At 35.8% G+C, this 57,130-nt stretch carries 64 protein-coding genes and 1 pseudogene (1 of these 65 cut by a window edge); 47 read left to right on the top strand and 18 right to left on the bottom strand.

The features are described 5' to 3' along the window. The 7 genes from ABH968_RS20300 to ABH968_RS20270 all read left to right on the top strand — a co-directional run. Positions 1 to 1,501: the 3' portion of an ABC transporter ATP-binding protein gene (locus tag ABH968_RS20300; RefSeq protein ID WP_370046914.1), read on the top strand. The gene continues 233 nt to the left of window position 1, outside the view; only the last 1,501 of its 1,734 coding nucleotides appear in the window; its start codon lies off the left edge, out of view; it ends in the stop codon at positions 1,499 to 1,501. After that, positions 1,498 to 3,309 (top strand): ABC transporter ATP-binding protein, encoded by a 1,812-nt coding sequence (locus ABH968_RS20295; RefSeq protein ID WP_370046913.1) that lies wholly within the window; start codon positions 1,498 to 1,500, stop codon positions 3,307 to 3,309. Before ABH968_RS20300 ends, ABH968_RS20295 begins: the two co-directional genes overlap by 4 nt. Positions 3,310 to 3,435: 126 nt before the next feature. Further along, positions 3,436 to 3,858 (top strand): DUF1801 domain-containing protein, encoded by a 423-nt coding sequence (locus ABH968_RS20290; RefSeq protein WP_370046911.1) that lies wholly within the window; start codon positions 3,436 to 3,438, stop codon positions 3,856 to 3,858. Positions 3,859 to 4,041: 183 nt separating this feature from the next. Continuing rightward, positions 4,042 to 5,031: an alpha/beta hydrolase gene (locus tag ABH968_RS20285; protein ID WP_370046909.1), complete on the top strand. Its 990-nt coding sequence runs from the start codon at positions 4,042 to 4,044 to the stop codon at positions 5,029 to 5,031. Further along, positions 5,031 to 5,702 (top strand): response regulator transcription factor, encoded by a 672-nt coding sequence (locus tag ABH968_RS20280; RefSeq protein ID WP_370046907.1) that lies wholly within the window; start codon positions 5,031 to 5,033, stop codon positions 5,700 to 5,702. The genes ABH968_RS20285 and ABH968_RS20280 overlap by 1 nt, the downstream gene beginning before the upstream one ends. Beyond that, the gene (locus tag ABH968_RS20275) at positions 5,699 to 6,691 is read left to right on the top strand and encodes a sensor histidine kinase (protein ID WP_370046905.1); all 993 of its coding nucleotides are present in this window, start codon (positions 5,699 to 5,701) and stop codon (positions 6,689 to 6,691) included. The genes ABH968_RS20280 and ABH968_RS20275 overlap by 4 nt, the downstream gene beginning before the upstream one ends. Positions 6,692 to 6,924: 233 nt before the next feature. Then, entirely contained in the window at positions 6,925 to 8,025 is a 1,101-nt protein-coding gene (locus ABH968_RS20270) for a lactonase family protein (protein ID WP_370046903.1), read from the top strand. Between the two features lie 244 nt (positions 8,026 to 8,269). Here the strand turns inward: ABH968_RS20270 and ABH968_RS20265 are convergent, their stop codons facing one another. After that, complete coding sequence (locus ABH968_RS20265; protein WP_370046901.1) at positions 8,270 to 9,145, bottom strand: LysR family transcriptional regulator; 876 nt, start codon at positions 9,143 to 9,145, stop codon at positions 8,270 to 8,272. A gap of 111 nt (positions 9,146 to 9,256) precedes the next feature. On the opposite strand from ABH968_RS20265, the gene ABH968_RS20260 reads away from it, so the two are divergent. The 11 genes from ABH968_RS20260 to ABH968_RS20210 all read left to right on the top strand — a co-directional run bounded on the left by ABH968_RS20260 (position 9,257) and on the right by ABH968_RS20210 (position 18,413). Continuing rightward, complete coding sequence (locus tag ABH968_RS20260; protein ID WP_370046899.1) at positions 9,257 to 10,504, top strand: MFS transporter; 1,248 nt, start codon at positions 9,257 to 9,259, stop codon at positions 10,502 to 10,504. Positions 10,505 to 10,646: 142 nt separating this feature from the next. Continuing rightward, positions 10,647 to 11,666, top strand: a complete 1,020-nt coding sequence (locus ABH968_RS20255) for an ATP-binding cassette domain-containing protein (protein WP_370046898.1) — start codon at positions 10,647 to 10,649, stop codon at positions 11,664 to 11,666. Then, the gene (locus tag ABH968_RS20250) at positions 11,663 to 12,451 is read left to right on the top strand and encodes an ABC transporter permease (protein ID WP_370046896.1); all 789 of its coding nucleotides are present in this window, start codon (positions 11,663 to 11,665) and stop codon (positions 12,449 to 12,451) included. Before ABH968_RS20255 ends, ABH968_RS20250 begins: the two co-directional genes overlap by 4 nt. A 177-nt stretch (positions 12,452 to 12,628) precedes the next feature. Next, positions 12,629 to 13,012, top strand: coding sequence for an SRPBCC family protein (locus tag ABH968_RS20245; RefSeq protein WP_370046894.1), 384 nt, complete (start codon positions 12,629 to 12,631; stop codon positions 13,010 to 13,012). A gap of 218 nt (positions 13,013 to 13,230) precedes the next feature. Beyond that, a complete protein-coding gene (locus ABH968_RS20240) occupies positions 13,231 to 13,764 on the top strand; it encodes a sigma-70 family RNA polymerase sigma factor (RefSeq protein WP_370046892.1) in 534 nt (177 codons plus the stop codon). Further along, positions 13,748 to 14,632 (top strand): hypothetical protein, encoded by an 885-nt coding sequence (locus ABH968_RS20235; RefSeq protein WP_370046890.1) that lies wholly within the window; start codon positions 13,748 to 13,750, stop codon positions 14,630 to 14,632. Before ABH968_RS20240 ends, ABH968_RS20235 begins: the two co-directional genes overlap by 17 nt. A gap of 177 nt (positions 14,633 to 14,809) precedes the next feature. Then, a complete protein-coding gene (locus ABH968_RS20230) occupies positions 14,810 to 15,526 on the top strand; it encodes a toast rack family protein (protein WP_370046888.1) in 717 nt (238 codons plus the stop codon). Between the two features lie 71 nt (positions 15,527 to 15,597). Continuing rightward, entirely contained in the window at positions 15,598 to 15,840 is a 243-nt protein-coding gene (locus ABH968_RS20225; RefSeq protein ID WP_370046886.1) for a hypothetical protein, read from the top strand. A gap of 329 nt (positions 15,841 to 16,169) precedes the next feature. Then, on the top strand, positions 16,170 to 16,712 hold the full coding sequence (locus ABH968_RS20220) for a sigma-70 family RNA polymerase sigma factor (protein ID WP_370046885.1): 543 nt from the start codon (positions 16,170 to 16,172) through the stop codon (positions 16,710 to 16,712). Beyond that, entirely contained in the window at positions 16,696 to 17,802 is a 1,107-nt protein-coding gene (locus ABH968_RS20215; RefSeq protein ID WP_370046883.1) for a DUF4179 domain-containing protein, read from the top strand. The genes ABH968_RS20220 and ABH968_RS20215 overlap by 17 nt, the downstream gene beginning before the upstream one ends. 86 nt (positions 17,803 to 17,888) lie before the next feature. After that, positions 17,889 to 18,413, top strand: a complete 525-nt coding sequence (locus ABH968_RS20210) for a tubby C-terminal domain-like protein (RefSeq protein WP_370046881.1) — start codon at positions 17,889 to 17,891, stop codon at positions 18,411 to 18,413. Between the two features lie 138 nt (positions 18,414 to 18,551). Here ABH968_RS20210 and ABH968_RS20205 read toward each other — a convergent pair whose 3' ends face one another. The 3 genes from ABH968_RS20205 to ABH968_RS20195 are packed head-to-tail and all read right to left on the bottom strand — an operon-like array spanning position 18,552 to position 22,298. Continuing rightward, a complete protein-coding gene (locus tag ABH968_RS20205) occupies positions 18,552 to 21,056 on the bottom strand; it encodes an ABC transporter permease (RefSeq protein WP_370046880.1) in 2,505 nt (834 codons plus the stop codon). Further along, the gene (locus ABH968_RS20200; RefSeq protein ID WP_370046944.1) at positions 21,056 to 21,784 is read right to left on the bottom strand and encodes an ABC transporter ATP-binding protein; all 729 of its coding nucleotides are present in this window, start codon (positions 21,782 to 21,784) and stop codon (positions 21,056 to 21,058) included. Before ABH968_RS20200 ends, ABH968_RS20205 begins: the two co-directional genes overlap by 1 nt. A gap of 52 nt (positions 21,785 to 21,836) precedes the next feature. Then, on the bottom strand, positions 21,837 to 22,298 hold the full coding sequence (locus ABH968_RS20195) for a sigma-70 family RNA polymerase sigma factor (RefSeq protein WP_370046878.1): 462 nt from the start codon (positions 22,296 to 22,298) through the stop codon (positions 21,837 to 21,839). A 596-nt stretch (positions 22,299 to 22,894) separates the two neighbouring features. On the opposite strand from ABH968_RS20195, the pseudogene ABH968_RS27870 reads away from it, so the two are divergent. The 15 genes and pseudogenes from ABH968_RS27870 to ABH968_RS20120 form a co-directional block, all read left to right on the top strand. Beyond that, a pseudogene (locus ABH968_RS27870) lies at positions 22,895 to 22,990 on the top strand (DoxX-like family protein); the annotation flags it as partial. Between the two features lie 156 nt (positions 22,991 to 23,146). Continuing rightward, positions 23,147 to 23,584, top strand: coding sequence for a hypothetical protein (locus ABH968_RS20185; protein WP_370046876.1), 438 nt, complete (start codon positions 23,147 to 23,149; stop codon positions 23,582 to 23,584). Between the two features lie 358 nt (positions 23,585 to 23,942). Beyond that, positions 23,943 to 25,625 carry a methyl-accepting chemotaxis protein gene (locus tag ABH968_RS20180; RefSeq protein ID WP_370046874.1) on the top strand — a complete coding sequence of 561 codons (1,683 nt, stop codon included), beginning with the start codon at positions 23,943 to 23,945 and terminating at the stop codon, positions 25,623 to 25,625. Positions 25,626 to 25,921: 296 nt separating this feature from the next. Further along, entirely contained in the window at positions 25,922 to 27,568 is a 1,647-nt protein-coding gene (locus tag ABH968_RS20175) for a right-handed parallel beta-helix repeat-containing protein (protein WP_370046872.1), read from the top strand. A gap of 496 nt (positions 27,569 to 28,064) precedes the next feature. Further along, the gene (locus ABH968_RS20170; RefSeq protein ID WP_370046870.1) at positions 28,065 to 28,256 is read left to right on the top strand and encodes a hypothetical protein; all 192 of its coding nucleotides are present in this window, start codon (positions 28,065 to 28,067) and stop codon (positions 28,254 to 28,256) included. Between the two features lie 260 nt (positions 28,257 to 28,516). Then, the gene (locus tag ABH968_RS20165) at positions 28,517 to 28,900 is read left to right on the top strand and encodes a cysteine hydrolase family protein (RefSeq protein ID WP_370046869.1); all 384 of its coding nucleotides are present in this window, start codon (positions 28,517 to 28,519) and stop codon (positions 28,898 to 28,900) included. 304 nt (positions 28,901 to 29,204) lie between these two features. After that, entirely contained in the window at positions 29,205 to 29,801 is a 597-nt protein-coding gene (locus ABH968_RS20160) for a class I SAM-dependent methyltransferase (protein WP_370046943.1), read from the top strand. Between the two features lie 24 nt (positions 29,802 to 29,825). Then, the gene (locus ABH968_RS20155; protein ID WP_370046867.1) at positions 29,826 to 30,401 is read left to right on the top strand and encodes a DNA-3-methyladenine glycosylase I; all 576 of its coding nucleotides are present in this window, start codon (positions 29,826 to 29,828) and stop codon (positions 30,399 to 30,401) included. Beyond that, positions 30,391 to 31,074 carry a DUF1963 domain-containing protein gene (locus ABH968_RS20150; protein WP_370046866.1) on the top strand — a complete coding sequence of 228 codons (684 nt, stop codon included), beginning with the start codon at positions 30,391 to 30,393 and terminating at the stop codon, positions 31,072 to 31,074. The genes ABH968_RS20155 and ABH968_RS20150 overlap by 11 nt, the downstream gene beginning before the upstream one ends. A 110-nt stretch (positions 31,075 to 31,184) precedes the next feature. Next, the gene (locus tag ABH968_RS20145) at positions 31,185 to 31,385 is read left to right on the top strand and encodes a hypothetical protein (protein WP_370046864.1); all 201 of its coding nucleotides are present in this window, start codon (positions 31,185 to 31,187) and stop codon (positions 31,383 to 31,385) included. 232 nt (positions 31,386 to 31,617) lie between these two features. After that, positions 31,618 to 31,920 carry a hypothetical protein gene (locus ABH968_RS20140; protein ID WP_370046862.1) on the top strand — a complete coding sequence of 101 codons (303 nt, stop codon included), beginning with the start codon at positions 31,618 to 31,620 and terminating at the stop codon, positions 31,918 to 31,920. Positions 31,921 to 32,247: 327 nt separating this feature from the next. Continuing rightward, positions 32,248 to 32,637, top strand: a complete 390-nt coding sequence (locus ABH968_RS20135; RefSeq protein WP_370046860.1) for a hypothetical protein — start codon at positions 32,248 to 32,250, stop codon at positions 32,635 to 32,637. Between the two features lie 79 nt (positions 32,638 to 32,716). Then, the gene (locus ABH968_RS20130; RefSeq protein ID WP_370046941.1) at positions 32,717 to 33,340 is read left to right on the top strand and encodes an NAD(P)-dependent oxidoreductase; all 624 of its coding nucleotides are present in this window, start codon (positions 32,717 to 32,719) and stop codon (positions 33,338 to 33,340) included. An 800-nt stretch (positions 33,341 to 34,140) separates the two neighbouring features. Beyond that, complete coding sequence (locus ABH968_RS20125) at positions 34,141 to 34,677, top strand: S16 family serine protease (protein WP_370046858.1); 537 nt, start codon at positions 34,141 to 34,143, stop codon at positions 34,675 to 34,677. A gap of 213 nt (positions 34,678 to 34,890) precedes the next feature. Next, the gene (locus ABH968_RS20120) at positions 34,891 to 35,271 is read left to right on the top strand and encodes a VOC family protein (protein WP_370046857.1); all 381 of its coding nucleotides are present in this window, start codon (positions 34,891 to 34,893) and stop codon (positions 35,269 to 35,271) included. Between the two features lie 782 nt (positions 35,272 to 36,053). Here ABH968_RS20120 and ABH968_RS20115 read toward each other — a convergent pair. Both ABH968_RS20115 and ABH968_RS20110 read right to left on the bottom strand, forming a co-directional pair. Continuing rightward, positions 36,054 to 36,905, bottom strand: a complete 852-nt coding sequence (locus ABH968_RS20115) for a hypothetical protein (RefSeq protein WP_370046855.1) — start codon at positions 36,903 to 36,905, stop codon at positions 36,054 to 36,056. Positions 36,906 to 36,926: 21 nt separating this feature from the next. Then, positions 36,927 to 37,313, bottom strand: coding sequence for a hypothetical protein (locus ABH968_RS20110; RefSeq protein ID WP_370046854.1), 387 nt, complete (start codon positions 37,311 to 37,313; stop codon positions 36,927 to 36,929). A 316-nt stretch (positions 37,314 to 37,629) separates the two neighbouring features. Between ABH968_RS20110 and ABH968_RS20105 the strand changes: the two genes are divergently transcribed. From ABH968_RS20105 to ABH968_RS20090, 4 genes are all read left to right on the top strand, one after another. Beyond that, the gene (locus tag ABH968_RS20105) at positions 37,630 to 38,004 is read left to right on the top strand and encodes a hypothetical protein (RefSeq protein ID WP_370046853.1); all 375 of its coding nucleotides are present in this window, start codon (positions 37,630 to 37,632) and stop codon (positions 38,002 to 38,004) included. After that, the gene (locus ABH968_RS20100) at positions 37,991 to 38,629 is read left to right on the top strand and encodes an O-methyltransferase (protein ID WP_370046851.1); all 639 of its coding nucleotides are present in this window, start codon (positions 37,991 to 37,993) and stop codon (positions 38,627 to 38,629) included. Before ABH968_RS20105 ends, ABH968_RS20100 begins: the two co-directional genes overlap by 14 nt. Before the next feature lie 279 nt (positions 38,630 to 38,908). Further along, positions 38,909 to 39,208 carry a DUF2089 family protein gene (locus tag ABH968_RS20095; RefSeq protein WP_370046849.1) on the top strand — a complete coding sequence of 100 codons (300 nt, stop codon included), beginning with the start codon at positions 38,909 to 38,911 and terminating at the stop codon, positions 39,206 to 39,208. Beyond that, positions 39,208 to 39,507, top strand: a complete 300-nt coding sequence (locus tag ABH968_RS20090; protein ID WP_370046848.1) for a hypothetical protein — start codon at positions 39,208 to 39,210, stop codon at positions 39,505 to 39,507. The genes ABH968_RS20095 and ABH968_RS20090 overlap by 1 nt, the downstream gene beginning before the upstream one ends. A gap of 356 nt (positions 39,508 to 39,863) precedes the next feature. Here the strand turns inward: ABH968_RS20090 and csaA are convergent, their stop codons facing one another. Continuing rightward, a complete protein-coding gene (csaA, locus tag ABH968_RS20085) occupies positions 39,864 to 40,196 on the bottom strand; it encodes a chaperone CsaA (protein WP_370046846.1) in 333 nt (110 codons plus the stop codon). Positions 40,197 to 40,209: 13 nt separating this feature from the next. Then, positions 40,210 to 40,743, bottom strand: a complete 534-nt coding sequence (locus ABH968_RS20080) for a hypothetical protein (RefSeq protein WP_370046844.1) — start codon at positions 40,741 to 40,743, stop codon at positions 40,210 to 40,212. Positions 40,744 to 40,926: 183 nt separating this feature from the next. On the opposite strand from ABH968_RS20080, the gene ABH968_RS20075 reads away from it, so the two are divergent. The 3 genes from ABH968_RS20075 to ABH968_RS20065 all read left to right on the top strand — a co-directional run bounded on the left by ABH968_RS20075 (position 40,927) and on the right by ABH968_RS20065 (position 43,126). Continuing rightward, entirely contained in the window at positions 40,927 to 41,664 is a 738-nt protein-coding gene (locus ABH968_RS20075; RefSeq protein ID WP_370046842.1) for a polysaccharide deacetylase family protein, read from the top strand. Positions 41,665 to 41,892: 228 nt separating this feature from the next. After that, the gene (locus tag ABH968_RS20070) at positions 41,893 to 42,339 is read left to right on the top strand and encodes an NUDIX hydrolase (protein WP_370046840.1); all 447 of its coding nucleotides are present in this window, start codon (positions 41,893 to 41,895) and stop codon (positions 42,337 to 42,339) included. 88 nt (positions 42,340 to 42,427) lie between these two features. Continuing rightward, positions 42,428 to 43,126 (top strand): Type 1 glutamine amidotransferase-like domain-containing protein, encoded by a 699-nt coding sequence (locus ABH968_RS20065; RefSeq protein ID WP_370046838.1) that lies wholly within the window; start codon positions 42,428 to 42,430, stop codon positions 43,124 to 43,126. Positions 43,127 to 43,256: 130 nt separating this feature from the next. Here ABH968_RS20065 and ABH968_RS20060 read toward each other — a convergent pair whose 3' ends face one another. From ABH968_RS20060 to ABH968_RS20045, 4 genes are all read right to left on the bottom strand, one after another. Then, complete coding sequence (locus tag ABH968_RS20060) at positions 43,257 to 43,598, bottom strand: DUF7668 domain-containing protein (protein WP_370046836.1); 342 nt, start codon at positions 43,596 to 43,598, stop codon at positions 43,257 to 43,259. 312 nt (positions 43,599 to 43,910) lie between these two features. Continuing rightward, positions 43,911 to 44,708 (bottom strand): ABC transporter ATP-binding protein, encoded by a 798-nt coding sequence (locus ABH968_RS20055; RefSeq protein WP_370046834.1) that lies wholly within the window; start codon positions 44,706 to 44,708, stop codon positions 43,911 to 43,913. 14 nt (positions 44,709 to 44,722) lie between these two features. Continuing rightward, positions 44,723 to 45,778, bottom strand: a complete 1,056-nt coding sequence (locus ABH968_RS20050) for a FecCD family ABC transporter permease (RefSeq protein ID WP_370046832.1) — start codon at positions 45,776 to 45,778, stop codon at positions 44,723 to 44,725. Continuing rightward, entirely contained in the window at positions 45,778 to 46,779 is a 1,002-nt protein-coding gene (locus ABH968_RS20045) for a FecCD family ABC transporter permease (protein ID WP_370046830.1), read from the bottom strand. Before ABH968_RS20045 ends, ABH968_RS20050 begins: the two co-directional genes overlap by 1 nt. Before the next feature lie 172 nt (positions 46,780 to 46,951). Here ABH968_RS20045 and ABH968_RS20040 point away from each other — a divergent pair, with 172 nt between their 5' ends. Further along, the gene (locus tag ABH968_RS20040; protein ID WP_370046828.1) at positions 46,952 to 47,932 is read left to right on the top strand and encodes an ABC transporter substrate-binding protein; all 981 of its coding nucleotides are present in this window, start codon (positions 46,952 to 46,954) and stop codon (positions 47,930 to 47,932) included. A gap of 608 nt (positions 47,933 to 48,540) precedes the next feature. Next, positions 48,541 to 48,831: a DUF5316 domain-containing protein gene (locus tag ABH968_RS20035; RefSeq protein WP_370046826.1), complete on the top strand. Its 291-nt coding sequence runs from the start codon at positions 48,541 to 48,543 to the stop codon at positions 48,829 to 48,831. Positions 48,832 to 49,050: 219 nt separating this feature from the next. Here ABH968_RS20035 and ABH968_RS20030 read toward each other — a convergent pair whose 3' ends face one another. The 6 genes from ABH968_RS20030 to ABH968_RS20005 form a co-directional block, all read right to left on the bottom strand. Then, entirely contained in the window at positions 49,051 to 49,239 is a 189-nt protein-coding gene (locus ABH968_RS20030; RefSeq protein ID WP_370046824.1) for a YjcZ family sporulation protein, read from the bottom strand. 676 nt (positions 49,240 to 49,915) lie between these two features. Beyond that, positions 49,916 to 50,134: a hypothetical protein gene (locus ABH968_RS20025; RefSeq protein ID WP_370046822.1), complete on the bottom strand. Its 219-nt coding sequence runs from the start codon at positions 50,132 to 50,134 to the stop codon at positions 49,916 to 49,918. Between the two features lie 715 nt (positions 50,135 to 50,849). Continuing rightward, positions 50,850 to 51,275 (bottom strand): hypothetical protein, encoded by a 426-nt coding sequence (locus ABH968_RS20020; protein WP_370046820.1) that lies wholly within the window; start codon positions 51,273 to 51,275, stop codon positions 50,850 to 50,852. Between the two features lie 237 nt (positions 51,276 to 51,512). After that, entirely contained in the window at positions 51,513 to 52,019 is a 507-nt protein-coding gene (locus tag ABH968_RS20015; RefSeq protein WP_370046818.1) for an NUDIX hydrolase, read from the bottom strand. 194 nt (positions 52,020 to 52,213) lie between these two features. Beyond that, positions 52,214 to 53,587 carry an anti-sigma factor family protein gene (locus tag ABH968_RS20010; protein ID WP_370046816.1) on the bottom strand — a complete coding sequence of 458 codons (1,374 nt, stop codon included), beginning with the start codon at positions 53,585 to 53,587 and terminating at the stop codon, positions 52,214 to 52,216. Further along, complete coding sequence (locus ABH968_RS20005) at positions 53,565 to 54,104, bottom strand: RNA polymerase sigma factor (RefSeq protein WP_370046814.1); 540 nt, start codon at positions 54,102 to 54,104, stop codon at positions 53,565 to 53,567. Before ABH968_RS20005 ends, ABH968_RS20010 begins: the two co-directional genes overlap by 23 nt. A 543-nt stretch (positions 54,105 to 54,647) precedes the next feature. Between ABH968_RS20005 and ABH968_RS20000 the strand changes: the two genes are divergently transcribed. The 5 genes from ABH968_RS20000 to ABH968_RS19980 all read left to right on the top strand — a co-directional run bounded on the left by ABH968_RS20000 (position 54,648) and on the right by ABH968_RS19980 (position 57,077). After that, a complete protein-coding gene (locus ABH968_RS20000) occupies positions 54,648 to 54,992 on the top strand; it encodes a hypothetical protein (protein WP_370046812.1) in 345 nt (114 codons plus the stop codon). A 217-nt stretch (positions 54,993 to 55,209) separates the two neighbouring features. Beyond that, a complete protein-coding gene (locus ABH968_RS19995; RefSeq protein WP_370046810.1) occupies positions 55,210 to 55,629 on the top strand; it encodes a hypothetical protein in 420 nt (139 codons plus the stop codon). A 184-nt stretch (positions 55,630 to 55,813) separates the two neighbouring features. Continuing rightward, positions 55,814 to 56,173 (top strand): helix-turn-helix domain-containing protein, encoded by a 360-nt coding sequence (locus tag ABH968_RS19990; RefSeq protein ID WP_370046808.1) that lies wholly within the window; start codon positions 55,814 to 55,816, stop codon positions 56,171 to 56,173. A 6-nt stretch (positions 56,174 to 56,179) separates the two neighbouring features. Continuing rightward, positions 56,180 to 56,521, top strand: coding sequence for a DnaD domain-containing protein (locus ABH968_RS19985; protein WP_370046940.1), 342 nt, complete (start codon positions 56,180 to 56,182; stop codon positions 56,519 to 56,521). 316 nt (positions 56,522 to 56,837) lie between these two features. Beyond that, on the top strand, positions 56,838 to 57,077 hold the full coding sequence (locus ABH968_RS19980) for a DUF1093 domain-containing protein (protein WP_370046806.1): 240 nt from the start codon (positions 56,838 to 56,840) through the stop codon (positions 57,075 to 57,077). The last annotated feature ends 53 nt before the right edge of the window (positions 57,078 to 57,130 follow it).

Below are 57,130 nucleotides of genomic sequence, written 5' to 3'. Positions count from 1 at the left end.
TTATAGTTCAAAGGCAGCTATCCATTTTGCATCGGATGTTCGTCAGTCACTTTATGAAAAAATGATGACGTATTCGGCAAAGGAACGTGATGCTTTTACTACAGGGAAGCTTATTACGATTTTAACGAGCGATGTGGAAAGTGTTCAGCGCGCGTTTATGATGACATTGCGTATTTTTGTGCGTGGTCCACTATTATTTATTGGAGCCGTTATTATTGTTTTTGTGACGGCACGTGAGCTATTTTCTATACTTCTTATGATCGTGCCGATATTGATTATTGCGATGTACTTTTTCACAAAGTACTCAGGTGTGCTATACCGTAGAGTGCAGGAAGCAATTGATGGTGTTAATACGAAGCTTCAAGAGAATTTAGCGGGGATTCGTGTCGTTAAGGCGTTCCGTCGTGAAACGCAACAGATTGAACAATTTAGTGGACTTAATGATACGCTGACGAAACGCTTTATTACAGCCGAGCAAATTGTTGGCGTGCTCGTGCCATTTACGATGTTCGTTGTCAATCTAGGAATTGTAGCAGCGCTTTGGCTTGGGGCTATTAAAGTAGAAGCCGGCACATTACAGGTTGGTGTAATCCTCGCGTTTATTAACTATTTAACGATTATACTAAATGGATTGATGACTTCTAGCATGGTGCTGATGCAAATTGCACGTGCTATTCCTTCAGGGGAGCGTATCGTAGACGTCTTAAATAAAGAAGTAGCGATCAAGGAAGCAGAAAATCCGCTTACATCACCAATTCAAGGGGCGATTGACTTCCAAAATGTGAGCTATCGTTATTATGAATCGGCTGAGGATGTTCTAAAAAATATCACATTTTCCGTAAAGCCGGGACAAACGGTAGGCCTAATCGGAAAAACAGGCAGTGGAAAATCAACGTTAGTGAAGCTATTACCACGTTTATTTGACCCAACGAGTGGAGAAATCCGCTTGGATGGAAAGCCTCTCAAAGATTATGCATTATCAACTTTACGTAAACATATCGGCTTTACCTCTCAAAAAGCATTACTGTTCTCAGGTGCAATTAACAATAATATCCGTCTTGGCAAGGAGGATGCAACATCCGAGGAATTACAGCAAGCTCTAGATGCAGCGTGTGCTACTGAATTTGTGGACCGACTAGATAAAGGCTTAGCGCATGAACTTTCACAAGGGGCAACCAATCTCTCTGGCGGCCAAAAGCAACGATTAGCGTTAACGCGTGCACTCGTAAGAAAGCCAGCTATTTTAGTACTGGATGATACAACATCTGCTCTTGATAGCGCCTCTGAAAAACATGTCCAGCAAGCTATTAGCAATCAATATAATGATACAACGACGTTTATCGTAGCGTCTAAAATTGCTTCTATTCAACTGGCTGACCTGATTCTAGTATTAGAGGACGGCGAAATTGTAGGTCAAGGTACACACCAACAGTTATTGCGGAATAATAATCCCTACAAAGCAATTTATGCTTCACAGCAAGAGGCTGGTGTACAACAATGAGTAAAAGTCAACCAAAGCAAATGAATTTTGGACGTGGGCCACGTATGGCTGGGCCAGCTGAGAAAGCTAAAAATCAAAAAGCAACGATTTCTCGTGTGTGGCAATATGTGAAGCAACAAAAAATAGGGCTTTATTTCTCTATCCTTTTTGTAGTAGCTTCTACATTTTTAAGTTTAGCAGGTCCGTATTTAATCGGACATATCGTTGATGAATTCATTATGAAAAAGGACATTGCTGGTACGGTTCGTCTAGGTATTGTTCTTGCAGTTATCTATACAGTAGCGTCTATTTTTACGTGGCTACAAACATATGTCATGATTCATGTGGCGATGAAAACAATTCGAACATTACGACTGGAACTGTTTAAAAAGCTACAAACGTTAACACTGAGATTTTTCGATCAGCGTGCACTCGGTGATTTAATGAGCCGTGTGACGAATGATATCGATAATTTAAATACTGCACTTGCACAAAGTGTGACACAAATCGTATCGTCGGTCTTAACGGTAATCGGTGTTAGTATTGCTATGTTCTCACTTAGCTGGCAGTTAGCAGTCGTGACGCTAATCATTATTCCACTAATTGTTTTTACGACGAAGCAAATTGTCAAACGTAGTAGTAAAAACTATGCGGCACGTCAACGTGATTTAGGGAAGCTGAACGGTTATATTGAGGAAATGATTACGGGGGCGGAGGTTGTAACGCTTTTTGGGACAGAACAACAAACGATTGAGACGTTCCATCAACAGAACGAAAATCTCCGTAACTCGGCACAGCGAGCTGAAATTACTTCAGGTCTACTAGGCCCAATTAATAACTTTATGAATAACTTAGGTTTAGCTGTTGTTATTGGCACAGGAGCATTGTTATCGGTAAAAGGGATCGTTTCAATTGGGGTTATCGCCGCATTTGTCACGTATACGCGTCAATTTTTCCGACCGTTGAATCAGCTATCTAATCTTTTAAATACCTTGCAGTCGGCGATTGCTGGGGCAGAACGAGTCTTCGAAATTTTAGATGAACCTTCGGAAGTAGCTGACAAAGAGCATGCCATTGATTGTCAAAGTTTAAAAGGGGATGTGTCATTTCAACATGTATCCTTCAGCTATGTACCAGACAAGCCGGTACTGAAAAATATTAGCTTCCATGCCAAGGCAGGAGAAACTATTGCACTTGTCGGACCAACGGGATCTGGGAAAACAACGATTATCAATTTGTTAACTCGTTTTTATGATGTCGATGCAGGTGAAATTTTGATTGATGGTCATAATATCGAGGATTACAAAATGGCAACGATCCGTCAAAGAGTTGGTGTCGTACTTCAGGATACGTATTTATTCTCTGGAACGATTCGTGAAAATATTCGTTTCGGTAAACTTGATGCTACAGATGAAGAGGTAGAAGAAGCGGCGAAAATCGCGAATGCCCATAACTTTATTAAATATTTACCAGCACAATACGATACACCTGTACAGGCAGGTGGAGCAAATTTAAGTCAAGGTCAACGACAATTATTGGCTATTGCCCGGGAAATTCTTGAAAATTCAGATATTTTAATTTTAGATGAAGCTACATCCAGTGTGGATACGCAAACAGAGGTCGATATTCAAAAAGGTCTTCAGCATTTAATGCAGGGCCGCACAAGCTTTGTTATTGCGCACCGCTTAAAAACAATCGAAAATGCTGACCAAATTCTTGTTATTCAACAAGGTGAGATTGTTGAACAAGGCAATCACCAGCAGCTCATGCAAAAGCAAGGTATTTATAGTAATCTACAGCAAAAACTTTTGCTTGAGCAAGTGGAATAACATATAGAAGGCTGTCTATTAAGTATGTAAAAACTTATTAGACAGTTTTTGTTTTTAGTTATTGTAGAAGGCATTTGGAAATGTTATGATGCATCAAAATTCAACTTTAGAAAGTGAGGTATAAAAATGTACGAATTGAAAACTAAAGAAACTGATGAGAGTGTCATTGAATTTATTGAAAACGTGGATCATCCTAAAAAGCGTGAAGATGCTTACCGACTATTGGATATTTTTGCTGAAGTAACAGGGTATGAAGCAAAAATGTGGGGGCCAAGTATTATAGGATTTGGCAAATATCATTATAAATATAAATCTGGACACGAAGGCGATGCACCTTTAGTTGGATTTTCTCCTCGAAAAGCTAAAACCAGTTTATATTTTGCCCCAGGTGACAGCGAGCGAGACAATTTATTAAAGGACTTTGGTAAACATACAACAGGAAAAGCTTGTGTTTATATAAATAAACTAGCGGATATTGATGTGGAGATATTAAAGTCGCTCATCCAACGATCTGTATCCTTTTTACAAGAGATCTATCCAAATCAATAATTTTAAGTGCAAGGGCTGTCTAAAGTGGAGTAAAACGCTTTTAGACAGCTTTTTTATTACCCTAATCACCAAAAGTTGATGACTTTGTTAAATCAACCAAACGTTATGGTAATAAGCAAGAAAATTAATAAGAAATTTATTTTTATTGTTTATTCTTTTAGTATCAACTGAGAGGAGATTTTTATGAAAAACATGTTTAAGAAAATAGCTATCTACTTTATAGCGGCCATGCTTATTGGACTTGTGGGGATATTCAGCTATCATCGATATCAGCTTAGTAGGGAATCTGAACTTTTAGATACTAAAGGAACACTTGTAGAGGTCGATCATCAAAAAATCAATGTTTACACTGAGGGGGATGGTCAGGACACGTATGTGTTTATGGCAGGCTCAGGGATTGCGGCACCCATTTATGAAATGAAAGGGCTGTACAGTAAATTTTCACAAGGACAGAAGATTGCAGTTATTGAAAGAGCGGGATATGGGTATAGCGATGTCTCGAAGGACGAACGAGATATTGATACAATTTTAGCACAAACGAGAGAAGCTCTTCTGAAAAGCGGAAATAAACCTCCTTATATATTAGTACCACATTCCATTTCTGGTGTTGAAGCGATTTATTGGGCACAAAAATACCCTGAAGAAATTAAGGGGATTATTGCGCTTGATATAGGTTTGCCAGGTCAATATGTGGAGCATAAAATGGGAGTAGTCGATTTATGGACTGTTAAAGGAATGAATTTGCTAACGAAAATAGGCTTACAACGCTTAATCCCTTCGAAAGTGTATAATTCTGAAGTAATGAAGCAATCGTTTTTAACTGCGGAAGAAAAAGAAATTTATAAGGCACTATCCTTTAAACAAACTTTTAATGATGATATGAAAAATGAGCTATTACAAGTGTACGAAAATAGTTTAAAATCAGAAGAGCTTCCGAAACCAAAAGACACACCGATATTATTAATAGATGCCATTGCTCAACAAAATAAAGATTCGAAATTTACGAATTACCATAGCCAGAAATATGAGGAATTTGCCGAGCAAATTAACATTGCGGATGTGAAAGAATTAAGTGGTACTCATAGTATTTATTTATATAAACCTGATGAAATTTATAATCTTGCGATAGAATTTATGAAGACAAAAGTTGGCAACAAAGAAAGGCCGAGGTAATGAAAGGATTTACGATTTTAATAGTAGAAGACGACCAAATGATTGGCGATTTGATGCAAAAAATACTGCAACGTGAAGGTTACGACGTAGTATGGAAAACTGATGGACGAGAAATTATGAACATTATCCATCAAATTGATTTAGTAATAATGGACATTATGCTTCCAGGGGAGGATGGCTATCAGCTAACAAAGAACATTAAAAGCTTAGGCTTAAATATCCCCATTATTTTTCTTTCAGCTCGTAATGATATAGAGAGCAAGCTTCAAGGGTTAACAGTTGGTGAAGACTATATGACAAAACCATTTGATCCGAGAGAGCTTCTTTTAAGAATGCAGAAAATGCTAGAACAGCAATATGGGACATTTACGCAAATCCAGCATCTATTGATTGATATAGAGCATCGTAAATTATTTAAAAATAATATAAATGATGAAATTTCATTAACAGCAATCGAACGTAAAATCTTCTTTTATTTACTTGACAACAAGGATAGGGTGTTAACGAAGGATCATTTTTTTGACTATTTATGGCCGCTTGAAGATCGAAATCAAAATATCATCAATGTTCACATCAAAAAGATCAGAACGAAAATAAATGATTCATCAGGTACCATCCTACAAAATATTTACGGAGAAGGGTATCGATTAAATACCTACATAAAGAAATGACATTAAAAACAAAATATCGATTATTATTATTTACTGCTATAGTCAGTGTTCCAATCGTATTGTTAGGAATCAGTGTGTCGATGTCTATTATTTATGAATTCGCCTTTAAAACTAGAAATAAAGGCACTCCATTCCATGAATCTTTCGCCTATCCAACTATGCTGATTGTGTTCTTCCTATCATTATGTTTACTAGCATTTTTATTTTCGAAATCGATCAATTCATTATTGACGAAAATTAATACGCTAAACAAAACGATTCGAGACTTAGCAAGTAATGAAAGAATACCGAGTACATTAGTTGTTGGCGGTGAGGATGAAATTGGACAGTTAATTCAGTCAGTTAATATCCTAATTGAGCGAACTACCTATCGGGAATTAGAGCTAAAACAACAGCAGGAGCAACAAAAAGAGCTACTACAAAAGCTAAGACACGACATTAATACACCGTTAACAGCGATCCGTTTACAACTATTTTATCTAGAAGATTACTATAAGGAACAACCAAAATTGGTGGAATCTTTGAATGAGCAAATTCAATATATCGCTAGCTTAACGAATGAATTTAATTTGCAGTCCTTAGATACAATGGCGAATTCTTATATCGTGGCGGAAGAAGTGCAACTCACGATACTGTTAGAAATGATGATAAAAAAGTGGAGCTATTTATATAGAATGCATAACATTGAACTAATCTATCGTCCAGAGGTAACACATTTAACATGGACGAGTAATGAACTATGGCTACAACGAATGTTCGATAATGTGTTCCAAAACACATTGAAACATTCCAATGCTACAAAGCTCGAGATAACAATGAAAGATAATAAGATTTTCATGATTGATAACGGTATTGGCTTTGAACAAAATCGTGTAAGCGGGGGTCTTGGTTTGAAGATCATTGATGACATCGCTAGAATTCTTCAAGTAAGCTATTCACTCTATTCAAACGAGGAAGGGACATCATTTTGTTTTTCTATTTCAATCTAAAAACAACGGCTTTTTCATTTTGCCGTTGTTTTTTTATTACATCGAACAAAGCTAGGTGTTGCTGCACATCCTTCAGCCATAGGTGCTAAAACAACAATTGGACAACTGTTTCGGCAGTGTTATTAATTAAAGATAGGTTAGTGAGATAAGTGAATAATAATACTTGTCACATTAATTTCGGGAATCGAAATTGTAAAAGAACCATATAAAACTATAAAAGGAGGAAAGTTTATATGAACAAAAATTTCCCTGCGAGTGTAAGTATGGTTTACATGATGACGAATAATGAAGTCGTGAATCAAGTCATTGCCTTTTACAGAGACATGAATGGAATGCTCACCTTCGCGGGTGCCTACCCGACTAATGGGAGGGGTACTGGTATAAGGAAGGTATCAGCGGCAACGCCAAACAATGGTGTCGATCCCCTTACGTCACAAGGAGCTTTGACCTTATCCCGTGATGGTCGTTTCCTTCTCGCAGTGAACGCAGGCAGCCATAGTATCAGCAGTTTTATCATTAGTGACAGCGGTGTGCCCGTTCTCGTGGACGTGAAGCCATCGGGAGGTGCTCAGCCTAATAGTGTAGATGTGTTTGGTAATCTTGTCTATGTTGCTAATGTTGGGAATGCCGCAAACAATTATGCATCGAACATCATGGGTTTTCGTATAGATGAACACGGGCGCCTTACTCCTATTGCTGGTTCTTCACGTTCTCTCAGCACTTTCAATGCTGAGCCCGCTCAGGTTCTCTTCACACGTGATGGTAGTAAGCTCCTAGTAACCGAGTATACTTCAAACCGTCTTAGTGTTTTCAACGTAAATCAAAATGGTACGGTTACAGAACCAATCGTTAATGATTCTTATGGTGATGGCCCATTGGGTGCCTATTTTTTATCCTCTGGAATCCTCTTAGTTACTGAAGCAAGTTCAAATGCGTTGTCATCCTATTCAATGAGCAACGACGGGATTCTTCATGTGATTAGTGGCTCTGTACCTAACGGATATAAAACAGCATGCTGGGTAATCACAACAAGAGATGAACGTTTTGCATTCATTACTAATACTCTAAGTGGCACTATTTCCACCTATCGAATCGATAACAATGGAGCATTGTCTGTGGCAGGACATATTACTAGTACACCAATCGGTACAGCTCCAGGACTGCCGATGGATGTTGGAGTGAGTAAAGATGGACGGCATTTTTATACCCTCAACGGAAATCAGGGAACGGTCTCTGTATTTGCTATTCAAGAGGGAGGAAGTCTAGTTAGATTGCAGGTAGCCGCTTGGACTCAACTCCCTTATTTTGGCTCGCAAGGGTTAGCGGTTCTTTGATTTTAAGTTGGGCGATAAATTATAAAAGTTGGGTGATAAACCAAAGTTAGGGCGATAAATTAAAAAAGTTGAGCGATAAATCAAAGTTGGGCGATAAATATTAAAAGTTAGGCGATAAATTTAAAAATTAGGGCGATAAACCTTGAAATTGTTCCGATAAATCAAAAATTTGTTCCGATAAACTTTGAAATTGTTCCGATAAATCACAGAATTGTTCCGATAAATTGATTTGGACCCTATCGAACTAGCTTTGTTCGATAGGGTCTTCCAACAATGATTCAATAACATGTTTTAATTGAAAGATAGAAGATTGTTGACTCTCGCTCTTCTTGTAAATAAAGACAGTCTCTATTACTTTATTTAACTGCGGCAAATCGTAATAGTGAATGTTGGAGTAGTAATAAAGGTTAATTAGTTTTGTATTTAACACAGCAATTGTATTGTCTATTTGTAGGAAATCAAGGATACTACTTACCGATTTTATTTCCTTCATCGTAAATGGAACTTGATTCTTTTTTAACCACTCTGCCAACGCCCGAGTATACATACAGCCTTTGCTTAACACTAGTAGTGTGACAGGTGAACGTTTCTCAAAATCAATAGTATAAGAATTGTTCGAAATGACTTCAAATGTTTCTGTTGCAATTATGTCATAGTTTAATTCAGGGTAGTGTTTAATAGGATTACTCGTCAATGCACATTCCATTTCGGCATGATGTATTTTTTCATTTAAGGAAGTGCTAGATTCCACAGTGAAATCGACGTCTAACGGAATATCATTTGTTTGTAAGGCATTCATAATGGATGCGCCATAAATTTTAATCGTTGTATGGGAAGTGCCGAAGTTAATTTTTGTATTCGTTTGTGCCGAACCAATCTCTTGTAAAAATTCATCGTACTCCTGTGTAATAAGCTTTAAAAATTTTAAATATTGTGTCCCTACATTCGTAATCTTCAAGCCCTGCGGTGTACGTTTAAACACCTCCTGACCAATTTCAGCCTCCATTTTCTTCACTTTAGAAGTTAAGGCAGATTGAGTATAATTCGTAATTTCAGCGGATTTACTAAGATTTTGCCTCTCCAAAATTTCGATTTTTAATGCTACTTCTTCTATGTTCATGTTGTATTTCACACACCTATTAAATTTTTTGATAGCTACTATCATTATCCTCTATTTTACGCATTCATTGGGCAGGCGTAAACTTTAGATGTATAAAGTTATCCTACACAAATGAATCAGTGTAACAGCATTGGAGGAATTATTATGAATACATATTATAAATGGATCATCGTTTTAGTGGCGACGTTGTCCCAAACTGCGGCAACTTTTGTGACGTACGGCATGGGGCCAATTGCCACATTTTATCAAATTGAATGGAATTTATCATCGCTCCAAACAGGTTTTATCGTTTCTGCCGTTAATATTGGTCCAATTTTTTCGATGATGATGTTCGGCTACTTGATGGATAAAAAAGGGGAGAAACAAATCATCGGATGGGGCTCCATTTTATTAGGATTCTCAGCTTTACTACTCATGTTGGTCAATAATTATGCAGTGTTATTATTTTTATTATTAATCGTGGGCGTATGGTACGGAAGTGCACAAACAGGGGGGAGCACCGCAATTGTGAAATGGTTCCCAGACAAACATCGTGGGCTAGCAATTGGCATTCGACAAACGGGCATCCCAATCGGTGGGGCCTTAGCATCAGTTATTCTTACATATTTGTACCATCATTATAGCCTAACATCGGTACATCTTGTGCAAGGCTTAGTAGCTATTGCCGGCGGATTGCTCTTTTTACTGATCTATCAGGAGCCTAAAAAACGTGTAGAAGTAGCTGCAACCTCTATCACTTTTAAAGAGAAGCTAGAAGCTATAAAAAATAATAAGGATTTGTATCCAATCTACATTGTAGGAATTGTGATGATGACTCTACAAATGATACTTGTTGCCCATTTCATGAGTTATTTACATGAAGAAGGAGGTTATTCCTTAACAGCGGCGGGGCAGTATTTAAGCCTTGTATTACTCGGTGGAATGATTGGAAGGGTAGCTATTGCTTGGATTAGTGATCAATTTTTTGCGCAGAAGCGGGAATATTTATTAATGATAGTGATGGCTAGTACAGTTATTCTTACCGTCATCTTGCCACTTATGCTACATGCGAAAATGTTGATGCTATTATGTTGTTTCTTATTAGGCTTCGTTGCACTTGGCTGGTATTCGTTGTTTATTGCTTGTGTGACAGAGCAATCGCATCCACATTATGTTGGTCTAACTGTGAGTGCAGCCTTGACGTTGAATCAGTTTTTTATTGTGATCGCTCCTTCATTATATGGTTTAATGGTAACGACATTTTCAAGCTATCAAGTAGCGTTGGATATTGTTGCATTAGTTGTCGCTCTCGGTGCAATGAATTTATATAGGACGACCAAAAATATGAAGAGTTCAAAAACGGCCGATCAAATTCAATGAATGACTTAAATCATTCGGTTCACATTCAGTTCATAAACTTGTTGTATTATCCGTTTATAGACAATGAATAACATCTATAAAAGTGATTTTCATCTGTTTCAAGAAAAATGAAACGATGGTAATAAGCGAAGGAGGAATTACAATGAGTAATGTGAATAGAATGAAAAGCTCGTTAGCGAATAGTGAGTGGGCCATTGAAGCACATGGTCTCATGAAACATTTTGGAGAAAATCGTGCTGTTGATGGTGTCGATCTAAACGTACGTGCTGGCACTATCTATGGTGTACTTGGTCCTAACGGAGCAGGAAAGACTACTACTATCAGAATGCTAGCAACCCTACTACGAGCAGATGCTGGATCGGCACGAATATTTGGTTATGACATAGTGAAAGAACCACATATTGTACGTCAATTAATTGGAGTCACTGGTCAGTATGCTTCAGTTGACGAGTCACTTAGTGCAACGGAAAATTTGATAATCTTCTCTCGTTTGTTAGGGTTGGGACGTACAGAAGCCCGAAATAAAGCAGCTGAATTACTAGAAGAGTTCGGTTTATCAGAAGCGGCTAAACGTCCCTTGAAAAATTTCTCTGGTGGTATGCGTCGTCGCTTAGATTTGGCAGCCAGTCTTATCGCACAGCCACCATTGATTTTCTTAGATGAACCGACTACAGGGTTAGACCCTCGAACACGTAATCAAATGTGGGAAACGATCCGTCGATTAGTAGATACAGGATCAACCGTCCTGTTAACGACACAGTATCTGCAAGAGGTTGATGAGCTGGCAGATCGACTTGCCGTTATTGATCATGGCCGAGTTGTTGCAGAGGGGACAGTCGATGAGCTAAAGGCATCTGTAGGTACATCATCTTTACATTTGAACATACAAAATCCTCAGGAGATCCTAGTTGCTCGTGAAACCGTAGAACAAATACTCAAAGTTAGAACAACAGTTTCACAGGATATCGGAAAAATTACTGCTCCAATGGCAAATGTTGACCGAGTTACTGATTTACTTATCGCACTTCGCCAAAAAGGAATTCAGCTTGACGAGTTAAGCGTACAAAAACCGACCTTAGATGAAGTGTTTTTGACAATTACCGGTGAGAATGTTCCCCAAGAACTCAAAGGATCTGAGCAAGTAGAGGGGGAAAGAGTATGAAAAGTCAATTACTAAAGAAGCCGAGCTTCAATCAATCTTTAAGAAATTCGTTAACGATGGCCTATCGAGGCGTATTAAAAATTCGACGTACACCTGAGCAATTGTTTGACGTAACGCTTCAGCCGATTATTTTCACCCTGATGTTCACCTACATTTTTGGGGGAGCCATTTCGGGGAATGTGCAAAACTATTTGCCAGTCATCATTCCAGGTATTCTCGTGCAAACTGTCATCACTACCTCAATCGTTACAGGTGTCCAATTGCGTGAAGATATGGATAAAGGGGTGTTTGATCGATTTAAATCACTACCTATCGCACGCATTGCACCATTGGCTGGGGCTCTCTTGGCGGATACGATTCGATATACTATAGCAACTGTACTCACTTTTACCATGGGATATATCATGGGGTATCGACCAGAAGGTGGATTAGGTTACGTTGTACTAGCGGGGCTTTTAGTTATTGTCTGTGCTTGGGCTATAAGCTGGATCTTTGCCTTCTTTGGTGTCATTGCGCGTACAGCTTCAAGTGTACAGGGAATTTCCATGCTCGTTCTGTTTCCACTTACATTTCTTTCTAATGCTTTTGTTCCAGCCGAGACCCTACCAAATTTCCTGCAGTGGTTTGTGAAAATTAATCCGATTTCACATCTCGTCACGTCCGTTAGAGAACTTTCAAATTCGGGATCAATAGGTTGGGATTTGTCAGCTTCACTTATTGGAGCTGCAATTGTTGTAATCATTTTTGCGCCACTAACAGTTCGTGCTTATATGCGTAGAACATAAAAAAGTCTAAAAGCGTGTTTTGATCAAGCAATTGACAAAACACGCTTTTTATTGGATTGTTGCGTAAAAGCATAGCAAAACCTAAAAACAAAAATTAAAGTTGCAACTGTTGTTGATTCCTATAATAGGATGAAATGATAGAAAAATACATGAATTCAGCAAACGGAGGATGCGATAATGGATAAAGACAAAAGTTCGATTTGGATGGATGCAAGTATTGCTGCAGTTTGGCGAGCAATCACAGAGGAACAGCTACTGTCGCAATGGTACGCCCCAGATTCAACTTGGGAAATCCCTAAATTAGAGGCTGGAGAAGAGATGATTTTCACGTTACTGCCGAATGAACATAATCAGCTTTCAGAAAAATTACCGATGGTATTAACGATTAAAAATGTAACGCCGAATCAAGAGTTTTCGTTTTACTTAGGCATAGAAGAAACACTGATCGCTATTGTCTTAGAGGAAGAACAAAATGGCACCACGGTCACTTTTAATACGAACGGCTACGAGGCTTCTCTCGTTAACTTAAAAACTTTAGTGGAGGGAAGTGAAATCCGTTAACTTGTATGTTTCATGAAAAATTTTATCTTCATTCAGTGAATGAAGATAAAGCCTCCGGCGGATGTCACGGATTTTGAAAGGAATGAATTGTGCCCGCACAATTCAAAATCCGGACGCAATTACGCCAAGGCGTAATTGATTTTTTTTTCATGAAACTTTTTTGTTGTTCATCAGTCTAACTGTAAACGCTTTTGTGTAAAGCAAAGGGGGCGAGCAAAATGTTAAAAGAACAGAAGGACGCTCACTTAACTAGAGCTATGAAAAAGTACGGAGATTATTTAATACGAGTTTGCTATACATATGTACAAGATTGGACAGTGGCCGAGGATTTGGTACAAGACACCTTTGTTAAATATTATGAGAAAATGGAGCAATTTCGTGAAGAAGCTTCCATCAAAACATATTTATATCGAATTGCGATTAACAATTGTCATAGTTATCTTTCAAGCTGGCGTTATAAAAAAATACAAGTCATTGATTATTGGAGCAAATTAAAGAGCCTTTCCAATAATCCTGAAAAAGAAGTATTGATGGGAGAGACGGATGCATTACTAGTGGCATCGATTGAAAAACTCCCGACGAAATACAAAGATGTACTACTACTATTTCACTTTGCAGAGTTTTCCATAAAGGACGTTGCAGAACTGCTAAAGCTACCAGAAAATACGGTCAAAACACGATTAAGGCGAGCGCGTCAAATGGTTGGCATCACGCTATTGGAGGAGGGATTCGAATATGGATCAGATTCGTAATGCCATCAATCAAATGTATAAGGAAGGTAAATTCTCTCATGAAAGTCATGTAAAAACCTTCCGAAAAATCAATCAGACAAAGAGGAGACGAAAACCGTTAACGCCTATTATCTTATCAGTGGTTGTATCAGGTTGTCTGTTAATTAGCTTATATATGATCCTTCTCCAAAATGATATCCAATCAACGACGTCGACGCTTATCGATACTAATCTCTATCCAGAAAAGACAGGAATGGTTAAAGACTATAGCGTATTAACACGACCATGGATGGTAGTAGGGTTAGTGAGTTCTGTGTTCTTATTTATTTTTGCGATATTTGCATTCATGAAAAAATGGTTTTGGCGAGTACTACTATGTATCGTCATTATTATTGCCATTTTAGGGAATATGTCTGAACGAATTGGCTATCGCGTTTACGTACAAAATGAAGCGGAAATTCAAAATGCTATAAAATGGGGACCATTCCATCCTAATACTGTCAAAATGAATGATACAATAACGATTCAACAGTATAGAATTGGCTATTTTTCGGAGAATGGCTTTCAAGGCATTTCAATTTTTAGGCATGATGGAAAAGGCTACGCACTGGATCAAAATATCCAGAGTGAAGTAGATACTATGGATGCCATTTATTTGAAAGACATCCATCACATTGTTATTCCATTATTTGGAAATCATGACATTGAAAAATTAATAATAAACACTGGGGCAGAGCGTATTGAGAAAGCAGTTGATTCAAATGATGCGCAATTAATATCAGTGCCTCTAAAATCAGAAATAGCTACTTCTCAATTGCTGATACATGCATTGGATCATGAAGGAAATACTTCTATTCTCTATAATGCTTCACGTATTTTCACCTATTAACAGCTACCCCGTATGAATATGATGTTTTCATACGGGGTTCATTTTTGACATATCCATGGAAGGAGTGCTCACTACGTCTTAGGTCTTAGAAGATTTTAAAGCGGAGGGTCGTTTTTATAAATGAAAATTCCTATATAATGAATTTATTGGAATATTATATAGCGGGAGGAAATTACATTGAAAAAATTTATGGGACTTGGTTTGGTTATAGGCGCCTCTTTAATTGCGCTATCGGGGTGCAACTCAGTCATACCAGGTAAAACCAAAGATGAAACGATCCTAGTCGAAAAGGATAAAGCAGAAAAGTTGGATGTTGAATTACAATTTGGAATTGGAGAAATAACAGTAGAAAAAGGTGCCAAGGATTGGGTTGAAGGTACTGCTCAATATAATATTGATAAACTGGCACCAAGAGTAAAATATGACTTGCGCGGCAAAACAGGAAAAGTATCGATTGACCATAAAGGTTCTACTAGCGTGCGTTTTGGGAAAATAAAAAATATATGGGATGTTAAACTGAATGAAGATATTCCAATGGATCTCTCAATCGAAACGGGCGCGTCGGATGCAGAACTAGATTTACAAGGGTTGCAGTTGGAAAAATTAAATATTGACACGGGTGTTGGCGATCTCAAAGTGAATTTAGGTGGCGATTGGAAAAAAAGCTTCGAAACGAATATTGAAACAGGTGTTGGGCAAACTACTGTCATTTTACCATCAGAAGTTGGGGTAAAGCTTACGACGGAAGAAGGCCTCGGCACTTCAAATATAGAAGGCCTCATTTCTAAAGGCAAAGGGGTTTATGTAAACGAAGCGTATGACAAAGCGGATGTGAAAATAGAGGTCAACTCAGAAATCGGAGTTGGCGACATTACATTCAAATTGGATAAATAAAGAAAAGTTTAGTAGGCTACTTTAAGTGAAGTAGTCTACTTTTTTTGGTAGAAACCTAGGTGACGGATAGATTGACAAAAGTAGTGGATAGAAGAGTCAAAGACGTGGATAGAAGGGCCAAAAAGATGGATAGAAGAGTTAGAGTCGTGGATAGAAGAGCCAAAATGGTGGATAGAAGAGTCAAAGTCGTGGAAAGAAGCCCAAAGTCGTGGAAAGAAGAGCCAAAATCGTGGAAAGAAGAGCCAAAGTCGTGGATAGAACAATCAAAATCGTGGATAGAACAAATAAAATGCACGATAGCAGAGCCAAAGTGACGGATTGAACGTCAGCCCCCACATTTGAAGAAGAACCACTATATTTGCTTATCGCCAAAAGTTGGAGAAGATTTTTTTATTACATATGCAATTATATATTGATTGGAGTGGTGGCTTGGCTACTCCTTGGGGGGATCAGCGTTACAGACGAGATCCTGGAGCGAGCCCCGCGAGTGAAGCGGCTCATCGGAAGCCCCCAGGAAAGAGCCCGGTCGGAGCGGAAATCAACCGCCCGTTATGCCATTTTAGTTTATCTATAAAAAGAATTTTAACAAAGTGAAACCTTTTGATAGGGTTATTTACTCTAAGTATTGAAAGGAGGAAACAGCATGGAACATGACTTATCGATCGTTAAACAGGCTATTGCAGGAAATAAGGAAGCGTTTGAGCAGCTACTCATTCTAGAGGAAGAAAAATTATTTTATACTGCGCTTTCTTATGTTGGCCAAAAAGAGGATGCGTTGGATGCTATTCAAGAAGCAGCGTGTAAAGCCTATCTAACCGTTCATCAGCTAAAGCATCCGGAATTTTTCTCCACATGGCTGTTTCGCATTTTAATACATGAATGTTATCGTTTGCTAAAAAAAGGGCAGAAAATCATTCCTTACGAAGAAAGTGAATTATTAAATCGTTTACAGGAGCAAGAAAATGTTATTGCGAATCCAATCGATTTATCGGATGCTATAGAGCTTTTGAATCATTCTCAGCAAATGGCCATCATTTTATTTTATTATCACGATCTACCGATTAAAGAAATTGCAGAAATAATGGAAAAGCCAGTTAGCACGATTAAAACGTATTTGCATCGTGGGAAAAAACAATTAAAGCGAGAATTAGAAAGGAGTGCAACGTTCAATGAAAAAGTCATTTAATGAAAACGGACCCCTTCCAGAATTCCCTAGAGATGAGGTACGAGCAGCAATTGCAAATGGAATAAAACAAGCAGAGGAGCAAATAAATATGACTCAAACACCTGTACAAATGAAAAGAAAAAGCAAACGTAAACCATTATTATATGTAGCAAGTACCGCAGCCGCATTTAGTATTATGGTAGGTTCCGCCGCATATGTATCGCCAACATTTGCAAGCACATTATCACAGCTACCAATCGTCGGTTCGGTATTCGGTAACTCTGGTTTACCTGGGTTAAAACAGGCAAGTGAACAAGGGTTAACGAGCACTATTGGAGAAAAGCATACAATTAACGGTATTTCAGTATCGGTAGATGAAGTCCTTTATGACGAATCTAATATTACGGTAGGATTTACAATTGATTCTGAAAAGGAATTAAGTAATGAATACTTTGGTGCAGGGCTTGATTTCACTATAAATGGTAAAAATCCTGAGGCGAGTTCTGGTTCCTATGGTGAAAAAGTTTTAAGTCCTACAGTTCGTACAGGTATCGCGACATTTGATGTGAAGGACAACATGCCAGATTCCTTTGAAATGGGCTTAGTGCTGGAAGGCAAAGGAGGGGAAAAATGGGATTTCAAAGTGCCAGTTAAAAAAATTACGGATATTGTTTATGTTCCTGTAAACCATAAGCAACAAGCAGAGGGCATTCAACTGGATGTGTCCAAAATTTCATTCAGCCCATCAGGTATAGCACTTGACTATAAAGCTACTGAAAAGGGGACAATTGATAATTCACAAGTTGGTGCATCGTTTATAGAATTCCATATTACCGATCAGAATGGCAAGGAAATTACATCGCATTCAGGTGGGGGAGAAGGTCATTTCGATAATGATGTATGGAACTTTAGTAGTACCAAGTCCTTTGACCCGATTTCAGACGATGTTCAAAAATTAACGATTACCCCATATTTAATGCTTCCTTCAGGCGGAGGTGGCGTACAAACTGATAAAGATGGTGTAGAAACAAAAATACCTTTCGATAAGTCATCACTAAAAGAAGTAAAGTTCCAACCATTCACAGTAGAAGTTCCTAAACAAAATAAATAAAACATCAAGCGTCAAATACAACCTTTGTATTTGGCGCTTATTTTATGTTAGTTTATAGGAAGCAACTGAATGAAGGAGCGAACGGATTGAAGATTTATACATATAAACAACCAGCGGCAATTGAATCAACAGAGGCAGTAGCCATTTTAAATGAAGTGGGAGAAGTATCTTCTACGGTTCAACGTGTTTATTCGAATGGATTGAAAAAGGCTTTTGACCGCACAATGGACTATCGCTATTTTGTACGTTTCGATGTCAGCGATGTCGTCGGTCAGCCTCTTTTCACATGTAAGAAGATGTCGCGTCGTGGGCGAGTGCATTTCAAAGGGAAGGATTTCGTCACAGGCAAAGAGTATATGATTGCCTATGATGGCTGGCAAATTATGATTCCTGACTTAATCATCACGGATGATGTTCAAACTATAAAACTGAACAAGGAAATGGAGGACTGGTCCGTATTTTCTCTAGATAATCAGCCGATTGCACGCTGGCAGGCTATTTTTTGTGAGACTCATTTTGAGATTACCTTGCAAATTGAAGATAACAGCCCAATACAGCATGAAGCTTTTTTTATTGCGATCGGACAGGCCGTGTTGTTTGTAGGCGCGTAAGATGTCGATAATTTTGAAGAAGTTTCCGATAAACTGAAAAAGTTGGGCGATAAATCAGAAAAATAGGGCGATAAACTGAAAAATTTGCGCGATAAATGAAAAACAGACCCTCTGCTACATAAGAGGGTCTGCTTTCATTTAAATATCAATCATTTCATTTGCCAATTTTTTACGACTAATCCAGAAACCTTGTAGCGTAAAGACAATGAGAGTAGCGCCTAAAAAGACGATACTCGTAACACCTAATGTAACGAAGTCATAAGTTCCTTTGTCAATCGTGAACATTAATTTTGTAACTAGAAGTCCAAGAAATGTCCCAACAGCCAGTCCATAAAGTACAAAGGATAACACTTGCGTCAAAATCAGCTTGATTAACCCTCGAGGTGAAAGACCTATAAGGCGCTGAATCGCATAATCGGCACGTTTTGAGTGAATGGAGTGAAGCAGTGTTTGCAATACGCCGAGACAAGTAGCAGAAATTAAAATAACAAAGACTCCAACAAACAGGCTCCAGCGCTGGAAGGTCATTTCATCATTTTGTTTGATAAATGTCTCTTTATCAGTAATTTTTAAAGCTGGCCAACGCTCTTGTAAGTATGAGAGATCAGCTAATGCCTGCTCTGTATCATCTGCTTCCACCATTATGTTTGTAATGATAGTTGAATCAGAAGATACTATAAAAGAGGACCAATCCATAAATAAATCTATATATTTATTATAAGAATCAAGAGCTACATCAATTACTAGCAATTCACCAATTGACACATTTTGTTGAAGTGTTTCATCAAATGTCCCTGCCATTATACGATCACCAACTGCTAATTGATGTTTTCTAGCAAATCTTTCTGTAATGATCACTCCATTTTTCAAATCTCCTTTAACAGCATCAAGCTTTTTTAATTGGACGTATTTTTCAACATCAATGGCCTCGAAGTTACTACCTTCTTCCCAGCCATTTTCGCCTTCAAGCGCGATCCAAGGTGCTTCACTTCGTGCATAGGCATAGGCCACACTCGGCAATGCCTCAATTTCTTTTATTAGAGCAGGTGTAATGGTTGGGTCATTTAATTCATTATCAATTTTAATCGATGTTTCATATTGAGAGTTAATATACTCATAGGAGCTTTGCTGAGCAGATTTAAATAAAGAGCTACCAAATATTAAAATGACCATTAACCCGATAATGCTAAGTATAATCGGCATATTCCTTCGTACCTGTGGCATAAGCTGCTGACACGCTAAGTAGGCTTCTTTGCCGAGCACAGTACGAATAGGCTTCAATGTAATTTTGAATAGTGCTGTAAAGAGGTATGGCATTATATAAAGGAAAATTCCACTGACAAGTAATGTGCCAATTAAAATCATGAGTGCCCCTTGTCCACTATTTTTTCCGATTTGATAAGCATTCAAAAACAAGAATAGGGATATGAACGCAACGCCACTTACAACAATCGTTTTCCATTTTGTCCATCGTAAACTTAAATTTTCATTCTCTGTTGCGATTTGTAAAGGTAATAGACTTGAGCTTTTATGAACTTGCCACTGTGTGATTAGCTGGAGCAATAAAAAGCTTACAATAGCAATCACCAACACAAAGATAATAGGTAAATCAGTTTTTGCATCTGGCATTTTCATCAAGCTAATGAGTTGTGGTAGCCAACTTTTTATCACCAATAAACTGACCGCTGTCCCTAGTAATACGCCAAATCCAATGATTGAAGATAATTGCAATTGTACAATGCGTCCTACTTGCTTGGTAGAGGCTCCAAGTGCACGAAATACCATAAGCTGTTCTTTAATTTTGTAAAATAATAGCTGGAACGTTGACAGCAGTAAGACACTTGAAATAAGTAGTATGAAGAATGAAAGTACAACCATAAAAATGATTAATGCTTGTAAATTTCTCTTAAATTCATCATAGTCACTCATGACATCTACACGTAATGATTCATCAAGCTGTTTCAAATCTGTACCAACTAAGGTAGCCATATTATCTTCCGTTTTAATGAGTGCAAACATACCGGCTGTTTGTGCATTACTATTATTCATCCAAGTTTTCAACTCATCATTTTGCATAAGGATAAAATTAGGACTATCTGTACCTTTAAGGGGTGGAAGGATTTCTTGTATCGTAAAGTTGCCAGTATTTGCTTCAACAGAGTCTCCAACCGTTTTATTGAAAGTAACGTTTAGCGTATCGCCGACCTCTTTGTGGAAAAGACGTGCCACATTTTCAGCAATCACAACTTCGTTCGGGCCAAGATCGACATTAAAATGATAGCGGCTTTTCACTAAGTCGTCGTTTTCCACACCAACTGTATAAAATGATGTATTTTTCTCATTCTCAACATTTGTTTGAGCTAGTGACACACTCGAAACTTTTGTAATACCAGGCATTGCTTCGAAATTTTCGATTTGCTGTGAAGTTAACAGCCTATTTTGATCGGGGTTATAGCCGACCATTAAATCCATTTCGCCATATAATGCTTGTATGTCTTCTTTCATTTGACTATGGGCATTCCATATGTAAACACTCATTGTCATGACAAGGCAAATGGAAATGGTGATAATACTAATACTCGTTAATACATTGGCCCATGCTGCACGAAATAGCTTCAGAGCAATGGTACGCATCGTAAACATTACACATCACCTCTAGTAATCAGCTTGAACTTCGCTAAAATACAATCTAAATCCTCAGCTGTTTGCGTATTTTGATAGGAATCCACAATGGCACCATCATGGAAGAATAAAACACGATTTGCATAAGTCGCAACATAAGGATCATGTGTCACGAGTAACATGGTTTGATTCATATTTTTTTGCAAGTCTACTAACAGCCCTAAAATTTCATCTGTCGTATTCACATCCAAAGCACCCGTCGGCTCATCTGCCAGCAATATTGGTGGATTTGCAATAATAGCGCGGGCTATGGCCACTCGTTGCTTTTGACCACCAGAAAGCTCATTTGGTCGATGTTTTGCCCATGCAGCAATATTAAGCTTTTCCATCATTTGCTGTACGCGTACTTTGATCTCTTTACTCGGTACATCATTGAGGATAAGAGGGAGCGCAATATTATCTTCAACTGACAAATCCTTCAACAGATGGAATGATTGGAAGATAAAGCCGATATTCTCTTTGCGGAATTTCGATGCTTTTGGCTCTTGATAAATATCATGCGCTTCCTTTCCAAATAAGAATAACGCTCCTTCAGTCGGTTCATCGATGGCGCTAATCATATTGAGCAGTGTACTTTTACCAGAACCACTCGTCCCCATAATGGCCACCATTTCACCTTGATAAATCGTACAATGGATATTTTTCAATGCATTGACCGTATGATGCTTTTGCTGAAAGATTTTTGACATCCCTTCGATGCGTAACACTTCTGTTAAACGTCCTTCGGGAATTGGAATCGCATTAATAACTCCTTTCAACGGATTGAACCCATTCATCTATATATGCCCCCTTTAATTGTTGTCGTAAAGCTTGTAAGCCTCGGCGAATATGTGTTTTCACAGTACCCTCAGGACATTGTAAAATCGCTGCAATATCTTTTACCGAGTAGTCTTGATAAAAACGTAATAGTAAAACCGTTTTGTATTTTTCCTCTAGCTTGCAGAGAGAATGCCATAAATCAAGTTCTTCTTCGATATATGTAGGTGATGTACTATTGAGATCCTCTAATGTATGTGGTTCTACAAGCTGTACAGAGTTTTTCTTTGCAAGATAAGTTTTACAGCAATTAATAATAATGCGCGTTAACCAGGTAGAAAAATATAGAGGGTCGTTTAATTTAGGTAAACCCTCATATGCACGGATAATGGTCTGTTGAAAAACTTCTACGGCGTCATTTTCATTTTGTACATAAACATAGGCCATTCGATATAACTTATGTTGCTCCTGCTCAATAAGCTGATAAAAAGCTTGTTCATCTCCGTTTTGTGCTAGCTGTACTAATGATTCTTGCTTTGTAGTAATGAAAATCGCCTCCTTCCGACTATTAGACTTGGCAAACCATCATTTCGATTCAACTTTTTTTATTTTATAGAATTAAGTGGGTCATCACCAGAACGTGGGGGATGATTTCCGTTCCGACTGGGGGCGTCCGATGAGCCACTTTTGTTGTTGTTGTTGTTGTTGTTGTCGCTTCGCTTTCGCACAGAAAACATCCGCGTCGCTGCAGGGTCTCGGGCCAATACGAAGTTGTTCACGTAGGCGTTATCACAGGACGTAATGTTTTTAGCCTTCGTTCCTCTATCGCTAATCACAAAGAAGTCGCTCAGTCTTCACTCCAATCAACTTATATACAAGTGTCATCCCAAACTTATTGTGTTGTTCCAATTTAATAGATAAAGTCCAATTTATGGTTAAAAATTAATTTATTGCTATAATACCATTAATAGAGTGGGAGTTATGGAAGTTTATAGAAAGTAAACTGAAATAACCAATAAGCTTGTTTTAAGGAGGAAATATAGATGAAGAAAAAGCCTATTTATGTGGAGGTGGATATACGAACACCTATCGACGAGGCTTGGAATTATACCCAAAACCCTAAACTGCATGAACAGTGGTATGAAACAACTCTATTGGCTGTACACAAGATACGTTTTTTCCGTCTCCTTTTTTAGAAATAGACTATCAAATAACAAGAAAATAGATCCTTATTGAAGGAATCTGCCTATCTTTACTAGAAGGTCATATAGACACACTAATAAAGGGGTGATTCGTTGCGATTAACTAAAGGGATTTCAGGTTTTGATGCAGACCATCTAATTGAACAGGATATGCGATCTTTCCAGTCGATGGTTTATCATTTAGTTACAAGTGAACAACGAGCAAAAGCTTTACAATTTATTGATCAACCTCATTTTGTTTATATGCAAGGATTAATTCAACTGGAAGATGAACGTTTGACGATTCTTCATCATAGGCTGATGCCTTATATTGCATTTGCTAAGTTTGATGAAGAGCTAAGCTTTCAATTTTTAACAAAAGCTCAATTACACAAATATTTTCCGATGCGTAAATGCCTTACTGCCGATACACTAAATACATTGTTGACCCAGGATAAGAAGCTGCACAGCTTATCTGAGGTGGAATGGAAATACATTTCACACTTTGACAGTAAAACAATCGGAGATGTTATGTTTAATTATTGGGATTAATATTTTAATAGAAGGAACAGCTTACTTTTGAGGCTGTTCCATTTTTTTGTATCAAAAGACCTACTTTGTATTTTAGGGGTAGTCCGTCTGTCTGAAATCTATAGATTTTATAATCCGCTAAAAATTACACAAAAATTAACTAGTTATTTCGTTTAATTCAGGAAAAATTCCAAATCAATCCAAAGCTGGCTTAGGAGTGTTAGATTACTAATGGTGTGCAAAATTTCACTTCTTTCAGCGGGTGTCCAAGCATCTGCTGAAAGAAGTTAAGCCTCCGGCGGATGTCACGGAATTATGCCGAGGCATAATTGATAACAAGGCACATTAGATTGCATTTGGAAAATAAGGAGAATTTGAAATGAATTTTAAGTCAATTAGTAAAAGAATCGTTTTTTCCTTCAGCATTGTAGTAGCAGTAGTGGTTTTATACATTGGTTACAATTTTTATGCAGTCCAGCAAAGCAACAACGCAACGGAACAAATTATTGATGAAGAAATGCAATTACTAATTTCAGATTATGAGGAAGCCCAGACCATTGGGCTAAGAATTGCGGCAGCTAGAGGATATGTACTTTCTGGTGATGAAAAGTATAAGAAAATTTTTGAAGATAATGTCAAGCGTGCTGATGAGAATGAGAAACTACGTTTAGCAATATCAGAGACAGGTGATTTCAACAAATTTGCGGAAATGTCTAAAGAATGGAGTAGTTATGTTGAAAAAGAAGTATTTACTGTTTATGATCATGGTCAAATTGAACAAGCAATAAAAAATTTAGCAACTATGAGTGATAAGGCTACGGAAATACGTGAAGGCTTTGAGGGGTTAGCAGAGCATCGTAAGCAATCGATTAATGCGACTGGTGCAGACATTGTCAGCGCAGGCGAGACTAAGCAGCTTACAGGTATAATCGTCGGTGTTGTAATTGTTATCGTTTCCATCATGATTGCATTGTTAAGTGCTCGTATCATTTCAAGACCAATCATCGCTGTGACAAATCGTATGCAACGAATTACTGAAGGTGATTTAAGTGAGCCTGCACTTGTTGTGAAATCCAAAGATGAAGTAGGGCAGCTTACAGAAGCGACAAATACGATGTCCGATATTTTGAACCGTTTATTAAAGCAAATTCAAACAGTCTCCAATGACGTAGCTGCGCATAGTGAAGAGCTCATGCAATCAGCGACAGAGGTAAAAACTGGTACGGAACAAATTGTCGACACAGTCACTGAAATCGCAAGTGGCACAGAAGTGCAGGCAAGTAATGCATCAGATGTAGCGACAACAATGACAGATTTCACCTTAAAGATGACAGATGTCAATAATAGCAGTACGGATGTTCAGCAATATTCCCAAAATGTCATGGCTTTAACGAAAGAGGGCCAAGGTTTAATGAACGCATCTACGGAGCAAATGGCATCCATTCATCATATTGTGAAGGATGCTGTATATAAGGTAGACGAACTAAGTAAACAAACACAGGAAATTTCAAAAATCGTGGCAGTGATTCAGGAAATTGCCGCACAAACGAATTTACTGGCGCTTAATGCAGCTATCGAAGCGGCCCGAGCAGGGGAGCATGGTAAAGGATTTGCGGTCGTTGCAGATGAGGTTCGTAAACTTGCTGAACAAGTAGCCGTCTCAGTGGACGATATCACGGGTATTGTACAAAAAATCCAACAAGAATCTAACATGGTGACATCTTCACTGGAAAACGGTTATCAAGAGGTTGAAAAAGGTACAACTCAAATTGCATCTACAAATGAAACATTCGGCCACATTGCAGAGGCAGTTTATTCGATGTCAACAAACATTGATAGCATGACGACAAAGCTAGATGACGTAGTCCAAAACACTGTCAATATTCATAAATCAGTGGACGAAATTGCTGCTGTATCAGAACAATCCGCTGCAGGCATACAAGAAACTTCTGCAACGATCGAACAAGCAGCCAGCTCTATGGATGAAATCAAAAACAGTTCAGCCAATTTAGCGGACATGGCAGAGAAACTCAACGACCTCGTTGGGAAATTTAAATTGTAATGAAGGCTGTTGGAATTCTGAACTATGCGGAATCATAATAAGTACAATTAGTAAATGCTACACCGAAAATTGAAAATCTGTTAAACCAGCAATTGACGAGAGAATCGTTTAATTGCTGGTTTTTTATTACGTGGTTTAGATGGGAGGATGAAATAGAGGATATAAATATTCCTTTCTCAAAATAGTATTGTCTTTGCTCTAAATAAAAACCGGTTGTAAATTATTTGTACAAAATTGAATAATAGGAAGTTCAATGGGGATATAAATAAAATAAAACCGACAATAGGAGTGTGGAGATGGCGACACTTGTTGTAAAAAGAGGTATTATGCACCGATACCAAAGCATTGGGCAGGCGATTCAAGAGGCAGAGCCGGGAGATTTTATTGAAATCCGGGATGGGATATACGAAGAGAGCTTCGAAATTTCCAAAAGGCTTACACTTTATGGAGTGGGGAATGTGACCATTAAAGGTGGCGTGTTTATCCGCTATCAGACACTTGTAAATATGCGAAATTTGCGTTTTACTCAAGGGCAGGGTATTTATGTAAAGGGAGATTTACAGCTAGAAAACTGTGTCATTGAGCAGCAAATGGTGCAGGCACAAGTGACCGTAAGCTTCGGTAGTTTAATGATGAAAAATGTTGATATTTTAGCGAGCCCTGTCAATCATTTTGGCTTACGTATTGATAATGGTTCGAGCGTTATTCTTGTGGATACGACTATCCAGCATCATGTAAAGGCTCAAATCTCTGTGCAAAAAAGTGATATCGCATTGACAAATTGTATGCTGTTGGAAGGACGAACGAATGGCATTTTTGCAATACAGGATGTAAAAATGGAGATGACGGATTGTGAAATTCATGGACATCAAAAGGCGCAAATCGTTGCTGCCTCCAGTTCAATTTCAATGACCAATACACTTATTCACCAAGGGCAAGATGTAGGGATGCAAGTTTTCGATAGCTCGAAACTAACGATGGATGGCTGTGAAATCAAGCAACATCAAGACACGCACCTAGTTGTTCATCAAAGTGAGTTGGTGGTGACGGATACTATCTTTTCTGATGGAGTAGGGAATGGCATTTATCTTGGCGAGAAATCTAAGGCGATAATGTATGATTGTAAGATCCATCGACATGTGAAGTCACAGTTGTTAATTGAAAATAGTAAAGCGGAGTTTCGTACATGTAGAATAGAAAAGGGAGAGGCAACAGGAGTTACGGTTGTCAATGAAGCCGATGTATCAATGACAGAGTGTGATCTCCAAGAACACCCGCAATTTCACTTTATTATTGACTCAAGCGGTCTAAAGCTTAATCAGTGCATGATTCAATTTGGGCAGGCAGGTGGTATTTATGGCAATGATCACGCCAAGATTACGCTTCAGAACACAACAATTCGAGAGCTCAAAAGTCATCACCTTTATATAAATAATGCTCGACTATTTGCTGATAATTGTACTTTTGAAGACATAAGCGGAAATGCGATTACTTGTATTGATGCTATTTTTGAAGTTGCGAATAGTGATTTTAAAAACTGTCATGAAGGCCCATATGCAATAGTTTGGTCTGATAAGTCAATGGGGCGTATTGAGCATTGTATGATTGATAAAGCAGATCGTCCATTTTTAGCGATGTCCAATCAATCTTTACTGGAGATGGTTTACACAGATATAACGTCTGTAAAAATACCGGCTATTGTACAGGGGAAGAGTCAGTTATTTATCGAAGGGTATACAAACGAAACAATATGGAAGACGGATGCATCGTCGAGAATAGTTTATTTGCCAGTTAATACTAGCGACAAGGCAAAGCACGTTGTATTAAATCAAGCAGAAACAGACAATATTCAAAAACTGGATGGTAAATTACAAATACCACTTGAAAATTTACAGAAATTTAACAAAACTCTTCTGAAGAATAATATTAATAAAACAGTGTAATAACCGAATAATAAAGTAGGATAAGTAGTTTCAATTATTTTGAAATTACTTTTTTTATGAGATAAAAGCACTGTAATAACGAGGGGAAATGTATAATTAAGATGAATACATATTAAAAAAGTGAGTGTTCTATCTGCTGTCATTGTTCATAACAATCTTAAGCATATTGTTATGTAAACGGTTTCTTATTGTGATTTATAAGCTGTGACGAAGAATGCTATAATTCGACAAAAGGGCTTATTATTTTTATAATAGAATTAATAGATGACAAGATTTGTTATATTAACTGCATTAGAAAACTATTAATTTGATAACAATGACTTTTTTAGAGGTTAAATTATTATTGAATTAATGTAGATTTTGGATTGATTAATTTCCATGTTATATCCTATAATCAGTAAAAATGGTTCATAAAATGGTTGTATTAGTTCGTTGTTTGAGAAATATGAATAATGATTGTAAAATAGTAAATGGATGGATTAGAGGTGAAAAAAGTATGTTTGGACTTTCGAAAGAAGAAATTATGTTAATGCTTGAGAAGGTGGGATTAGAAGAGAAGCAAAAAAATGCAATTGCCGACATCCTGCATCTTAACAATATGCGAATTGAGCAACAACTTGCATTTATTATCCACCTAGTAATTGATGAGCGCGAAAGAAATATTTCAAACAATACATATTTAAATTAGTTAGACTTTTTGATTCATTACATATCGTTTTTTATAAGAATATATTGAATTGACAAATTGTCATGTTCAAAACGATTGTTATTATTATTTTTTCCTACTTATATATGAATAAAATCACAAGTGCTATGTATTTACTAAATACGAAGCGCTTGTGATTTTTTTATCATATCGAGCCTCCTTGTTAAATGGAAAAAATTGAAACTTTTTTAATGTTCAGAACGTAAAGAGACAAGATAGACAAGTATAGGGAGGGGAGTGCTTTGAAGCAAGCTTTAATGGTACTTGATATTCAAAATGATTACTTTAGTGATCAAGTTCGAATGACTGTAGCAAAGCATCAAATTGAGCCAACTATAAATGGCATTAATGACCTTATCAAAAGGGCTGAGAAGTCAAATGTTCCGATCATCTATATTAGAAATGAGTTTGAGCGCACGCATGTACTCTCGAATCTTTTAAGAAAATTTACTGCGTTAAAAGGCAGTAAAGGTGCTGAATTCGATGAACGACTATTAAAAGCCAAGGGTGTGTATTTTTCAAAGAAGGAAGCGGATGTATTTAGTAATCCCAGCTTAATAACGTATTTAAATAGTAATGGTATAAACGACTTAATCGTAACGGGAGCGTTTATCTTCATTCAGTAGGTGTACAAACACCTACTGAATGAAGATAAAGCCTCCGGCGGATTTCACGGATTTTGAATTGTGCGAGCACAATTCAAAATCCGGACGCAATTACGCCAAGGCGAAATCGATAGAATGTTGTGTCACTGCAACAGTGGAAGGGGCTCTAGCTAGAAAATTTGCTATAACTGTTGTGGAGGATGCAGTCGCAGGTGCTACAGATCAAAGTAAGGAAGCAGCCTTAACAAAGTTAGCTACACAAGACATCTTAATCCTTAATTCACAGCAGATTTTAAAAGTGAAAACGACAAAGGGGAAATTTGAAATGACGCTTTTACAACGATTAATTGAGCAAGCTAAGAAACCAAGAGGATTCGTAGGCTCACTGATGCTACGAATTATGAATAAGGCACATAGTGGTATGAATACTTGGCTAATGAAACAGGAAGCCATAAATGATGGCGATATTGTATTAGATATTGGATGTGGGGGTGGAAAAACACTTCAAACCTTATCGAAAATTAATCCAAGTGGTAAAATCTATGGTATAGACTTTTCTGCGCAATCTGTCAAAGACTCTATAAAAACAAATCAAAAGGATGTAGCAAATGGAAAAGTGATCGTGACGCAAGCTAGTGTGTCGAGCATTCCGTACACGGATCAGTTTTTCGATACAATTACAGCATTCCAAACGCATTATTTTTGGCCAGATTTAGCAAATGATGTGAAGGAAGTATATAGAGTGTTGAAGGACGATGGGAAGTTTATTATAATTTCGGAGCTCTACAAAATTAATTATCATATGAAAGCCTATAAAACAAAATCTGAAATCAAGAAGTTGTTTGAAAGTGTTGGGTTTCAAACCGTTACGATAAGGGAAAACACACAAAAAGGATGGCTTTGTATAACAGGGATAAAATGATACATAAAAATGGAGGATATATAAATGAAAAGATGTGAATGGGTGAAGGTAGATGAACCTTTATATGTTGAGTATCATGACAAGGAATGGGGTATTCCTGTCTATGATGATCAGCATTTATTTGAGATGCTCTGTTTAGAGGGGGCACAAGCTGGACTTAGCTGGTGGACAATTTTACAAAAAAGAGAGGGCTACCGTGCAGCTTTCGACCAATTTGATGCTTCGAAGATCATTCTCTATACGGATGACAAGCTACAGGAGCTTCGTCAGGATTCTCGCATCGTTCGTAATAAGCTTAAAATTGCTAGTGTTGTGACGAATGCTCAAGCTTTTTTACGTATACAGGAGAAATATGGCTCCTTCTCTGAATATATTTGGGGCTTTGTGGATCATCAGCCAATCATCAATGAATGGTCGTCCATAGCAGCTGTACCTGCAACAACAGAAATTAGTGAACGAATGAGCAAGCAATTAAAAAAAGACGGCTTTAAATTTGTTGGTAGTACGATTTGCTATTCATTTATGCAGGCAACTGGGATGGTTAATGATCATGTCGTAGATTGTATTTGTCGCAGTGAGGGTTCAGTTAATGAAAATTGATGATATTAAGTCACAGCTAGTAAGAAAGGCAACAATCTTTAAAACAGGTGGGGTTAGACCTACACATGATCTACTAGAAAGCTGGATTGGCTATGTAGGATGGTCATTGCCAACGGAACAATGGCCACAAGGGTTTCAGCCACTAGCGACATTATTTCTAAAAGACCTTCCTTTTGTACCTGCATCACTAAAGCATATTGAGCTTCTGACGTTATTTATCCATGAAGAAATATTTGATCACCTCATAGAAGATGATCTGAGCCGTTTTTTTGAAATAAGAGCATATAAATCTATAGAAGGGTTAATCCAACAAAATTGGCAGCATGACCGTATTCGCGCTTTCCCGCTTATTCCAAAACATATTGATAATGACTATCCGACATGGGATGAAGGAGGGATTCCATCTGATGTGGAGGATGAAATTTTGAGATTAGAGCACGAGGAGGATTTTGAATACTTCGATGATATCGTAGAGGAAATTTACGCAATTCATAAAATTGGTGGCTATCCAGCTTTTTGCCAAAGTGGTCATGATTACGGTAAGGACTTTCCCTTTGTATTACAGATCGCCTCAGACGAAAAGGCTTATTTCAATATCGTCGATAATGGAAATTTCTATTTCTTTTTTAATCCAGAACTAAACGAGTGGCGTGTGCATTGCGATTTTTATTAGCAGTGAAATCATTTCTATATAGAAGGAATTAAGCATCCTTAAAAATTAAGCATCCTTAAATAGATGTTACAGTGATTCATCTATTGATGACATGATTAGGGGGAATGAAGATGAGAAGGGATACTTCCGAAATTAGAAAAGTAAAGAAGGTGAAGAAAATGGAAAACAAAACAGTTATTAAGAGCGGTATTAGCTTTGGCTCGGTATTGGCTATTACTATTTCTTGGAGTGTAAATCATTCAATTATATGGGCAATCATACATGGTTGTTTAAGTTGGTTGTATGTAATTTATTATGCACTAATAAGATAAATAGTGATTAGCATGTGAAATCCAATCAAGAAGCGGGATGAATGTGGAACCTGACGCTGTGCAATTGTTTAGCGATACATTGCAGCGTATACATACAATAGTGAATGTGTGCTTCGTTCATAATTTTGGAGCATTTAGCATAAATAACAAAGTGCTCTTTTTTCGATGAAAAGCTCATATTAAGAAAGATTGCTGACATCTTTCCATGTATCGTAGAAGAAAGGTTGATAGGATGACACATCAAGTGACCGCCACAAGCAATATTGATTTTAATGCTACAGGCGTTGATGAAATATTACAAAATGTAGCTTTCATATTATCTACTTTCGTAATATCTTGCCCTTTTTACAGAGATTTTGGTTTAAGACTAGACACTCTTCCACCTTTCCAGCTTGTCAAAAGACGTAATACCGCACGTCTTTTGGAAAGCCTTCAACGTTTCGTGCCACGAGCTATAGTAATAGATGTTGATTATGTTGGAGATGCATATTTAGGAAAATTAGAACCTGTTGTGAAAGTCATCGTATACGAATAAACTTTTAAGGTGAATTATTTCCGTTACCTTACACAGATTTGCCAGGCTATTTAAATGTTAGCCCGGCAAATTTTATAAGGAGTTTATTATAAATAGACAAAGACCTTTTTGAAGTGCATACCGGGAAAGTGGGATTCATTCATTATTTAACTTCTTTCAGCGGGTGTCCAAACATCCGCTGAAAGAAGTTAAAGCCTCCGGCGGATGTCACGGAATCGGAAAGGAGTGCTTTGTGCAAGCACAAAGCCGATTCCGGACGCAATTATGTCGAGACATAATTGATTGAGATAAACGTATTCTATTAAAAAGATGAAATGGAGAGAATGTATGAGAGGGTTATTAAAAGGCATTGTTATATTATTTTCCTTGATAGTAATAACTGCAGCCTTGATTAAGTATAATCAGCCTTCAATTGAAAGACCCATTCAAAAAAATCCCGATACAAATTATAGTGAAGAAATTGGTGAAAAATTACAAAACACGAATTTTACACAAAAAATTATAGTAGCGTTACGAGCAGCAGGCTATTTTCCAGATAGTACAATAGGCTATTTAATTGAATCTCCAAACAATCAAGTAATCACTATACAATTACATAATTTAGATAAACTTGAAAAGAGTACAGAAAGCGAAATCCAAAATATCGTCAACAGTATTGCGGAAACTAATGATCTTCAATTGTTTATCGTTAATCTCAGACTTATTGATGTTCATTAACCGCGCTTAAGGATGGTTAGATACCTCTAAATAGTTAAGGAAAATCTTTGTGCTATAATCAAGAAAAGAGGTGATCATTCTGAGAATTTTAGTTTTAGGTGCAACTGGGCGCGTTGGTAGCCACATTGTTTCACTAGCGTTACGAGATGAACATAGCGTTACAGCTTTAGTTCGTAACCCAAAAAATAAGCTACAAATAAATGATAAAAATTTACATATTGTACAAGGGAATGTATTAGAAAAACAAGATATAGAAAATGTTATGGCGAATGTTGACATTGTGATGAGTGCATTAAACACAGATGGCACAAATACATTAACTGAAAGTATGCCGCTAATCCTTGATGCAATGGAAAAAGAGCATGTGAAAAGAATAATAACTGTTGGAACGGCTGGTATTCTACAAAGTCGACAGACACCAAGTATTTTACGTTATCAATCGAGCGAATCAAAAAGAAAATCAACCTTTGCGGCAGAGGAGCACCATAAAGTCTATCATTTAATGAAGAAATCTGACACTGATTGGACAATCGTCTGCCCTACATACTTACCTGATGGTGAATACACAGGAACTTATCGTATCGAACGAGACTTTTTACCGGATAGTGGGGTAGAAATATCTGTAGCAGATACCGCAGAGTTTGCATATCAACAAATTCAGAGCAAGGAATATGTGAAATCGCGTGTAGGTATTGCCTATTAGATTTTCAATCAATTGCGTAATTAAATATAAGAAGAGGACAAAAAGAGACTGAAAAAACCCATTTTTAAAGGTTGGTAGAACTTTGTTCAGCATAAGGGGGCGTTAATCGAAAAGGGTTAACGCTTTTTTGTTGTTAAGGAAATTTTTAAAAAATGTGGATAACTAAAGTATATAAAATAATCTAAACGTGGGGAATAAGGAAATGTTGATTGAAACATTGAAATTTTTTATGCAGACTAAAGAAATTATTTACGTGAATATCTATAATGGACTCAGTTGTTGAAAACGATGCTAGCTATAGAAGATGACTCATTTTTTGAATATAAGATTTTAAAATAAGAAGGATTATCAGGGGATTTCTGGAATAAATAAACTGAGATGTGAAATTAAATTTAAGGTCCTAAAGTTTGGAAATAGGCGAGTAATTAACGTAAGGAGTGAAGAATATTTCTAATTGTAAAAGAAGTTGTCTTTATATCGTGACTATCTTTTTAATATTTCTCTATTATGGTGTAATTTTATTTTTGTATCTTCAAGATGTAATTGGTGGAATTTCTTTTGTTGCTATACTATTGATTAATTTTATCATCGTATTAATTGCTCGGATCTTACTGAGAAACAAAATATATAAAAGAAGAATCACGTTCGCTACTTGCATTATGTTCTTGCTATTTTGTTTCGAATTCCCTCTTATATTTTATGAAGGAACTTCTCATATCGCATACATATACACAGAACCACTACAGGCCAAAGGTAGTGAAATCTATTTAATTGGCGTAAATAGAGTAGATTTTCAATTTATGGAGAGTATTCAATCTGTTGAAGATCTTTTAAATAAACAGCAAGTTCCTTTTATAAATGTGGATGAAATTACGAATTTTTTTCTTTACAAGAGCAAAAACCAGCAAATATTAAAGTGGCTTCATCTTCAGAGAAATGAAGCAGATCAAATGAAAGACAACGTTAATCATTATCTAGGTAAAGAAGATGTACGTATTAATGAATTTTTTAATCAGGATAATATTGGTGGAAATAGTGCTGGGTTAGGGCTAGCACTAACAGGACTCATTATACGAGGCGATTTACAAAACAACGTAGCAATTGCAGTGACTGGGGCAATAAGCGAAACTGGTGACGTATTACCAATAGGGTTACTAAAAGAAAAAATTCTAATCGCAGAAAAATATGGTTTACCCTCCATGATTATCCCCACTAAAAATGCAGAAGAAGCGACACAGATTCAAAAGGAACAAAATATCGACATGAAAATTTTGGATGTGTCTCATATTGATGAAGCTGTTCAACTAATTAATGAGATGAACGATAAAACTAAATGAATGAAATTTTCGATTATAATTTATGGGCTATAAAAGATGGTGCTTACATTGCAATCATTTAATAATAATTTCAAATTTAATAATTTTAAATAGCTCTACTATATATAAGAGAAAGACCACTCCGTGATGGATAGTTTTTTAGCGGTAGAAGGAATTATCGATAAATAGATAGAATGTTTAGTTATCTTATAAAAGAGGAGGCAGATAAATTTTATGAAAAAGGTCAAGATTGAAAATTCCCTCACAGTACTGTTGGTATCAGATTTTGAAAAATCTAAGAAATATTACGAAAGTGCATTGGGATGTGAAGTGAATGAACATTGGGCGGTTCGAGATGATTTTGGATTAGGGTTTAAATTAGTTCAAGCAAAAGACTTGGAAGATGTTAGACCTAATAAAGGTACTTGGAATACTTACGCTTATGTAAAGACCCATAATGAACTTGACGCTTTATATGATGAATTTATAGCTAATGGTGCAATGATCGTTTCAGAACCTAAAGTATCAGAATTTGATTGGGGCACTTGGAAGGATTTTTCGGTTAGGGATTTGGACGGATATATAATTGGCTTTGGTTCGGGGAGTAAAAATTAATCAAATTATTAAATAATCTACAAAGTGTGCAAGACCTTCAGATCCAGCTGCCAATCTTGGCGGCTTTTCTTTTGTCACTTACGTGGCAGTATAAACGGTTTTAGAGTTAAAAGGGGAGATAAGATGTTAGAATTATCACAAGGAGATAACCTAGCTTTGTTGATGTTATATACAGTGTTCTTAGATTACACTTAACAATATAAACGCTATAACACCCGCTATAACCAATCCTAATTTTTCTTCGCTAAATCTCACATGTTTTATATCAAATGAAATTTAAAAAATACTAGGATTAGTATTATGATAATAATCCACCAACTAGCTCTAGAAGCAGAAAGTAAATATATAAATGCTATTAAACAGGTAAAAAGAAATATTGATAATAAAATACTAATAAGATTCTTATTTCTCATTAATATCATTTCTCCTTTCAGTTGCTTGTTCACGTGCAATTAAATGGTTGAAATAGTAGTACACAAATGGAATTGCAATAGTTTCATCCATATGATTCATCGGGGGTTGTCATCGTAGTTTTCAGTATATACAGATGATTTTTTCATAATCATTCTTCTAACATTTTTCTGGCTTTTAAGTAGCATACCATTTACTCCGAAAAATGAAATCAGTTTTTTCTGTTAATTTAACAAGTTTTGATAAAGTGCAGTAAAAACGAAATTTCTTTTTCTTTCGCCCTGGGCTAAAAAAATAAGGTCACCTTTAAAAATAAAAGAAAAGTGACCTCAAAAAATGATTTGAAAGGCTAGATTCTCTTAATATTTGTATCATCCATTTTTCTTTGCCATAATGGTTAATTGTTGATAAATAATATCTTTATAGTTTACGTCTCGCCATAATGTAATAACATTCAATTCTGCTAGTTCTTGAAGGCAGCTTTGTATTAATTCGTATGCGATAAAATAAGCTAAGCGATTAATACCAAATCGTTTACCTCCATTAATAGAGAACCATTCAAGAAATACTGCTCTTGCATTAAGTGAAGTTATATCGCTTAAAAACTCTTCCATAATTATTTGTTTATTATTCGTAGCAAATGTTATCCACTCTAAGTCTTCCTGAAACGCAAAATATTCATCTGTCCTCGCACTTACTACCTTTGTAGAAAAATACGTTGCAATGCCTTCCTGTAAAAGCCAAGTGAAAGGGCTCTCCCAGTCTACTGTTTCCCAATCAATACCTCTTTTTTCGGATAGTAAATGGTGTAAAGCGTGCCCAAATTCATGAGCAATAATAATTTGTAAATGGCGGTCTTCAGGGGAAAGCTTTTCTAAGCAAAATGCAATTTCTGGTATGATTTGTCGGTAAGTAAAAGCATTACTTCCATATAGACCTACAATTAAATGTACATCCTTTGTAAATGTGATATCGTACATCTGTTCATAGTCCCTTGCAATATCACTAATAAGCTTAGGCATTTTATCTTTTATTTCAATTAACATTGAAATATTTTCCTGGTGCTTTGGAATAGCCATTTTCATTTTTTCATCTACATTATGGCAATGATATCGAAAATATTCTTCAAAATGGCTCGCATGCTTTTCATAATATTTTTTTAAATGATCAATAGTAGGCAGATAATTATCGGTGAAATCTGTAACTGTATCATGAATGAACATGTTCGTCTCCCTTCTAGTAAATCAGCCCTCAGATAGAACTAAATATCGTTTAACCACATTCTCATATTTCACGATGAAAATATCATCACGTTCTTTTAATGAATAAATTTTTGTACCAATTGGTAAAAGGTTAGCTGTACCATTTTTAAAACCATCAGCTTTAGTTGCATTAAATTGTATCTCACCAATATATTTATCTTCATTGAGTTCAAGTTCATCGATCCATTCTATATTGGTTTCTAAAATGTTACCTTCCCATTGGAAAATATCTGCTTGGTTGTCTAATCTTAAAACTTCTGCTGCATCAGGTTTTTTAGATTCATGAGTATCTACTGTGACTGTTTCATTACAACCAACTAAAAATAAACTAAACAATACCACAAATAATAAACAGGATTTTTTCTTCAATATTCCACCCTTTCACTAAGACATTTATAATAAATAAAATTTATTGATTCATCCTTCAAAGTAGTAATTTAATGCAAAAAGAGCTCTTTCTACAATTGATTCTCCATCTGCTTCTAAACAGTTCTATAAATTAATCGGCTGACATTTACAGTTTAATGGAAAAACTGACAGAGGTAAATATTACAAATCTCTTAAATGCTTATGGTAAAGTAATGGGAAATAAATAAAGAAGGTTAATTGACAAAGCGTATACATTTGTATACAATCAAATTGTAGTCAAGGGTATACAAACGTATACAATGAAAGGAGAATGAAAATGAGAAGTGAAAAATTTAAGGAATTTAGAGAAGAGGGACATCATCGTGGGGGACGTCATAGAGGAAGAGACGGTTCTCAACAACGTGGAGCTAAAACCTTCCGACGTGGAAGAGCCATTGCTTTTTTAGAGATGATGAATTTAAAGCGTGCAACGATTAAGCAACAATTAGAGCAACCAGAGTTTCAATCAATTCAGCCAATACTAGTGGGTGAATTAAAAGCCATTGATATGGTCATCAATGAATTCAGTCAATTATTTGAAATACATGAAAGTGAAACGATGGATACATCCGATAGTCAAGAAAATCAAGAAGATCATGAAAAATCTTTAAATCATGAAGAAGAAGGGAAGAACCTGAATGAAAATAATTAATAATTACATTGATGCCGTGTTTCATAACGAAGACTTAATTTTAGAGGAGGTCATTACATCCATTGAAGAAAACGGGATGCCCGCCATTTCTGTTTCTGTTTCTTCTGGAAAACTTTTAACAATGCTTGTCTCGATGTCAGGAGCTAAAAACATTCTGGAAGTAGGGGCTCTCGGTGGATATAGTGGAATTTGTCTAGCTAGAGGGTTCGGCAGTGATGGAAAATTAACTTCTCTAGAATTAGAGGAAAAATATGCACAGTTAGCTTACAGTAATTTATCGAATGCTGGTTTTGCTGAACAAGTGACATATATAACAGGCCCAGCATTGGAAAGCCTTGAAAATCTGGTGCAGAGTAATGAGCGATTCGATTTTTTCTTTATCGATGCTGATAAGGATAATTATGAAAATTACTTAAATTATTGTGTGAAGCTAGCAAATCCTGATGCTATTATAGTTACAGATAATGTACTTGCTGCAGGGAGTGTGGCAGATCCAAATGCAAAACCAAAACGATATACGGAATTAATGAAGAAATTCAATGTAGCAGTAGCAAACCACCCTCAATTAGAGTCGATTATTATTCCAATAGGTGATGGTATGACACTTTCAAAAGTGAAGAAATAAGCACCATATTGATACGAGGAAGCACTGACGGACGAATGCATGTTAGTGCTTTTTTTGATTAATAATTCTTAGCCTACAAGTATAAATAATTGAGTATCCATCCGGAAATCCCAACTTTGATTCCTACAATAGTCAAATCTAGCATTAACCCTACGAAAAGTTTCTCCGTCTAAAAAAAACAGTTTATCTTAAAATAACCTTAAAATTAAATGAATAATATTAATCATTACTTGAATTTTATTTAATTATTGTTTAACATTATTAAAAAGGAGGGGTGGTATGAATCGTGATGAAGTACCAGCTTGGATTTTGTCTTTAGATAAAGAATCTGTTGAATTTATAAGGAAATTTATTATAAATTCTGGGTCATTAAAGAATATATCTAAAATTTATGGTGTATCATATCCGACAGTAAGGATTAAATTAGATACATTAATTAAAAAAATTGAACTGAACAGCAATACAGAAGACGTGGAGTTTGTAAATATGATTAAAAATTTGGTAATTGATGAACGGTTGAGTTTAGAGACAGCAAAATTGATTATTGATAAATATAAAAGCGAAAGGAATGATAAATAATGGATCCGATTTATAAATGGTTAATAGCCATTTTAGTAGCCATTGTAATATTAGGAGTTCAATTTATTTTATCAAGAAGAACCAAAGTTTACTGGGGAGCAATTGTTCCTGTTCTGTATTTAGTTTTTATTTTCGGATGGTGGTACAACAGAATGGATAATATCAATACTTATACACTCATTAAGGTTGCAGTTGTTGGTCCGGTAGTTTTATTAGGAATGTGGGCTAGAGGAAGAGAATCCCTAAAAAATAAAAGAAAGAAAGAATTAGAAAAAATGAAGTTACATGATATAAATTGAGGAACATAGAATTTTAGAGTATATTTTGATCAAACTTTTTTCAAGATATACTCTTACTAATTGCTTTCAGATAAATGTATTAGTTGATAATTAAATCAAACTTTAAATTTTTTAAAGCTATATAAGATTTCTCTTTTCACAATCTAAAAAAGGTTCAAAAACTAAATGAAACAATACCAAAAGGGCCACATTTGCGTGACCCTTAGTATCAAGTCAGGAGGTGTAAGGCTAAATTAGCATTACATTATTAAATATATGATGTAGTAGAAATTTAAGTTAGTTTTGTGCCTGCGAAATAGATTCATTAAAAAGTAAAAATTTTAAAGTATAAATCAACAATCACAAAATAACTATCTTTAACTAATTTTAGTTCCGTTTGGTACAGACAGATCAGGAGTTAATAAAATCACATCTCCTTCTACAGGAACTCCGCCAATCACTAAAACTTCAGATTTAAAACCCGCTACACGACGCGGTGGGAAATTAACGATAGCTACTACTTGCTTATTAACTATTCCTTCTGGCGTATAGCATTTAGTAATTTGAGCAGAGGATTGCTTGATTCCAATATCTTCTCCAAAATCAATTTTCATTTTAATGGCAGGAACCCTTGCTTTCGTAAGTTCTTCTGCATGGATAACAGTGCCAATTCTAATATCAAGGTTCATAAAGTCTTCTATAGTTGCCATAAAAAATACTCCTTCATTTATTTTCAATTTGTATAAACTCTTGTAAATTCTTTTCGATAAAATTATTTATTTTTTCTATAGTTACTGGATAAATATTTTCGAATGTTGCATATAGCGATTCAAATGATGCATGGAGCTCTTTGTTATGATTTAATTCATCTCGAGTGATTGCAAAATTCTCTAATGTAGTAGGGTGATTATGTCGTTTAAGTTCCTGTTCAATTTTCTCAAGGAGTAAAAGAAAAGGTTCATCATTAAAATACTTAAAACATGTTTTGATAGCTGCCCAATTTTTAGGCTGAGCCATGAAATAAGCACTCCACCAATAAAATTCAATAAGAGATTTACTAATATGGTTATAATAAACGTAAAACATAAATAATGCTCTTTGGCCTTCCGTAAGTTCCTCATAAAAACGTTCTTTTACACCGATATTAGTTTCTTCAGACATTCTTACCTTATAAATCTTAATGAGTGGTTCGAAACACCTTTGACTTAGACTGGAGCAATTAAAATCAAAATCCCCTTCTTTTACCTTTATTATCAAAACAATCACACTCCTTCCAATCAATATAACATTTTGGAATTGGAATGTGCAGCGTTATTTACATTCATTTTGGATTGTTAATGGTTTTATATACAAATAAAAGTTGAAAAATTAAAGCATTTTTTAGTTTAAAACTCAAATAATAATGATTAGAAATAATTATTATTTGCAGGAGGTGAAAACTTGAGGAAATATTATCTGCTAATCGCTTTATGCCTTTTCGGGGTATTTGTATTTTTTATCAATGAAAAATCCTTTGCAGACAAGGGAAGGAAATATTACGAAGAAGCAGGGCAAATTTTGTGGGATATTAATACGGATGAAAAAGTTATCGCCTTAACCTTTGATGATGGTCCTCATAAAAAGTACACACCTGACATTTTAGATATATTAGACAAGTACAATGCTAAGGCCACATTCTTTATTGTGGGTGAAAATGCAGAAAAAAATCCAGAGCTTGCATTACGTATGCACGAAGAAGGTCACGAACTAGCCATTCACACATATACGCATCCTTTAAGGACGAATGTTTCTAATTTAATGAAAGAAATAAAACAAACACATGCAACAATTTATGGTATTACTGGTTATGTCCCTGTTTTATTTAGACCAGTAGAGGGTCAATACACGGATTCCATGATTGATGCAATAGCAAAAGAAGGGTATAAAGTTGTCATGTGGTCATGGCATTTAGATACATTTGATTGGAAAAGTCCTGGAGAAAAGAAAATTGTCAATACTGTTTTAAAAGGTGCTAAGCCTGGAAGTGTCGTGTTATTTCATGACGGCGGTGGAAATCGTGAGCAAACTGTGAGGGCATTGGAAAAGATTTTACCAGAGCTTGAAGACCAGGGATATAAATTTGTCACGATTTCTGAGCTATTGGAGATTCAAAAGTTAAATAATAGCGATGGAAAATAAATATAGGCAGGGCTCAGTTCTTAATGTAATCTGGGCCTTGCTTTTTGGTATTATTGAACCCTTTGTATTTATATCGGAAGAAATAATGTAAAATAAGGATGTTTATGGTGATTTAAACTTTTAATGGAATCTGAATTTCTAGACCTTTAAAAAATTTATGAAAAAGAACATTTAAAGAATCTACAACAAGGAATGAGGGTATCAATTATGAATGATTACATTTAAACGATGAGACAGTTGATTGGGCATGAAACTCTATTGACTATTGGCTGTGGAGCAATAATTGAAGATGATAGGGGACGTATTCTTTTACAAAAAAGGATTGACGGTGATATTTGGGGAATCCCGGGAGGCATCTTGGAAATCGGAGAAACTTTTGAAGAGACAGTTAATAGGGAAGTCTTTGAAGAAACTAATCTTATTCTGAACAATATGACATTGTTTGGATTATATTCTGGTAAAAATGGTTTTGCAGAGTACTCAAACGGAGATAAAGTATTTAGTGTTCAGATAATTTTTTACTCAAGCGATTATAAAGGTACTTTACAAATCAATGATGAAAGTAGCGAATTGCATTTTTTGTCAAGAAATGAAATACCTTTAAATCTTAATCCTCACCAATCCTCATTTATTAAAGATTGGAGAAATGGTATACCTACACCAGTAATAAAATGAAAAAGTTCTTAATCTAAATGAGTGCGTTTCCTTTAGAAGTTTTATATAATTGGAAAATACAGTATTTTCGAAAAAGGAGTGGAAAAAGATGAAACAAATTATTGCATTAGGAGGAGGAGGCTTTTCTATGGAGCCTCATAATCCATTATTAGATACATATATTTTGCAGCAGTCTAACAAAGCCAATCCTAAGATCTGCTTTGTTCCTACTGCAAGCGGAGACTCAGAAAATTATATTGCAAGATTTTATTCTTTCTTTAACTCTCAACAATGTATTCCGTCCCACTTATCACTATTTTCTCCTCCTACGCGAGATTTAGAAAGTTTTATTATGGAAAAGGATATTATTTATGTTGGCGGAGGAAATACTAAAAACCTTTTAGCTTTATGGAGAGAATGGTCGTTAGATAGTATTTTTAAGACTGCTTGGCATGAGGGAATCCTTTTAACAGGCATTAGTGCTGGTTCAATCTGTTGGTTCGAGGAAGGAATAACAGATTCATTTGGAGGAGATTTAGAGCCGATAACATGTTTAGGGTTTCTTCCAGGAAGTAATTGTCCTCATTATGATGGAGAAATCAATCGAAGACCAGCTTACCATAATTTAGTTAAAGCTAATAAGCTCTCATCCGGAATTGCTGTTGATGATGGAGTAGCAGTTCATTTTATCAATCAAGAAATCCATAAAATCGTTAGTTCAAAACCTAATGGTAAAGCATATAAGGTCTTCTTGGATAATGATATTAAAGAGCAAGAGTTATCTGTAGAGTATTTAGGGAATATATAAATATATTACTATCAATAGCTTTGAAAAATAAGCCTACTCATGACTTTTCCTGTCTTGAATAGGCTTATTTATATTTTTAGAAGAAAAAACCCCTTTATTTATGAACGGTTCATCAAATTTATTGTTTTACTTATGCATCAATTGTGTCGATGCAAAATTCGATTATCTTGGATTTTTCTGAGTCTGTTTTAGCTTCACAAAAAAGTACTAACTGGCTCTCTTCATCGTCAAACCATAAATACCTTATCTCTGTACCAAATCCGCTATTGTCATTGTATTCGTAAACGTCTATGACCATTTCTTCATCACTTGGTGGTAAAGTAAGTACACCTTGCATTGGAATAACCTCTTTTAAAAACTCCTCAATTTCATCGTTTATTTTATATTCATTTTTTAGTTTTTCGTACTGAAGATTGACTAAATCAGCAAGTGTTTCTTTTGTTACCTGTATTAGTTGGTCTTCTATTGTCATTTTGCATTACCTCCAATGATGGAATATTAAAGTTATAGAATACTGAAAACATATTTTTAGAAAGTTAATACAAGTATATAACGAAAGTTCAATTGATTTATAGTTGTTAATATCAAATGGTGGGGAAGGCACAAATCGAAGCTTCTATAAACGTTCCGCCGACTGTTTCCAAGCCTCCTCGGTTAGTTGTAGAGCGCTTAATGTAAAGAATAAAAAATACACGTAACCACTCAACTTCTTGTACTTATGCTACAAAGAAAGGGGTTACGTGTTTTTAAATGTTAATTAATCAATAGGAATGTCTAATTATGATTAAGAGATTTTACGTCCTTTACCAAAAGGAATACATAATGGTGTGCCAAAAATAGGATCATTCGTCATTTTACAATCTAGATCAAAGACATGCTTTACCAACGTCGTCGTCATGATCTCTTCAGGTCTTCCTTGTTGAAAGACACCTCGATCTCGAACAGTTATGATGTGGTCAGCATATCGACATGCTAAGTTAATATCGTGTAAAACCATAATGATTGTCCGTTTTTGCTGTTGATTCAATTCAAATAATAAATCTAAAATTTCTATTTGATGTGTTAAATCTAGGTAAGTAGTTGGTTCATCTAAGAGGATAATATCTGTATCCTGTGCAAGTGTCATAGCAATCCAGGCACGTTGACGTTGACCGCCAGAAAGCTCGTCCACGGGTTTATCCTGTAAATGATCAACACCTGTTGCTTTTAAGGCGTTTAACACTATTTCTTCATCTTTTTCTGTCCATTGTTTGCGCCAGCTTTGATGTGGGTATCGACCTTGTTTAACAAGTTGTAGTACTGTTAAACCCTCGGGTGCTACTGGTGACTGAGGAAGAATAGAAAGTTTTTTTGCTACTTGTTTAGTGGATAATTTAAAAATATCTTGTCCATCCAATAATATAGACCCATGCTTTGGCTTTAATAATCGAGCAACGGAGCGTAAAAGTGTCGATTTTCCACAACCATTGGCCCCAATTAGCACAGTAATTTCATTCATAGGAATAGATAAATCTAGATTTTCAATGATATTGGAATCACCATAATTTAGTGTGAGTGATTTAGTTTCTAACGTTTCAGTCATGAAATTTGACTCCTTTATTTTCTAGGGTTTCTAAATAATAAATAGATGAAATAAGGAGCACCAATGGCAGCCGTAAACACACCCGCTGGTACTTCTAAAGGGTTAAATGCAGTTCGTCCGATAATATCTGCAACCATAACTAGTAGAGCGCCAATTGCAGCAGATGTCGGTATTAGAACACCGAACGATGGCCCTACAAGGCGTCTTGCAATATGTGGTGCCATTAAGCCGACAAAACCTATAGCTCCTGCAAATGCAATGGCACTAGCTACTAGGCTTGAGCTCAAGAGTAATAAGAATAAACGGTTTTTTTGTACAGATTGTCCTAAACTAGCAGCCGTATCATCACCCAATTCTTGAACATTTAACTGTCGAATAATAAATAATGTTACAAGTAGGAGAACTAGTATCAAAGGAACTACAATTTGAACTTGATCCCAATCTGCACTTTTGACGCTCCCTGTAATCCACTTATTCGCTTCACTGGCTTGATAGATAGGGCCGATAATCATCAACATCGTCGTAATGGCTTGCATAAATGCAGAGACTCCGATACCGATTAATACAAGACGGGTGGGTGTCACACCATCTTTCCAAGCAAATACGTAAACAATAAATCCAACAATGGTTGCTCCGATAAAACCTGCGAGGGGTAACCATTCAATACTAACTGTTAAGGAATGATTGGAGTCACTAAATATAGCTAAAAAACCAACAATCGCAGCTCCGCCACCAGCAGAAATACCGATTATATCGGGCGAGGCTAATGGGTTTTTTATAATTCCTTGTAATATTGCACCTGCTACTGCTAATGCCATTCCAGCAAAAGCAGCAATAAAAATTCTAGGCATTCGGAAATCAACAATAATTAATTGATCAAACTCAGAGCCCTTGCCAATAAGGACTTGTAAAACCTTTATTGGATTTATAAATGAATCACCAAATGAGGCACTTAAGAAAAAAACAGCTAGTGCAATAATGCTAAGTAAGGTAAGTTTTTTGGAAGCTTTTATATCAAGTAAAAAGGATACTTTATTTTGTAGTAAACGTATTGTTTTTAAATGTTTCATTATTTTTTTCCACCTTTTCGCGCAAGGTAAATAAAGAATGGTATGCCAATCATAGCTGTCATTACTCCTACGGGTACTTCCTGAGGCATAATGATATAGCGTGCTGCAACGTCGGCTAACAATAATAGAATGCCGCCTAATAGGGCAGCCATTGGAATGAGCCAACGATGATCTGTTCCTACAAACTTTCGCGCAAAATGGGGTACCACAATCCCGACAAATCCTATAGGACCAGCTATTGCAACCGATCCACCTGCTAATAAAATAACAATAAGACCTACCATCAACTTCATGAATCCTAGTGATAATCCTAGGCCTCTCGCTACATCGTCTCCAAGAGCAAGAATATTCATTTTGGAAGAAATGAACAGAGCAGCAATCCATCCAATTACTAGATAAGGAAGTACAGATAAAAGAATTTCAAGCTTTCTCCCTTGTACGGAACCAGCTAACCAAAATAATACTTGTTCGAGTTCAGCTTCGTTTGTTGCTAGTAATCCTTGAGTAAAAGAAGCAAATAATGCACTGATAGCAGCACCTGCTAAAGTTATTTTGACTGGCGTTACGGCATCTCGTCCAGAAGAGCTAATACCATAAACTGATAGAGCAGCGATTGTGGCACCTAAAAATGCAATCCATGTAAAAGACTGCAAACTTGACACATGGAAGAAAATCATAGCAAATACGACGGCAAACCCAGCTCCAGCATTAATTCCTAAAATTCCTGGTGATGCTAAAGGATTCTTCGTTAAAGTCTGCATGAGCACGCCTGTAATTGCTAAGGAAGCACCCACGCAAGTAGCGATTAGAGCTCTTGGAATACGAACATTTTGAATAATAATATGCTCGTTAGAATGATTAAACTGTGTAAAAGATTCAATAGTCATTTGAATGGACGTATTTGCATAACCGTATATAATACTTATCCCCATACAAAGGAGTAGGAGGAGTGTTCCTACTATTAATGCAATTGTTTTTGAAAAATTATTTTTTAAAATCATATAAAGTTGTACTCTTCCTTCAATAGAATGTGCTTGCATATTAGTTAAATAAATTATTGACAATGATAGATTCTTACAATATGATTAATTTCGTTCTCAAGTAGATGAAAGTGATTCTCATTATCATTAAATCTGCTTAAACATTTTATCATATATATTGGGGGAAGAAAAGATGCAAAAAGCATTTCAAAAACTACTAGTTTTGCTTGCTGTTGTCGCTGTATTTGTTTTAGCTGCATGTGGCAATAACAAGGAAAACACGAAAGAAGAAAGTTCAACTGAGAGTAATGCTTACAGTGTCGAACATGCAATGGGAACAACTAAAGTTAAAGACACGCCAAAACGTGTTGTCGTTTTAACAAACGAAGGAACAGAAGCACTTCTAGCTTTAGGTATTAAGCCGGTAGGGGCTGTACAATCTTGGACAGGTGACCCTTGGTATGATCATATTAAAGATCAAATGGAAGGAGTTGAAGTTGTTGGTATTGAACATGAGATCAATATCGAAAAAATTGCTTCTTTAAAGCCAGATTTAATTATCGGTAATAAATTACGACAAGAAAAAGATTATGCAAAATTAAGTAAAATTGCTCCTACAGTTTTCTCAGAGACATTACGCGGTGATTGGAAAGAAAACTTTAAACTTTATGCAAAAGCGGTAAATCAGGAAGCTAAAGGCGAGGAAGTTTTAAAAGCATATGACGAAAAGCTTCAAGCTGTTAAAGAAAAACTTGGCGATAAAACGAACCAAGAGGTTTCTTTCGTACGCTTTATGGCCGATAAATCACGAATCTACTATACAGATTCATTCTCAGGCATTATTTTTGATGCGCTAGGATTTAAACGTGTACCAGCACAAGCTGAACTATTTAAAGATAATGCGAAATTAGGCAATCTAGCTATTGAGGTAGGAAAAGAGGCCATTCCTAAAATGGACGGAGATGTAATCTTCTACTTTACTTACATGCCAACAGGTGATGATTCAGCATTAAAAACTGAAGAAGAATGGACAAAAGATCCACTTTGGAATAACTTAAGTGCAGTACAAAAAGGAAATGCCCATAAAGTTGACGATGTCATTTGGAACACAGCAGGCGGCATCCTTGCAGCTGATATTATGCTTGACCAAATTGAAGAAATCTTTTTTAAATAACAACGACATCCTGAAAATTAATTAATTAAACGCTATACTTTCATCGACAATGATGATTGTATAGCGTTTTTCATTCGCTCAATTTCGACAGCAACCACATTGAAGACTCAAGCTCTACCCAAAATCGCAAAGTCATTTTATGTTCTCGGAGAAAAGGGAGACAATCTTTAATATCCATTCAAAAAACCATTTAATAACTAATTAAATAATATTTACTACTAGAATTTATAATGGATTCTCTAAGCGACTTACTTCGATAGCTCCTATATAGTCATCCTACATCTGAAGGAGTGGGCTTTCCCATTCGGAAAATCTGTAATATTAAATTTTCTGCCGTTCACCTTAGCCAATACATATTTCTTCTATCGAAACAATAATCATCCTTTTTAAATCGCTAATCTTTTTCAGTGGTAGCCATAGTTTAACAACAATTCCAACTAACATAAATTTTGTTGTGCGTGGCCTTATTTCCCAATAAGGGTGGAATTTTGAGAAAACGGGTTAAACGATATCATACATAGGTAAATCAAAGTCCAAGTGAAAAATTTTATCTTATAGTTGAAACAAAATATGTAATTAAGCGTAAAATAAAAAAGGGGGGATTGGAGTTGAGATATTTTTTAATTGGTGTTTTCTTATCACTATGCGGTGTTTTAATATCGATGATTTTGTGGGGAATGGAAAAGATTTATTTAGTTTCAGGAACGGTTGGCTGTATTTTTATTGTCATTTCAATGGTTTTTTCGGGGTCCATGGTTAGTGGGGATAGGATGAGGGCAAACATTGCTACTGAAACAACGGAACATCGGGACGAACGCAATAAAATTACTTTAAATTCCTTATACATTGCATTACCAAATATTATTGTTGCGGCTTTATTTTATTATTTAAGTAAATGATATTGAATGGAAAGAAAAGTTGAACAATCTAAAATAAAAGGTCACTCGGACAAAAGTGACCTTTTTTGTTTTAACTGTAGTATGTTAGGCTGATTAGTTATCCTACTATTACTAGGTAATTTAGCAACAGAGGTTATGGAAGTGATTAATTGTGACAATGATAAATAGCATTAACTTTTTTCATTATAGATTTGAATAGAAACTAAATTATTGGAAAATTTAATGCATGAATGTTGTACCAACAATAATTAAAAGAATGAAAAGAACTACAATTAAGGCGAATGCTGAACCATGGCCTCCGCCATGGCCATGGCCATAGTAACCGCCACCGCCGTATCCGCCGTAGCCACCGCCACCGCCGTAGCCTCCGTAACAACAGTTACCATAATTTCCACCGTAATATCCCATGAAATATCCCTCCCTTCTACAGTCTATAATATGTTTTGGTGTAGAAAGGAGGGGAGGTATTCATCTTGGTTTTACTCAGTTTGGTTTAAAAACTCGAAAAATTAAATTATGAGGAATTACTCAATTAATGGGGTCACTTATGAAAAATGTGAGCAGTTACTAAACATATGACATTAATTAAAGAAATTTCATTATTATAGAAAAATAAAATTGAAACTATTATAAATTTCAATCGTATAAAATAAGGAAGGTTCTAGGAGGTGTGTTTGTGCTATGTCGTTTATTGGATGGGCTATTCTAACTTTTTCAATTGTTTGTTACTTGCCTTTCTTTATCTGGCTTTCTGCTAGTTATCTAAGTAGCGGAGATCAATCAAAAAGAAAAAATTACTTTTGGTTATTATTGATGTCAGCTGGATTATTAAATTCTTTGAACACTTTCTTGTTTAAGATTCAAGATACATATTTTTTAGCAATAACAGTTATCATCATTTTATTATTTAGTCTTTACATGTTTTTCGTTGTTCGGAAAGATAAAAGAAAAGTAACGTTTAGATAAATTAAAAGTGGTGGAACGACTAACGAAACGTTTGAGATTGAGACAATGTTCTTAAAAAAGATCCCTTGAAGTAGACAATGTAATCCATGTCTAAATTCAAGGGGATATTTTAAAATTCCTATAAGGTTTTTCGCTGATTTTTTTGATTCAACCTCTGATTTTTTAAAATTTTATCTGTTTCAATACCTGCATAAAAAACAGACCATACCATAATAAAGAAAAATAGTATTTGAACGAACCTATCTGCCGTCCAATATCCCAAATAATTCATAAATACAAGGATGACAAATAAAATAGCAGAAATAATGCGAGAATAAGGGCGTAATTTACGAGACATTTTATATCCTCCTTTTTACGTTAATAAAATCACACTCTAAGGTTAACATAAAAATGGTTTATTTATTAATTGTCTCCAGACCAAAGTTGCTACCGTACCTATACATATACAAACGGCATATATAATACCACTAATAATACCCCAAAATTCTAGTCCAAAAGGTAATAGAAAAGTAGCGATATCCTACTATGTATGAGAAAACACCAAAACGTCACCTCATTTATGTTAGTTCTAATAAATATACGAATATAATATGAAGAGGTTCTCCAAATTATTACTGAATGTAATTTATTAGATCGCTACAGTCAAATTAAACGATGGAACTACTAAAATAATATAAGGAGTGGTATTAATCTAAAAAAGACTTTAGGGGGAAGGTATGGATATAAAAGCCACAGAGTTATTGTTCGTGGAACTTTGGAAGAAGAAAATCCCATCATACAAAATCTGAGATAACTCATCAGAAAATGCTTATATATTTATCAGTATAGGTATAAAAAATGAGGGGAATTTGAATAACAATGAAAGAGAGTAAATAAGGGTCACTCGAACCAAAGTGACCCTAAACCACAAACTAGGAGGGCAAAGCTAGGTTAGCTTTACACTACTATTAATATGCTTTGATAGTTATGTTTGTATAGTGAAATGCCTGTGAATTAGATTGAAAAATAAAAGTTATAGGTGAACTTTTAAAATTATGTATAAGTCACATCTTCTACATGTTCTCCCTATTTTTTTTAACGCAATATAAGTAATAAACATAGCAGGTATAATAAAGTGCTATGAGACTAAAAAAAGAAACCTTGTTCATATAACCAAACATCGCTAATGCTAGAAGACCGAAGCCAAATAAATGAATCATCAAATCAAATGCTTTTGATTTGGCGTTTTGACTTATTACAATATTTCGTTCATCTTTTTCCTCAATAAGCTGTTCCTTAGTTTTATTTTTTTCATCTACCAATTTAGTGATGCCCGTACCTAATAGCATCACTCCACAAAATCCAACTCCTATTGGAACTAAATCCATTCGAATAAAAGGTATGTTTAAAATTTCTGTACCAACAACACCTAAAATGATACCCGAAATTATAAGTAATGAACCAACAATTATCACTGACCATAATAGCTTATTTTTCATTTTTCATTTTCTCCTTAGATAAAAAATGTCGAAATATCTTAAGACTGAAGAGGAAATTTGATGAATTTGCATCTGAAACTCTAATTCCTAGAAATAATATAATTGCTACAAAAAGTCTATAAGAATAGTCTTACTAAAAAGGTTTCACTAGTGATGCTCATCAGCAAACCTCCAAATAAAATAAAAACAATACTTAAAAAGCCTATATAGATCTCATGAATCCTACCATGTATGAAGCTATAGCCTAAAAGAAGGTTTGTTACATAAAGCTGCTTGTAATACTAAGTGTGCAAACTCATGGTCATTAATTACATAAGGTACTTCTTCCGGCTCAACCCAAATGCGCGAAATCGTTTCATGCTCTCGAAGAAATGGGAGACACTCTTGGATTTCCATGCTATAAAACATTTGATAGCCGATTAAAGGGTACTTACCATCAGCATTGAATAAAGGGTTATCTTCGTGACTGACTTCAATTGCACCAATATAGTTGATATGTCCCTTTACATAGCCTTCTTCAAATGCCTCTCTATGGAATGCTTCTTCAGGTGTTTCTCCTTTTTCTATATGACCTCCAGGAAAGTTAAATCCCCTCCCGTCTACATGAACTAACAAAACATTCCCTTGATTAAAACAAACTCCATGTACACTTGTTACTTTGCTGTAATCTTCAATACTTTTATTTTGTAGCCAAGTCAGTTTAAGGTGGTGTCCGCTCCAGTTCACATAAGTTTGGTTGTTCATCTGCATCCGTCCTTTCAACATAATCATTATATTTCCATTTTAGTTAATTAAAAGAAGTGTGTATATTATAATTTATAACTTAATAAATAAAAAAATCCTTCTGAATAGATCTTGTGTCAAATTCAGAAGGTCAAAAAATAGATAATATTTCGAGCTGATTTATTCTAGGGAGTCAAAGTAATTTGTTTACACTTTTAGTGAACCTCTACATCAATTGGTTCATCAAAATAAACAAATTTTGTTTCCGTTTGACCGTAAAGAATGAAAGAATCTAACTGAATGTCTTTGTTTATTGTAAATGTCGTATAGTTTTTCTCTTTATCTGTTCGGAATCGGGCTGTATCCCACGCTATTTTATAATCGACTGTAATATCCCAGCTATTAATGGTCGTTGACTTTGCATCTGAAGAAATTTCAATTCGTCGATTTGGTAGGAGCTTCACTTCATATACTGTATCTTTATAAGTGAATGTATATGGTAATTGGTCAACTGTTAGTGCATGTCTTACATTCGTAGGCAGTTCAAATTTTGCTCCGAACACAGATAAATAGCCGCCATCACGTATGCTTGGATATGTGCTAATTGTTTCAGTATGAGCGTGGCGATCATTTTGAATGTTAACAGTATCCTCTGGAATTGAGCGTTTTAATGTTTTCCCATAGGCGTTATTTACGTCATATAGAATTTGTGCATTATAACCTACATAAGCATCTTTTTCAGCTAATGGTAAATCAGCAGTATATTGCGCTACTTGTTTCTCTACAAATGTTGCCATATCATCCGTGAATTTTGTTTCAAATTTGAAGGATGAGTTGTATGGTCCATGTTGTGCCCGTATGAAGTTTACGTCAATGCCGTCCTTCTTAAAAGAAGAATGAAGCATGATATCTTTCGTTTTGGCTAACAATTCCTTTCTGTCAATAGGTACTTCAAACGACCACTGTCCATCAATGTCATATATGTGTTTAAAGTCAAAAACTAATTTAAATTCAGGGTAAGGCACATCAAATAATGAGAACCCATAGGTAATTTCATTAGTTGATTGCTCTGCATAACTACCAATTGATTGGGTTTCTCCGTTTGGTAGAACGAGTGATACATCATTTACATTACCTTCGTTCGATTCATTGAAGAAAAGTTCCTCGCCGTTATAGCCGGATGTAGCTAACGTCACTTCAATGAGAGTATCGGTTACCTTGACGTCCTTTACACGTATCATTACAGAGGGAGAACTGGTTGAGGATTCCTTCTGTAATATCGAAAATACTAGAAATAATAATGCTGCTGTGACGAAAACTGTTGCGAAAGTTGCTGGCCAGTTTCGTTTTTTTGGAAGTTCAGTCTTTTCCTTCGGTAATTGATCCATTACTTGATTTGTAAAAGTAGCCTCAACATTCAAAGATGAAAACATGGTGCTTAGTGCATGTTCTGTTTCAAGCAGCTCCTCAAATAGTGCAGAGCAATTTGCACATGATTGGATATGCGTATCAATTTGAGTCATTGCCTCGTCTTTTATTCGTCCATCGATAAAATCATACATTTCTTCAGTCGATAAGCAATTCACCATTCATATCTCCCTTCAACTTGGATTTTCTTAGTCGAATTTTTGTTCTATATAGACGATTTCGCACCTCAGTTATTGGAATTTGAAGTGTTTCAGCGATTTCTTCATATGTGCAGTTACTGGCATACTTAAGAATAAAAATTTGACGCGTTTTATCGTCCAATGTTGTAAGCCATTGCTGTAGTAACTCTTTCTGTTCTTTTGCAATCACTACTGATTCTGGTGTGCATAATGAGGGCGTTTCCTCAAGTGGTGTCGCATCTTCTTTATGCTTTCGTTTAAAATCGATAAGATGATTAATCGCAATGCGGAAGAGCCATGCTTTGAAAGAGCCACCCTTAAACTTAGGTAAGTTTTCATAGCATTTTATAAATGTTTCTTGCGCAATATCCTTCGCCAATTCCTCGTCTTTTGTCTGATACGTTAAATAACTGACGAGTGGCTGCTTATATGTATCAACAATGATACGAAATGATTGTTGATCACCGGCTATGATTTTTTCTATAAGCTGTTCATTCACAAAATCCACCTCCTTACATTAAAAACGTAAAATTTTTAAAAAAATCTCAGCTGAATGAAAAAATATTTTGAAAAATGACTCTATTTAAAATAGGCAATAAATCTAGTTCCTTGCTCTCTGTTTTAGTCTTTTTAATAAAAGGGGAAATCAAGCTCCATTGGATAAAAATTGAAACTATAATTTTAATTATATTAAAAATACATTTTTTAAATAGCTTTTTATATAATCTGTCGTGTTGTGTGGGAAAGATAGATAATACAGGGCTTCATGGTTAGCGAAACGGTGTCGTTCTATGGATAAATAAGAGAATTTAAATTAATAAAGACAAGAAAAGGGAAGTAAGACATAAATCGTTTATTGAAGCGGAAGCTAAGGGTTATGAATAACAGATTTTATGAAGTGGATGATTTGGATGCACCAACAGAACAAAAATATAAAAAGAGTCACATTTAACTAGATGTGGCTTTTTCTTATGCATCTAATAGCTATGAATAAGTGTGATGGAGGCAAGCTTAATGCAAGTTGATTAAGGTGCAGCCATGTTTGTCATCAACTTTACGCAAAGAAAGAGGTGGTACTATGCAATTAACAGATGGTACAAGGACATTTGAGTCAGATACAATCGATGAAGCTGCAAAAAAGTTACAACGAGATGAGCAGGAGAGAGAGATGCTAAATGCTTTTGCTCGCTATGCTTACCTTCGATACAAGCAGATTCGAGATTGTGTAAACCCTCGTAAATGTAAATACATGAGGATTGATCAAGTGCGTGAACAATTAAAATCACCAGCCAAACTACGAAAAGTTAGCAGTCTATTCAATATTTCAGAAGAAGAAGTGCATTACATTATAGATTTTGTGAAAAAGTATTTGAAGTATGTCAAATAAAACAAAAATCTCCTGGTTAAAAAATTTTTAACCGGGAGATTTTCATTTTTACATAAATTCTCTATGCCTTTCATTAGCCACGTAATCACTTTTCACAGGCTCTTGAATTTGTTAAAAGAGGAATGATATTGAAAAAGGCCTTGTTCGCAAGGTTATCATTTCTCATCTTTCCACACCATATAGTATTATAATGTGTAGAATTAAGGAGTGTGAGAGTATGAGATTCATTAAATTCCTTCTGATCATTGTAATTTTCCTCGGTGTTATTGGTTATGGGGTTTATCATTATGGTATGAAGTATGCATCCGATAAGGTCGTTGATACTATTTCAACAGAATTAGAGCAAAGTGGGCAAATGGATGAAATTAAAAATACGATTGAACGTGACCCTCAACTAAAATCATTTATGGAAGAGGCTAAAACTGCAGACAGCAGCAAGTTACCGTTTACAACAAAAGAAGAGGCTACAAAAGTATTAATTCAAAAAGTTGGGATCTCGGAGCTTAATAATATAAGAGTAAAAGTACAAAATGGCTCAATGACGAAAGAACAGGTCATTCAAGAAATGGAAGGTAAATTAACAGACGAAGAAATGACAGCCCTAAAAGTAATTGTTTATAAAGAGTTATATAAATAAAACGTTGACGGGCCATATAAAAGAAAAAGCAGGACATGCAATTGTAGCATGTCCTATTTTTTTTGCTTTCTAAAGCGGGGAAATTCCCATATTAATCAAAATTTTTGTCCCTAATTATGTGCCAAATCTGTATATAAGTTAATGAATAGGAATGACTCAAAAATCTTACAAAAGGAGGGGCATCATGGCAATATTTAGTGTTCATAAAAAGGAGAATTATGTTGTGTTAGACAAAGGGTTTCTGAATGACACTCGTTTAAGCTGGAAAGCAAAAGGTTTGCTTGCTTATATGTTGTCTTTGCCAGATGATTGGTCATTTTGTATTTCTAATTTAGCCACTCATAGCAAATGCAGTCGTGAATCTACAGCAAACATTATTAGGGAGCTATCGCAAGCTGGCTATGTTCACAAAGTGCAGGGTAGAACAAACATGGGTAAATTTAGGAAAGTTGAACTCTCAGTGTTCGAAACACCACAAGTTGAACCGTATAGTGAAAATCCAATAACGGTTAATCCGTTGACGGAAAACCCGTTAACGGATTAACCGGCAATACTAATTAATAATAAATCACTAAGTAATAAATTACTAAATAAAAATAATAATTATAATAAGAGCCATTCCTCAGAAGAGAACATTCCAAAACCACAACCGGCATTCCAATTTTACGAGCAAAATGGCTTTGGTTCTCTAGTCGCTCATGTCACATACAAAATCGGTCATTGGATTGATAATCTGTCGGAAGACCTTGTTATCTATGCTATGAAACAAGCAGTAGAAAACAACGTGCATCGTTGGAAATACGTTGGAAAAATTCTAGACGATTGGACTAAGAAGAAGTTTACAACAATTGAGGAAGTAGAAGCGGACAAACTTCGATTTGCAGCTCAATAGCAACAGCGTACTAATCGATCCAACCTACAAGGTCGTAAAGAGGTTGTCCCAAATTGGTTCCATCAACGCCATGAAAATAATAGTGATCTAGAAGCTGGGCAAGGTATTGATTTTGAAGCTGAACGTCAAAAAATCTTGGAAACATTAAGGGCGGTAACTGAGAGCGTAAGGTGAATGATATTAACCAAGTTCATAGCTCTTATAAGATGACAATTTTGTCAGCTAACTGTCATGTTTCGAAATTTAATGTAGTGGAGCGATTATCTATACTCTTATGTAACGATACTATTTCGTTATAAAAGAGGAGGCATGAAAAATGAAGATTATGAAATTCATTGCAATTACTATTTTATTCTCTACTTTCTTAGTTGGCTGTGGTGATAAGGGTGCTTTGATAGAAAAAGACTACTATGTTCAAATTGACGAGGAATTACAAATTCCAAATAGTAATGGTCATTACGTATACGCACTGGAGGGATATGATAAGGATGGAAATGAAAAGGTTGTAAGTTTTTTAATATGTACCCTTTGTAAAGGACATTTTAAAAAAGGTTAGGCAACTTTCTGAAGCTGCTGTCTGTATTTTGCAGGCGGCAGCTTATTTAAATT

It is taken from the genome of Lysinibacillus sp. RC79, assembly GCF_041262405.1.
Lineage (GTDB): Bacteria > Bacillota > Bacilli > Bacillales_A > Planococcaceae > Lysinibacillus.
The sequence above is the reverse complement of the archived record's forward strand: the minus strand, read 5'-3'. Positions and strand labels throughout refer to the sequence as shown.

What these genes read in the sequence shown, in the direction of transcription:
- ABH968_RS20175 (WP_370046872.1), top strand. Translation starts at nt 25,922, where the DNA reads ATGGCGACACTTGTTGTAAAAAGAGGTATTATGCACCGATACCAAAGC.
- ABH968_RS20290 (WP_370046911.1), top strand. Translation starts at nt 3,436, where the DNA reads ATGTACGAATTGAAAACTAAAGAAACTGATGAGAGTGTCATTGAATTT.
- ABH968_RS20065 (WP_370046838.1), top strand. Translation starts at nt 42,428, where the DNA reads ATGAAACAAATTATTGCATTAGGAGGAGGAGGCTTTTCTATGGAGCCT.
- ABH968_RS20155 (WP_370046867.1), top strand. Translation starts at nt 29,826, where the DNA reads ATGAAAAGATGTGAATGGGTGAAGGTAGATGAACCTTTATATGTTGAG.
- ABH968_RS20275 (WP_370046905.1), top strand. Translation starts at nt 5,699, where the DNA reads ATGACATTAAAAACAAAATATCGATTATTATTATTTACTGCTATAGTC.
- ABH968_RS20115 (WP_370046855.1), bottom strand. Translation starts at nt 36,905, where the DNA reads ATGTTCATTCATGATACAGTTACAGATTTCACCGATAATTATCTGCCT.
- ABH968_RS20205 (WP_370046880.1), bottom strand. Translation starts at nt 21,056, where the DNA reads ATGTTTACGATGCGTACCATTGCTCTGAAGCTATTTCGTGCAGCATGG.
- ABH968_RS20135 (WP_370046860.1), top strand. Translation starts at nt 32,248, where the DNA reads ATGAGAGGGTTATTAAAAGGCATTGTTATATTATTTTCCTTGATAGTA.
- ABH968_RS20170 (WP_370046870.1), top strand. Translation starts at nt 28,065, where the DNA reads ATGTTTGGACTTTCGAAAGAAGAAATTATGTTAATGCTTGAGAAGGTG.
- ABH968_RS20215 (WP_370046883.1), top strand. Translation starts at nt 16,696, where the DNA reads ATGAAAAAGTCATTTAATGAAAACGGACCCCTTCCAGAATTCCCTAGA.
- ABH968_RS20030 (WP_370046824.1), bottom strand. Translation starts at nt 49,239, where the DNA reads ATGGGATATTACGGTGGAAATTATGGTAACTGTTGTTACGGAGGCTAC.
- ABH968_RS20200 (WP_370046944.1), bottom strand. Translation starts at nt 21,784, where the DNA reads ATGTCAAAAATCTTTCAGCAAAAGCATCATACGGTCAATGCATTGAAA.
- ABH968_RS20250 (WP_370046896.1), top strand. Translation starts at nt 11,663, where the DNA reads ATGAAAAGTCAATTACTAAAGAAGCCGAGCTTCAATCAATCTTTAAGA.
- ABH968_RS20010 (WP_370046816.1), bottom strand. Translation starts at nt 53,587, where the DNA reads ATGGTGAATTGCTTATCGACTGAAGAAATGTATGATTTTATCGATGGA.
- ABH968_RS20220 (WP_370046885.1), top strand. Translation starts at nt 16,170, where the DNA reads ATGGAACATGACTTATCGATCGTTAAACAGGCTATTGCAGGAAATAAG.
- ABH968_RS20025 (WP_370046822.1), bottom strand. Translation starts at nt 50,134, where the DNA reads ATGTCTCGTAAATTACGCCCTTATTCTCGCATTATTTCTGCTATTTTA.
- ABH968_RS19990 (WP_370046808.1), top strand. Translation starts at nt 55,814, where the DNA reads ATGGCAATATTTAGTGTTCATAAAAAGGAGAATTATGTTGTGTTAGAC.
- ABH968_RS20100 (WP_370046851.1), top strand. Translation starts at nt 37,991, where the DNA reads ATGAAAATAATTAATAATTACATTGATGCCGTGTTTCATAACGAAGAC.
- ABH968_RS20255 (WP_370046898.1), top strand. Translation starts at nt 10,647, where the DNA reads ATGAGTAATGTGAATAGAATGAAAAGCTCGTTAGCGAATAGTGAGTGG.
- ABH968_RS20180 (WP_370046874.1), top strand. Translation starts at nt 23,943, where the DNA reads ATGAATTTTAAGTCAATTAGTAAAAGAATCGTTTTTTCCTTCAGCATT.
- ABH968_RS20240 (WP_370046892.1), top strand. Translation starts at nt 13,231, where the DNA reads ATGTTAAAAGAACAGAAGGACGCTCACTTAACTAGAGCTATGAAAAAG.
- ABH968_RS19995 (WP_370046810.1), top strand. Translation starts at nt 55,210, where the DNA reads ATGAGATTCATTAAATTCCTTCTGATCATTGTAATTTTCCTCGGTGTT.
- ABH968_RS20020 (WP_370046820.1), bottom strand. Translation starts at nt 51,275, where the DNA reads ATGAAAAATAAGCTATTATGGTCAGTGATAATTGTTGGTTCATTACTT.
- ABH968_RS20120 (WP_370046857.1), top strand. Translation starts at nt 34,891, where the DNA reads ATGAAAAAGGTCAAGATTGAAAATTCCCTCACAGTACTGTTGGTATCA.
- ABH968_RS20280 (WP_370046907.1), top strand. Translation starts at nt 5,031, where the DNA reads ATGAAAGGATTTACGATTTTAATAGTAGAAGACGACCAAATGATTGGC.
- ABH968_RS20050 (WP_370046832.1), bottom strand. Translation starts at nt 45,778, where the DNA reads ATGAAACATTTAAAAACAATACGTTTACTACAAAATAAAGTATCCTTT.
- ABH968_RS20295 (WP_370046913.1), top strand. Translation starts at nt 1,498, where the DNA reads ATGAGTAAAAGTCAACCAAAGCAAATGAATTTTGGACGTGGGCCACGT.
- ABH968_RS20235 (WP_370046890.1), top strand. Translation starts at nt 13,748, where the DNA reads ATGGATCAGATTCGTAATGCCATCAATCAAATGTATAAGGAAGGTAAA.
- ABH968_RS20095 (WP_370046849.1), top strand. Translation starts at nt 38,909, where the DNA reads ATGAATCGTGATGAAGTACCAGCTTGGATTTTGTCTTTAGATAAAGAA.
- ABH968_RS19980 (WP_370046806.1), top strand. Translation starts at nt 56,838, where the DNA reads ATGAAGATTATGAAATTCATTGCAATTACTATTTTATTCTCTACTTTC.
- ABH968_RS20040 (WP_370046828.1), top strand. Translation starts at nt 46,952, where the DNA reads ATGCAAAAAGCATTTCAAAAACTACTAGTTTTGCTTGCTGTTGTCGCT.
- ABH968_RS20150 (WP_370046866.1), top strand. Translation starts at nt 30,391, where the DNA reads ATGAAAATTGATGATATTAAGTCACAGCTAGTAAGAAAGGCAACAATC.
- ABH968_RS20070 (WP_370046840.1), top strand. Translation starts at nt 41,893, where the DNA reads ATGAGACAGTTGATTGGGCATGAAACTCTATTGACTATTGGCTGTGGA.
- ABH968_RS20265 (WP_370046901.1), bottom strand. Translation starts at nt 9,145, where the DNA reads ATGAACATAGAAGAAGTAGCATTAAAAATCGAAATTTTGGAGAGGCAA.
- ABH968_RS20125 (WP_370046858.1), top strand. Translation starts at nt 34,141, where the DNA reads ATGGAGAGTATTCAATCTGTTGAAGATCTTTTAAATAAACAGCAAGTT.
- ABH968_RS20145 (WP_370046864.1), top strand. Translation starts at nt 31,185, where the DNA reads ATGAGAAGGGATACTTCCGAAATTAGAAAAGTAAAGAAGGTGAAGAAA.
- ABH968_RS20060 (WP_370046836.1), bottom strand. Translation starts at nt 43,598, where the DNA reads ATGACAATAGAAGACCAACTAATACAGGTAACAAAAGAAACACTTGCT.
- ABH968_RS20045 (WP_370046830.1), bottom strand. Translation starts at nt 46,779, where the DNA reads ATGATTTTAAAAAATAATTTTTCAAAAACAATTGCATTAATAGTAGGA.
- ABH968_RS20055 (WP_370046834.1), bottom strand. Translation starts at nt 44,708, where the DNA reads ATGACTGAAACGTTAGAAACTAAATCACTCACACTAAATTATGGTGAT.
- ABH968_RS20285 (WP_370046909.1), top strand. Translation starts at nt 4,042, where the DNA reads ATGAAAAACATGTTTAAGAAAATAGCTATCTACTTTATAGCGGCCATG.
- ABH968_RS20270 (WP_370046903.1), top strand. Translation starts at nt 6,925, where the DNA reads ATGAACAAAAATTTCCCTGCGAGTGTAAGTATGGTTTACATGATGACG.
- ABH968_RS20160 (WP_370046943.1), top strand. Translation starts at nt 29,205, where the DNA reads ATGACGCTTTTACAACGATTAATTGAGCAAGCTAAGAAACCAAGAGGA.
- ABH968_RS20015 (WP_370046818.1), bottom strand. Translation starts at nt 52,019, where the DNA reads ATGAACAACCAAACTTATGTGAACTGGAGCGGACACCACCTTAAACTG.
- ABH968_RS20090 (WP_370046848.1), top strand. Translation starts at nt 39,208, where the DNA reads ATGGATCCGATTTATAAATGGTTAATAGCCATTTTAGTAGCCATTGTA.
- ABH968_RS20245 (WP_370046894.1), top strand. Translation starts at nt 12,629, where the DNA reads ATGGATAAAGACAAAAGTTCGATTTGGATGGATGCAAGTATTGCTGCA.
- csaA (WP_370046846.1), bottom strand. Translation starts at nt 40,196, where the DNA reads ATGGCAACTATAGAAGACTTTATGAACCTTGATATTAGAATTGGCACT.
- ABH968_RS20260 (WP_370046899.1), top strand. Translation starts at nt 9,257, where the DNA reads ATGAATCAGTGTAACAGCATTGGAGGAATTATTATGAATACATATTAT.
- ABH968_RS20105 (WP_370046853.1), top strand. Translation starts at nt 37,630, where the DNA reads ATGAGAAGTGAAAAATTTAAGGAATTTAGAGAAGAGGGACATCATCGT.
- ABH968_RS20195 (WP_370046878.1), bottom strand. Translation starts at nt 22,298, where the DNA reads ATGGCCTATGTTTATGTACAAAATGAAAATGACGCCGTAGAAGTTTTT.
- ABH968_RS20140 (WP_370046862.1), top strand. Translation starts at nt 31,618, where the DNA reads ATGACACATCAAGTGACCGCCACAAGCAATATTGATTTTAATGCTACA.